The sequence below is a fragment of the Micromonospora sp. NPDC049102 genome (genome assembly GCF_043197485.1).
In the GTDB taxonomy this organism is placed as follows: Bacteria; Actinomycetota; Actinomycetes; order Mycobacteriales; family Micromonosporaceae; genus Micromonospora.
On sequence record NZ_JBICTE010000001.1, the window covers coordinates 1 to 53,188 of the forward strand.

Below are 53,188 nucleotides of genomic sequence, written 5' to 3' on the forward strand. Positions count from 1 at the left end.
GCCGCCTAACCACCGCTACACCACGACCCATCCCACGCCGCTTCGCGACGCGGGATGCTGCCGCGTGTCTACGTACGGTTCGATTTTCGAGTTAGGCGGTGTCGGTTTCGGGACCGGCAGGCTCCGAGAAGCCGGCACTGCCAGCCGAGACCGCGTGGGCCGGGGCGAGCGTGTCGAGCGGTATCGCGCCCGCGACCTCGGTGCCGTTCTGCCCCGCCGGCCGCTCGCCGGCAGACACGGTCCTGCCGTCCGGCCTGCTCGGTCGGGCGTCGGCGGCGAGCACGGGGGCGTCGCCGGGCTCGGGGTCGAGCGCGGGCTCGGGGTCGTCGACGGGCTCGGGGTCGAGCGCGGACCGGCTGCTGCCGCGGCGCGGGGCGGGCGTGGGCCGGGGCGACAGCAGCCGTGGTGGCATCGCCTCCGGGGCGCTGACGGGGGCCAGACCGGCGACCACGGTGTTGACGATCTCGGCGGCGTACGAGCCGTCCGGGTCGTAGTCGGGGTCGAAGACTGTCAGCTCGACACCGAGGCAGTGTGGGGTGTCGACTAGGCCGGCGAGCAGGATCTCCAGCTCGGCGAAGGCGATGCCACCCGGGTCGGGAGCGTCCACGGCCGGCATCACCGCGGGGTCGAGCACGTCCACGTCGATGTGCACCCAGTAGCCCGCGCAGTCGGCGAGCTGTTCGTGCGCCCACTGGGCCGTACGGGCGGCGCCCTCGGCGCGCAGCGCCGGCACCGGCCGGGTGGTGATCCCCGCAGCCTGGAGGTCGAGGCGGTACTCGTCCTGTGCGCGGATGCCGAGCACCACCACGTCGATGTCGCGGAAGTAGGGCCGGCGGCCCTCCAACGCGGCCAGGTCGGCCTGCCCGCGCCCGGTGACCAGGGCCAGGTCCTCCCCGGCGGCCGCCCCGACGTAGGAGGCGTTGCCGGGGTGCCGGAAGTCGGAGTGTCCGTCGACGAAGACCAGCCCGATCCGCCCGCCGACCGCCTCGCCGAGGCGGTGCATGGCGAGCGCGGAGCCGAGCAGCACGGAACAGTCGCCGCCCAGCACCACCGGGAACTCGCCACGGTCGATGATCGAGCCGATCCGCTCGGCGAGCGCGAGCGAGTAGTCGGCGATCTCCCGGGCGTGGCACACACCGTCGCCGGGCCGCCAGTCACCGGGGTCGTACCGGGGTGCGGTGACGCAACCGGCGTCGCGGGCCCGCAGCCGGGCCAGCAGGTCGTGGTCGCGCAGCGCGCCGGGCGCCTTGGCGCAGCCCGGCACGGAGGTGGACGTCGGTGGCCGTAGGCCAAGATTTGTCGGCGCGTCGAGGACGGCTATCCGGCGCATCATGAGCTCCCGTCCCCGGTGGTCGAGCGGGCCGGCGATAACGCCGGCCCGCGCTGGCGTACTACGAACTCACAATCGTGCTGCTGCCCTCAGAAGAGGGCGCTGGCCAGGGCCCGACGGGCCGAGGCGACCGCCGGGTCGTCCGGACCGGCGATGGAGAAGAGCGATACCAGGTGCTGGCGAACCGTCTCGCGGTCCTCGCCGGCGGTGCGCCGGACCAGCCCGACGAGCCGGGCGTACGCCTGCTCGGCCAGGCCACTGAGCACCTCGATGTCGGCGGCCAGCAACTGGGCCGCGACGTCGTCGGGGGCGCTCTCGGCGGCGGCCAGCGCGGTGGCCGGGTCGGCGCCCGCCACCCGCCGTGCCACGCCGACCTGGGCGAGGCCCGCGGTGGCCGCGGCGTCCGCGGGGGCGTCGGCGAGGATCTTGCGGTACGCCTGCTCGGCGGCGTCCAGGTCACCGCTCATGAGCAGGTCGTCCGCCTCGTCGAGGCGCGGGTCCTCCGGTTCGGCGACGGCCACGCCGCCGGCCTTGAGTACGGCCTGGATCCACTGGCGGAGCTGCGCCTCGGGCACCACACCGGAGAAGGCGTCGATCGGCTGGCCGCCGACGACCGCGTAGACCATCGGGATGCCCTGGACGCGGAACATCTGGGCGATCCGCGGGTTCTCCTGCACGTCGACCCGGGCCAGCACCCAGGTGCCGCCGCTCTCGGCGGCCAGCCGCTCGAGCACCGGGGCGAACTCGTCGCTCTCGGGGAAGCCGGCCGCGCCGAAGAAGACGATGACGGGCAGGGCCATCGACTGCTCGAGCACCGCGGACTGGATGGTCGCCTCGGTGACATCGACGATGGAGGCGTTGCCGGCGGTCGGCGCGCCCGGCGCACCGGCGGCCGGGCCGCCCTGCGGGGGTGTGCCGGGGCGGGTACTGGCTGGTGCGGGGCCACGCAGCGTGCTGAGGTCGACCGCGCCGCGGGTGAAGATCGACGAGGTGATCCGTGGGTCGCTCATGGTTACCTAGTCTCGCACGCGACCCCGGATTCCCGGCTCACCCACAACTCCGACGTTGCAACTCTCACGCCCATCGGACAACGCGAAACGGCCCCCCATCCCCCACCCCGCCGATCTTGCACTTTCGGTTGCCGCTACGTCACTTTTGCGGCTTATGCCGCGACAGAAACCGCAAGATCGACGGGGCGGGGTGGGGCGGGGTGGGGTGGGGGGTGGGGCGGGGTGGGGGGTGGGGCGGGTTAGAAACGGGCGGGTTCGCGGTAGGTGCCCCACTCGGCCCGCAGCGCGTCGCAGATCTCACCGAGGGTCGCCTCGGCGCGTACGGCGTCGAGCATTGCCGGGATCATGTTCTCGTCGGTACGGCTGGCCCCGACCATCCGGGTGAGCGCCGCGCGGACGGCGGCCTCGTCCCGCGCGCTCCTGCGCTCGGCGAGCACCCGGCGCTGCTCCAACTCCACCTCGTGGGAGATGCGCAGGATCTCCAGCTCCTTGGCGACCGTGCCGGTGTGGCAGTTGACGCCGACGATCTTCTTGTCGCCCTTCTCCAGGGCCTGCTGGTAGACGAAGGCCGACTCGGCGATGTGGCCGGTGAACCAGCCGTCCTCGATGCCGCGCAGGATGCCCGAGGTCATCGGGCCGATCTGGTGCGGACCCTCCCCGCCGAGCTGCCGGATGCGGGCGAAGATGTCCTCCGCCTCGGCCTCGATCTTGTCGGTCAGCGCCTCGACGTACCAGGAGCCGCCGAGCGGGTCGGCCACGTTGACGACGCCGGTCTCCTCCATCAGCACCTGCTGCGTACGCAGGGCGATCTCGGCGGACTCGTCGGTGGGCAGTGCGAGGGTCTCGTCCAGGGCGTTGGTGTGCAGCGAGTTCGTGCCGCCGAGCACTGCGGCGAGCGCCTCGACGGCGGTGCGTACGACGTTGTTGACCGGCTGCTGCGCGGTGAGCGACACGCCAGCGGTCTGCGTGTGGAACCGCAGCCACAGCGCCTTCTCGCTGGTGGCGCCGTAGACGTCGCGCAGCCAGCGGGCCCAGATCCGGCGGGCGGCACGGAACTTGGCGATCTCCTCGAAGAAGTCGAGGTGCGAGTCGAAGAAGAAGCTCAGCCCGGGCGCGAACACGTTCACGTCCAGCCCGCGCGACAGGCCCAGCTCCACGTAGCCGAAGCCGTCGGCGAGGGTGTACGCCAACTCCTGCGCGGCGGTCGAGCCGGCCTCGCGGATGTGGTAGCCGGAGACCGACAGCGGCTTGTAGCGCGGGATCTCGGCCGCGCAGTACTCCATCAGGTCGCCGATCAGGCGCAGGTGCGGCTCGGGGTCGAACAGCCACTCCTTCTGCGCGATGTACTCCTTGAAGATGTCCGTCTGGAGGGTGCCGTCCAGCGTGGACAGGTCGGCGCCCTGGCGCTCGGCGGCGACCAGGTACATGCAGAAGACCGGCACGGCCGGGCCGGAGATCGTCATGGAGGTGGTGACGCCGGCCAGGTCGATGCCGTCGAAGAGCGTCTGCATGTCGGTGGCCGTGTCGATGGCGACGCCGCAGTGCCCGACCTCGCCGAGCGACTGCGGGTCGTCCGAGTCGCGCCCCATCAGCGTCGGCATGTCGAACGCGACCGACAGGCCGCCACCGCCCGCGCCGAGGATCATCTTGTAGCGCTCGTTGGTCTGCTGGGCGTTGCCGAAGCCGGCGAACTGCCGGATCGTCCAGGTCCGACCGCGGTAGCCGGTGGGATACAGACCCCTGGTGTACGGGTACTCGCCCGGCCAGCCGATGCGCTCGAAGCCCGGGTAGGAGCCGCCCTCGGGCGGCCCGTAGACCGGGTCGACCGTCGTCCCGGAGAGCGTGGTGAAGTCGGCGTCCCGCTTGCGCGCGGAGTCGTACCGGGCCTGCCAGCGTGCCCGTCCGGCGTCGATCTCGTCGGCGTCCATGCGCAGGGCTCCTCCTCGGTTCCTGGACTGGAATTCGAGTGTAGAGCCCTTGCCTGAACGATCGCTAAGTCGCGTCGTACCGGCGGGTAACCGGGCAACCCACGATCAGACGGCCGCGCCCGGCTGCTTCAGCTCGATGTCGTCCACCGTGACGTTGACCTGCGTGACCGTCAGGCCGTACCGCTCCACCGCCTCGATCACCGCGGCCCGCACGGCCTCGGTCACGTCGGCCACGACGTGCCCGGCGTCGATCACCAGGACCACGTTGACGACTGCCGAGGTGCCCTTCACGTCGGCCGAGACGCCCCGGCGGGCGTCGCCCACCTCGTCCAGGCCGACCTTGTCGAGCACGCTGTTGAAGAACCGGGCCACGTCACCACCGAGGTCGGCGACGCCGGGCACGGCGCGGGCGGCAGCGCCGGCGATCTTCTCCACCACCTCGTCGGAGACCGAGGTCACGCCGCGGGTCGCCCCCGTCGTGGGCTGTGCCGCACCGGCGTTCTCCACCGCGTCCGTCATGATCACATCTCCCCTGGTCCCGGTGCACTGTGGACCGACCGGCTCGTCGGACCGCTGCGCGGCAGCTCGCTGCCGGCCATGCGCCGCGAGCTTACTAAAACCGGAGGGTGCTTCGCGTCCAGGCGCGCGGCGCGGCCGACCGGCACGGGTCAGCGGGCCAGTTGGGCGAGCAACTCGTCCGCCGCCGCGTACGGGTCCATCGCGCCCTCGGCGACCTTGGCGGCGAGCGTGCTCAACTCCGTACCGTCGCGCAGGGAACCCATCCTGGCGCGCAGCGCGCCCAGCGCGATGGCCTCGATCTCGGCGGCGGCCCGCGCCTCCTGCCGGCGACGCAGCTCGCCGTGCTCGACCAGCCAACCACGATGCTTGTCGACGGCGGCGGCGATGTCGTCGATGCCCTCACCCCGGGCGGCGATGGCGCGAACCACCTGCGGTCGCCACTGGCCCGGTCCGCGCTCGCCCAGCGCGATCATGCCCTGGATGTCACGGACGGTGGCGTCGACGCCGTCCCGGTCGGCCTTGTTGACGACGAAGACGTCGGCGATCTCCAGGATGCCGGCCTTGACGGCCTGGATCGCGTCGCCCATACCCGGGGCGAGCAGCACGAGCGTGGTGTCGGCCAGCGAGGCGACCTCCACCTCGGCCTGTCCGACGCCGACCGTCTCCACCAGCACCACGTCACAGCCGGCGCCCTCCAGCACCCGGACCGCCTGCGGCGTCGCCGCCGCCAGCCCGCCGAGGTGGCCCCTGCTGGACATCGACCGGATGTAGACGCCCGGGTCGGTGGCGTGGTCCTGCATCCGCACCCGGTCGCCGAGGATCGCCCCGCCGGTGAACGGGCTGGACGGGTCGACGGCCAGGACGCCGACCCGGTGCCCGCGCGCCCGCAGCGCGCGGACCAGTTCGTTGGTGGTGGTCGACTTGCCCACGCCGGGCGAGCCGGTCAGACCGACGACCTGGGCCTGCCCGGCGTACGGCGCCAGCACGGCGGCGATCTCCGGCAACAACGGGTCGCCGTTCTCGACCAGGGTGATCAGGCGGGCGACCGCACGGGGGTCACCGGTGCGGGCCCGCTCGACCAGCAGCGGTACGTCCCGACTGCGGCGCACCGACGTGGTGCCCGCCGCCGGCACGCGCTCGGCCCCTTCGCTCACTGGCCCGGCACGTGGATGATCAGCGCGTCGCCCTGGCCGCCGCCGCCGCAGAGCGCCGCCGCGCCGGTGCCGCCGCCGCGCCGCTTCAGCTCCAGGGCGAGGGTGAGTACGAGTCGCGCGCCGGACATGCCGATCGGATGGCCCAGGGCGATCGCGCCGCCGTTGACGTTGACCTTGTCGGGGCTGACACCGAGGTCGCGGGTGGACTGGATGCCGACCTGCGCGAACGCCTCGTTGATCTCGATGAGATCCAGGTCGTCGATGCTCAGGCCACCCTTCTTGAGGGCGTGGTTGATCGCGTTGGACGGCTGCGAGTGCAGGGAGTTGTCCGGGCCGGCCACGTTGCCGTGCGCGCCGACCTCGGCAAGCCAGGTCAGCCCCAGCTCGTTGGCCTTGGCCTTGCTCATCACGACGACTGCCGCGGCGCCGTCTGAGATCGGCGACGAGCTGCCGGCGGTGATGGTGCCGTCCTTGGCGAAGGCCGGGCGCAGCTTGGCCAGCGACTCGACGGTGGTGTCCGGGCGGATGCCCTCGTCGTCGCTGATCACCAGCGGGTCACCCTTGCGCTGCGGGATCAGCACCGGGGTGATCTCCTCGGCGAAGTGGCCGTTCTTCTGCGCGGCGGCGGCCCGCTGGTGGCTGGCCGCGGCGAAGGCGTCCTGCTCCTCGCGCGTGATGCCGTGCTTCGTGCCGAGCCGCTCGGTCGACTCGCCCATCGAGCAGCAGTCCCAGGCGTCACTGAGCCCGTCGTGCGCCATGTGGTCCTTGACCACCACGTCGCCGTACTTGTAGCCGGTGCGCTGGCCCATCAGCAGGTGCGGGGCGTTGGTCATCGACTCCATGCCGCCGGCCACCACGATGTCGAACTCGCCCGCCCGGATGAGCTGGTCGGCAAGAGCGATCGCGTCCAGGCCGGAGAGGCAGACCTTGTTGATGGTCAGGGCCGGGACGGACATCGGTACGCCCGCCTCGACGGCCGCCTGCCGGGCCGGGATCTGACCGGCGCCGGCCTGGAGCACCTGCCCCATGATCACGTACTGGACCTGGTCGGGGCTGACACCGGCCCGCTCCAGAGCGGCCTTGATGGCGATCCCGCCGAGCTTGGTGGCCGGGAGGTCCTTGAGGTTGCCCAGCAGCCGCCCCATCGGGGTCCGCGCGCCGCTGACGATCACCGAAGCCATGCCTGCCTCCGAGGGGGGTGCCGAGCTGTACGCCTTAACGATTGTTCGGCCAGACTAGCGCCATGGCAGAGAACTCCCCCGTCGAGCCCGGTGCGGACTACGTCACAGACATCGGACTTCGCAAGATTGACCACGTCGGCATCGCCGTCGCCGACCTGGATGCCGCCATCGACTTCTACCAGCGGACCTTCGGGATGCGCTGTGTACACGTCGAGACCAACGCCGAGCAGGGCGTCCGGGAAGCGATGCTGGCCGTCGGACCGACCACCGAGGGTGGCTGCGTGCAGCTGCTCGCCCCGCTCACCCCGGAGTCCACGATCGCGAAGTTCCTGGATCGCAACGGACCCGGCGTGCAGCAGGTCGCGTACACCGTGGCGGACATCGACGCGGCCTGCGCGGCACTGCGCGAGCGGGGGATGCGCCTGCTCTACGACGAGCCGCGGCGCGGCACCGCGGACAGCCGGATCAACTTCGTGCACCCGAAGGACGCGGGCGGCGTCCTCGTCGAACTGGTGGAGCCCGCCGCGACGCACTGACGGACCCCGTCGCCCGCCCCTGCCGAGGGCGGGCGACGCGCGTCGGTGCGCGGTTGACGCGCTGGTCGGGCACCTTCACGCATCGGCCGATGCAGTTTTTCACAGGGGACTTCCGGCTTTAGCTACCGATCAGTAACGTCCCGGCCCACAGGAGCGCGGCCGGTGCCGGATGTGTCGAATGCCGACATGGCGGTCGCGTCCCACCGGCGCCGACGATGGCAGCACCCGGGCCCGCGCGGGTGCGGGGACGAACCGGAGGTCACCGTGCAGGACATCCTCGAAGCGATCATGGCGGCGGAGGAATCGAACGACCCGGACCGCGAACTGGGCGGCGTCGCCAAACTGCCCGTACCGGAGAGTTACCGAGGCGTGGTCGTCCGCGCCGAGGAGTCCCGGATGTTCGACGGCATGGCGACCCGGGACAAGGATCCCCGCAAGGCGCTGCACGTGCAGGAGGTGCCGACGCCGGAACTCGGGCCGGGCGAGGCGCTCATCGCCGTACTGGCCAGCGCGATCAACTACAACACGGTGTGGACCAGCATCTTCGAGCCGGTGTCCACCTTCCGGTTCCTGGAGCGCTACGGCCGGGTGTCCGAGCTGACCCGCCGCCACGACCTGCCGTACCACGTGGTCGGTTCGGACGCGGCCGGCGTCGTCCTGCGGACCGGTCCCGGCGTGACCCGGTGGGCGGCCGGCGACGAGGTCGTCGCGCACTGCCTCTCGGTCGAGCTGGAGGACGCCGCCGGGCACGACGACACCATGCTCGACCCGCAGCAGCGGATCTGGGGCTTCGAGACCAACTTCGGTGGGCTGGCCGAGCTGGCCGTGGTCAAGGCCAACCAGCTGATGCCCAAGCCGCATCACCTGAGCTGGGAGGAGGCGGCCAGCCCAGGGCTGGTCAACTCGACCGCGTACCGGCAGTTGGTGTCCCACCACGGCGCCCAGATGAAGCAGGGCGACGTGGTGCTGATCTGGGGCGCGTCCGGCGGCCTCGGCGGGTACGCCACCCAGATGGCTCTCAACGGCGGCGCGATCCCGGTCTGCGTCGTCTCCTCGCCGGAGAAGGCCGAGCTGTGCCGCAGCATGGGCGCCGAGCTGGTCATCGACCGGGCCGCCGAGGGGTTCCGGTTCTGGAAGGACGAGGAGACCCAGGACCCGGACGAGTGGCGGCGGTTCGGTGAGCGCATCCGCGAGCTGACCGGCGGCGAGGACCCGGACATCGTCTTCGAGCACCCGGGTCGGGAGACGTTCGGCGCGAGCGTCTACGTGGCCCGGCGCGGCGGCACCATCGTCACCTGCGCGTCCACGAGTGGCTTTCAGCACCAGTACGACAACCGCTACCTGTGGATGCACCTCAAGCGCATCGTGGGCAGCCACTTCGCCAACTACCACGAGGCGTGGCAGGCCAACCGGCTCGTCGCGCTCGGCAAGGTGCACCCGACGGTGTCCCGCACCTACTCGCTGGAGCAGACCGGTCAGGCCGCGTACGAGGTGCACCGCAACGCGCACCAGGGCAAGGTCGGCGTGCGCTGCCTCGCGCCCAGGGACGGGCTGGGCATCCGCGACGGGGAGTTGCGGGCGCGGCACGAGGAAGCGATCAACCGGTTCCGGGGGCACTGAGCGAGGCACCGGCCGGACGGATGAGCGCCCGATGGCCAATGCGGTGATCGGCCATTGTTCTTCCACCCGCATTAGCTCGAACCCATCCGGGTCGAACAAAGGGTCACGGAACACACCCGTGGCCCTTTTTCGCGTCACGCTGCGTGGCGTCCGTCCCGCCCGGGACCTGCCAAGATCGCCGATTGGTCCGGCCTCGCCGGCCAGGGCAGTTGACCATGTAAAGAGGACACGAAAGCTCCGTACCGCTCTTGCGAAGCACCCTGGGGCGTCTGCCAGTATGTCCCAATGCCCCAGCAGCAGTCCTCCCCTCTCGCGTTCTTCGATAACGCGAACTCGCAGCCAGATTTCACCGTTGGCCTGCGCGGATACAACACTCACCAGGTCGATGACTTCATCGGCCGGATGACCGCCGCGCTGACCCAGTCCGAGCAGGCCCGTGCCGAGGCCGAGCAGCGGATGAACGACGCCCAGCGTCGTCTCCGCCAGGCCGAGCAGCGCATGAGCGCCCTGGAGCAGAAGCTCACCGACACCAACAAGCAGCTCGAAGAGAACAGCCGGCCCACCCTGTCCGGGCTCGGCACCCGCGTCGAGCAGATCCTCCGGCTCGCCGAGGAGCAGGCCAACGACCACCGCAACGAGGCCAAGCGCGAGTCGGAGGGCATTCTCTCCGCCGCCCGCCTCGAGGCCCGGGAGATCACGGACAAGGCCCGCGCCGAGGCCGCCGCGATGAAGGCCAGCGCCGAACGCGAGGCAGGCAACCTGCGCACCGCCGCCGAGCGCGAGGCCGCCGAGGTCCGGGTGCAGGCCCGCCGTGAGGCCGACACGCTGCGCGCCGACGCGGACCGTGAGACCAAGCAGCTCCGGACCGTCACGGCCCACGAGGTCGCCGAGCTGAAGTCGACGGTCGAGCGGGAGGTGGCCACCCTGCGGGCCACCGCCGAGCGCGAGATCACCCAGCACCGCTCGAAGGCCGCCCGCGAGGCCGAGGAGAAGCGCGCCGAGGCCACCAAGCTGCTCACCGACGCGCGCGACAAGCGCGACAAGGACCTCCAGGCTCTGGAGCTGCAACTCGCCGAGCGGCGCGAGAAGGCCGAGCGCGAGGAGTCCGAGCGACACGCCGCCCAGGTCTCCCAGACCCAGAAGATGGTCAGCGAGGCCGAGCAGCGCGCCCGTGCCGCCCAGGAGCGCGCCAAGGAGATCGAGCAGCGCGCCGAGGCCCGCCGGGTCGAGTCGGAGCGCCACGCCAACGAGACGATCGACAAGGCCAAGGCGCTCTCCGACAAGACGCTCAACGAGGCCAAGGCCGAGTCGCAGCGCCTGCTCAGCGAGGCTCGCACCGAGGCCGAGCTGACCACGCAGGCCGCCCGCCGCGAGGTCGAGGACCTGACCCGGCAGAAGGACGCGGTCACCTCGCAGCTCGGGCAGATGCTCTCCGGGCTCGCCGGCATCGTGCCCGGCATGCCGGCAGCGGCTGCCCCGGCGGCCAAGCCGGAGGCGAAGAAGACCGACGGTGCTCAGGAGCGGGTGACCGCGGAGACCGCCGGCTGACGCGAGGCGTCAGGTTGGGGCATCGGCGGCGCGAGGTGACACCGGGTAACCGGTGTGACCTCGCGCCGTGTGCGTTTCCCAACCCTTGGCGTGGTGCCCTCGCCACGGAGTGAAGTAGGTCCCACAAGGGGCGTCCGTATCGCCCCAGCAGGGGGCGATGCGTGTGAGGATGGGGGCATGTCGCACGGCGAGGAACTGTTCGCTCTCGGCGGGGATGTGACCACGGAGCCCAGCTTCGAGTCCGCTCTGCGGGGGTACGAGAAGAAACAGGTTGACCGGTATGTCGCGCGTGCCGAGCACGAGATCGCGACCCTCGCCGCCGAACGGGAACAGGCCTATACACAGATCCACAAGCTCGCCGGCCAGGTCGAGGTTCTGCAACGGGATCTGACCCAGGTCCGCAAGCAGATGAACGTGGTCGACAGGGCCTCCTTCCGGCACCTGGGCCCCCGCGTCGAGTCGATCCTCACCCTCGCCGAGGAGCAGGCCGAACAGATCCTGTCCGCGGCCAACGAGGAGATCGACGCCCGCCGGGCAGCCGCCGAGCACATCATCGAGGAAGCCCGCGAGCAGGCCGCCCGGGCACTGAAGGACTTCGAGATCGCTCTCGCCGCTCGGCGTCAGGAGGAGGAGCGGCACAGCGCCTCCCGCCGCGCGGAGGCGGACGCGACCCTGCGCTCGGCCAGGGACGAGTCGGCGCAGCTGCGCAAGACGGCGCAGGACGAGCTGGCCAAGGCCCAGCAGGAGGCCACCCAGCTACGGGACACCGCCAAGGAGATCCACACCCGCGCCCAGCAGGAGGCCACCAAGCTGCGCGAGGCGGCCCGCGAGGCGCTGGCCACCGCTCGCCAGGAGGCCGCCGAGCTGCGCGAGGCCGCCAAGGAGGTGCACGCCAAGGCCCAGCAGGAGGCCAAGCGCCTTACCGACACGGCGACCGAGGCGGGCCGGGCGACCCACGCCAAGGCGCAGCAGGAGGCCAAGCAGATCATCGACGACGCGTCGATGGCCGGCCGGGCCACCCGGGCCAAGGCCCAGCAGGAGGCCGAGCGGGTCGCCACGCAGGCGTCCGAGGCGGCCAAGCGCAGCCGGGCGGAGACCGAGGCGTACGTCCAGCGCATGCGCAGTGAGACCGAGGCGTACGTCCAGCAGTCCCGGGCGCAGACTCAGCAGGAGCTGGGCGCCTGGCGGGCCGGCGTGGAGCAGGAGGTCAACTCCCGGCGCGAGGCGGCCGATCGGGAACTGGCCGAGCGACGGTCCATCGCCGAGCAGGAGTTCGCCAAGCGCCACGACGAGCTGGACAAGCAGCACGAGTCCCGCCAGCAGGAGCTGGAGTCGGGCTGGACCGCGCGCCGCGACGAGCTGGAGTCCACGTACACCGCGCGCCGCGACGAGCTGGAGACCGAATACACCACCCGCAAGAACGAGATCGAGCAGGGCGCGGACGCGATCCGCCAGGCGGCCGAGGCGGACGCGACGAGCCTGCGCCAGCGCGCCGAGACCGAGGCCGCCGAGTTGCTGAGCCGTGCCGAGACCGAGGCGGGCGACAAGCGCCGCAAGGCCGACGAGCACGTCGCGGCCTCGCGTCGCCAGTTCGAGGAGTACGCGGCCACCACCCAGCAGCACCTCGCGACCACGCAGCAGCACCTGGCGGCGACGCAGCAGGAGTCGGCGGCGGGCCGGCAGCAGCTCGCGCACGTGATGTTGGAGATCGCGCAGGCTCAGCAGCAGCTCGCCGACCTGCGGCAGGAGACCTGGCAGGCCCGGCAGGAGTCCGACGAGATCGAGCGGCAGATGGCCGAAGTGCGGCTGCACAGCACCACCGGCCCGATCGACGGTCCGACCGCGCCGGCGGCGGGCGATCGCCCCGACGACGCGCCGGCGACCGGCGAGGCTTCCGCCGTACCCGCGACCGTGGCGACCAGCGGCGGGAACGGCCCGGCCGACGGTGACGGTGCGGCCGGTGGTCTCAAGGCCGCGCCCGACGGCGCTGCGCAGCCGGTGAACGCCAGCGCCGACGAGGTTGGGCAGTCCACCACGCGACCGGTGGCCGAACCGGTGACCACTGTCGACGGTGGCACGGCCAGCGCCGGGGTCGACGGCGAGCCGACGGTGGCGGCCGTTCCGGGCGAGGGTGGCCGGGGTGCCAAGCCGACCAGGATCACCAGCACCGGCGAGAACGGCAAGCGCCCCAGCAAGCCGACCACCGACGAGCGCAGCGCCAAGCCCAGCAAGGTCACGATCGAGAAGGACTGACGGGCGCCCACACCGAGCGTCGACATCGTGGACAGTTTCCGTTGGCACCTGACGGAAACTGTCCACGATCTGCACGGAGCCTGCAGGGTCTAGCTGACGTGCGGGGGTGGATCGATGATCGGGCGGCGGAACGGCCCCCACGCCGGGACGGTCAGCCGAGCTGGTTCCGTCCGTGGCTGGACGCCGAGCGAAGCGCCCGCCAACTGCGGTGTTTCCAACCCACGCTGATCCCGGGGCTGCTCCAGACCGAGAGCTACGCCCGCGTTGTGATCCGTTGCGACGACCTGCTCAGCGACGACGAGGTGGAACGCCGCGTCCACGCCCGCCTGGACCGCCAGTCGCTGCTGATGCAGCCGGATCCGCCGCAGTTCGTGGCGGTGGTGGACAAGTTGGTGCTGCGGCGGGCCGGCGAGGAGGTCCGCGGCTTGATGGTCGAGCAGCTCACCCACCTCGTCGCCAGCCTGGAGCGACCACACGTCAGCCTGCACGTCATCCCGGCCGACGTCGGGCTGCACGTCGGCCTCTCCGGGCCGTTCAACCTGGCCCGTGGTGCCGACGGTGGTTGGGTTGGGCACATGGAGCACCAGATCGACGGTCTCGTGGTGGATGGCGACCATGAGGTGGCTACGCTGCTGGCGCGTTGGGAGATGATCAGAAGCAGTGCGTTGTCCCGCCGCCAGTCGATCGAACTGATGAAGGAAGTTGTGACCTCATGGACCTGACCGGCGCGCTTTGGCGCACGTCCAGCCGTAGCGGTAACGGTGAGTGTGTCGAGGTGGCGGACAACCTGCCCGGGGTGGTGGGGGTGCGGGACAGCAAGGACCCGTCCGGCACGGTGCTGGTCTTCGCGCCGGCCGCGTGGCGGGCGTTCGTTGCCGCGACCCGTCGTCCCACCGCCTGAGCCGGGAGGTCCGTGGTGCCGCAGCGTGACCCGTCCGGCGACGACCCGGACGTGACGCCCGAGGCCTCCTCGGCCCAGCCCGGAACGACTCCGGCCGAGCCGGGAACGCCTGCGCCGGTGCCGGTGCCGGCCCCGGGATTCGACCCGGACGAGCCTCCGGCGGTCCCGTCGGGGAAGTTCGGCACGCCGGGGCGTCCGCTGCGGCGCAGCAGCTTCCTGGTCGGCTTCACCGGCGCGTTGGGCGTGCTGCTGGCGTACACCCTCTATCTGGGGATTCGGAATGCCGGCGGCATTCTCGTGCTGGTGGTGATCGCGCTCTTCCTCGCGGTGGGCCTCAACCCGGCGGTCGTGCGCCTGCGGACCTGGGGGGTTCCCCACGGCCTGGCGGTGACGTTGGTGGCGTTGACAGTGGTACTGCTGCTGTGCGGGGGCGTGGTGGCGCTGGTCCCGCCGATCGTGACGCAGTCCGGGCAGTTCATCGACCAGATCCCGAGTCTGCTCGACGAGTTGCGCCGCAATCCCACGGTCAACGACCTGGTGGAGCGGTACGACGTGGTGGAGCGGGTGCAGGGCGCGGCCAACGCCGACACCATCGGCCGGGCGCTCGGCGGAGTGCTCGGCGGGGCCCAACTGATCTTCGGCACGGTGTTCCGGACGCTGACCGTGCTGGTGCTGACCATCTACTTCCTGGCCTACTTCGACAAGCTGCGCTCCCTGGGCTACGCGCTGGTCCCCCGGTCGCGCCGCGAGCGGGCGGCGTTGATCGGCGACGCGATCCTCACCAAGGTGGGCGCGTACATGGTCGGCGCGCTGAGCATCGCGGTGCTGGCCGGCGCGACGACCTTCGTCTTCGCCCTGATCGTCGGTCTGCCGTACCCGTTCGCGCTGGCGGTGGTCGTCGCGGTCACCGACCTCATCCCGCAGATCGGCGCGACCCTGGGCGCGGTGATCGTGAGCCTGGTCGGCTTCGCCGCCGACCTGCCCACGGGCATCGCCTGTGCGATCTTCTTCCTCATCTACCAGCAGGTCGAGAACTACCTGATCTACCCGAAGGTGATGCGGCGCTCGGTGGAGGTCAACGAGGTGGCCGCCCTGCTGGCCGCGCTGCTCGGCGTGGCCCTGCTGGGCGTGGTGGGCGCGCTGATCGCCATCCCCACGGTGGCGGCACTGCAACTGATCCTGCGTGAGGTGGTACTCCCCCGTCAGGAGCGGAACTGACGATCAGTCGGCCGGGCCGGGGACGGGGGTGTCGGCGAAGGCGGCCACCGTCCGGTCGGCGTACGCGCTGACGTCGCCCGCCTCCATCGGCCCGTCCCAGGTCGTCGGCAGGGGTACGTCGACGGCCGGGTTGACCCGCTTGACGATCTCGTCGAGCACCGTCTCCGCGTCACCCACCCAGAGGTGCTTCGCGCCGGGCACCCCGACCACCTCGGCCTGCGGCACCGCCGCGAACCGCTCCCGGGCCTCGACCGGGCGCAGGTAGTCGTCGAACTCGGGTACCAGCGCCACCAGCGGGCGACCGGACGCGGCCCAGGTCGCCAGGTCGTCCGGCGCGGAGAAGCGCAGCGGCGGGGAGAGCAGGATCGCGCCGGCCACGGCCGGGTCGCAGCCGTACTTGAGGGCCAGGTCGGTGCCGAACGACCACCCGACCAGCCAGATGTTGGGCAGTTCGGCGAACTCCGCGTACTCGATGGCGGCGGCCACGTCGTAGCGCTCGCCCACCGCGCCGTCGAAGGCACCCTCGCTGGTGCCGCGCACACTGCTCGTGCCCCGCGTGTTGAACCGCAGCACGGCCAGGTCGGCCAGCGCGGGCAGCCGCCACGCCGCCTTGCGGAAGACGTGGCTGTCCATCATCCCGCCGTGCGTGGGCAGCGGGTGCAGGCAGACCAGGGTGGCCGCCGGTGGCCGGTCGGCCGGCAGGGCCAACTCGCCGACCAGCCGAAGCCCGTCGGCGGTGTGCAGCTCGATGTCCTCCCGGCGGCCGGGCAGGATCGACGACGCGCGGATCGCTGTGCTCACCGCCCAAGTCTGTCGCGAAGTCGCCGCCACCGCCCATCGAGGCACGAACAGGGTGATCCAGATCGCTCAGTAACGCGGCGCGCCCCGGCCGCGCCGCACCGCCGGCCCGCGCCGCTCCCGGGCACGCCAGCAGCCGCTGTGCCAGTGCCGGCGGTCGGTCAGGTCACCCAGACCGTCGGCCGGCCAGGCCACCAGGTGCGCCACGCCGGGTCGGATCTCCTGGTCACAACCGGGACAGCGGTACGTCTTGACCGACGCGCCCGCCCCGATCCCGCGTACCTGCCAGGCGCCGTCGGTCCACTGCTGCACCGAGGCGACGCCCTGGCGGGTCCGGTCGGCGTCCAGGTTGGCGTTCTCGTCCCGGCGAGGGCGGTTGCGACGGGGGCTCACAGTCACCAAGCGTACGGTCCGCCGGGCGGGACGGCCCGGGCGGTCACCAGGTCACCGGTGGTCAGCGGTGCGAGTGGTCGCGGAAGCCGCGGCGGGTCTTGCGGCCCAGGTAGCCGGCGGTGACCAGGTGTTCCAGCAGCGGCGCGGGTGCGAAGCCCGGCTCGCGCAGCTCCAGGTACAGCTCGCGCTGGATCGCCAACGAGACGTCCAGCCCCACCACGTCGAGCAGCTCGAACGGACCCATCGGGTAGCCGCAGCCCAACTTCATGGCGTGGTCGATGTCGTCGGCCGTGGAGTAGCTGGCCTCCAGCATCTTGACCGCGTCGTTCAGGTACGGGAAGAGCAGCGCGTTGACGATGAACCCGGACCGGTCGCCGCAGACCACCGCGGTCTTACCCAGCGCGGCGCAGACCGCCCGCGCGGTGGCGGTGGCCTCCGGTGAGGTGCGGATGGTCCGGACCACCTCGACCAACGGCATGACCGGCGCGGGGTTGAAGAAGTGCAGGCCCACCACGTCGGCCGGCCGCTGGGTGGCCATCGCCACGTCGATCACCGGCAGCGACGAGGTCGTGGTGGCCAGCACCACGCCCGGCTTGCAGATCTCGTCGAGGCTGGCGAAGAGCGCCTTCTTGACGCTCAACTCCTCGACGACCGCCTCGACCACCAGGTCGACGTCGGCGAGGTGGTCGAGGGTGGCCGTCCAGGTGATCCGGCCGAGCGCCGCGTCCCGGTCGACCTCGGCGAGCTTGCCCCGAACCACGCCCTTGTTCAGCGAGGTCTTCACCGCCTCGCAGACCGACGCCGACTTCTCCGCGCCACGGGTCACCGAGACGACCTCGTACCCGGCCTTCGCGAACACCTCGATGATCCCGGTGGCCATCGTCCCGGAACCGACAATGCCGACCTTGGTCACGACTGCGGGGCTCGCAAGCTCACTCCTCGCGCTCCCGACGCCAACCCTGGCGTAGATGGCCCGCGCGCCGTCGGCGAGCGCCGCGTCCGTCGTCTGCGGCGTCGTCTCGTCGGGTACGACCTTCGGCGAACCGGGCCGCTCGTAGGTGTAGAAACCGCGGCCCGACTTACGGCCGAGCAGTCCCGCCGTGACCATCTGCTTGAGCAGCGGCACGGGCGCGTGCCGACGGTCCCGCCCGCCGCGCCGGTACATCGTGTCCAGGATCTCGTACGCGGTGTCCAGGCCGATCAGGTCCATCAGCGCCAGCGGGCCCATCGGCAGGCCGCAACCGAGCTTCATGGCGGCGTCGATGTCCTCCCGGGTCGCGTAGTGCGACTCGAACATCCCGACCGCGTGGTTGAGGTAGCCGAAGAGCAGCGCGTTGGCGATGAAGCCGGCCCGGTCGTTGATGGTCACGTCGACCTTGCCGAGCCGGGCGCACAGCGCCTCGACGTCGGCGACCACCTCGGGCGCGGTGACGACCGTGCGGACCACCTCGACCAGCTTCATCACCGGGGCCGGATTGAAGAAGTGGATGCCGATCACCTGGTTGGGCCGGCTGGTGGCCACCGAGATCTCGGTGACGCTCAGCGACGAGGTGTTGGTGGCCAGGATCGCGTCCGGGCGGCACACCCGATCCAGCTCCGCGAAGATCCGCTGCTTGAGGTCCAGGTGCTCGGGGACCGCCTCGATGACCAGGTCCACCGAACGCAACGCGTCCAGCCCGACCTCGAAGTGCACCCGCTCGTGCAGCGCGTCCCGGTCCGCCACGGCGAGCTTGCCCTTGGCCACGGCACGATCGGTGGAGCTGGTGAGGGTGGCCCGCCCGCGCTCCAGCGCCGGCTCGGAGATCTCGACCGCGATGACGTCGACACCGTTGCGGGCGAAGACCTCGACGATGCCGGCACCCATGGTGCCCAGCCCCACGACACCCACGGTGCTGAACTCACGCGCCACGACCGGCCTCCCCAGACACTCCGCACGGCCACTGAACGGCCGCTAAGGCTTTGCGCGCGAGTCTGCCACGTGACCCAGGGTTGTCGAGACGCCGTGGCATATTCCACCCACGGTGCCCCCTACGCGGCCTGCGCGTCGGTGAGCGCCAGCAGCTCCGTCACGAACTCCGCCGGGCGTTCCAGGTGCGGGCTGTGTCCACAGCCGGGCAACACCACCTCGCGGTACGACCCGCCGGCCGCCGCGTACCGCTCCAGCACCGCCCGGGTCTGGCCGACCATCGGCTGCGGCGGGCGGGTGTCCGTGCCGGGCCAACCGGGCACGAGACCCAGCGAACCCAGGTACGCCAGGCAGTCGCATGGCCACTCCCCCACCGAGGGAGTGCCCGACCACGACCGGCCGGACCCCAGCGCTGCCGGTGTCGGCGCGGCGGGACTCGGCGCTGCCATCCCCGGGGCTGCCGTGCCGGGTGCTGGGGAGGAGCGTCGGGTCGTCCAGCAGGGCGGCCACGTCGTCGGCGAAGTCCCGCAGGCCCCGGGTGGCGTTCACCGGCGCGGTCGCCGAGTCGCCGAATCCGCGTAGGTCGGGAGCGACGACCCGCAGCGTCGGTGGCAGCCGCCGGATCAGGGGCTCCCAGAACAGTGCGGAGGAGCAGTTGCCGTGGACCAGCAGCACCGGAGCGCCGTCCGGCGGACCGGCCACCCGTACCGCCTGGGTGGTGCCGTTCGCCGTCACGACCCTCTGCTCGGTTTCCATCCGCGGCATGCTGCCACGCCGGTCCCCGCCGGTCCAGGTGTCGACCGGCCACGTGGCGGTGCTTGCCGGTGTGGCCGACCGGCATTGGCGCGGCCATCGCCGCGCCGCTACCGGTGGACTACGGCCAGCGCCGCTACCGGTGGACTGCGACCAGCGCCACGGCTGGCGGGCGCGCGATCAGCGGCGGGCACCGGGTGGCGTGGCCAGTGGCAGCGGCAGCGTCGGTCGGACGTCGCGCCGGGACACCCCGGAGCTGAGCCCGACCGGATCCGTGTGGGCGATCCCCGGATCGAACAGGCGCAGTTCGGTGCGGCCGAGCCGGATCACGTCACCGTCGGAGAGGCGTTCCACCTCGGTGATCCGGCGGTCGTTGAGCCAGGTGCCGTTGGTCGAGCCCAGATCGCGCAGCGACGCGCCCTCGGGCGCCAGCCACAACTCGGCGTGCCGGCGGCTCAGATGCGGGTCGTTGATGACCACGTGACCGGTCGGCGCACGACCGATCACCAGTGGCTCGGCCCGCAGACGAAAGCTCGCTCCGCGCATCGGCCCACCGGCGACCGTCAACAACGGCATCAGTTCCGGACGTTCCTCCATGGACAGCCAGCCCTTCCACCCCACACCGTTACTCCGCGCGTCAGCCTGCCATCAGACGGTAGTCGTCAATACCGACCGGCCGGTCAGCTCCTCGTCACCTCCCGGTCACCCACTGTTCGACGATTCGGACGGCGGCCCCCTGCCACCTGGCACCTGACCTGCACTGATCAACGAGCGGGCCAGTAGGCGCGACTCCCGTCCCGGCTACCCGAAATCGCGGCCTACCGATGAGTAATGTTCGGGTCTAGACTTCCGCCATGACGGCTGTGCATGTCCCCGGCACCCCCCTCATCGAGGCGGACCAACTGGTTTCCACCAGTCCGGCCACCGGCGTCGAGGCCGGTCGTCTCCCGGCCGCCACCGACGCGGACGTACGGCAGGCCGTCGAGCGTGCCCGCGCCGCCGGAGAGTGGTGGGCCGGTCTGGGCTTCGCCGGCCGTCGCCAGCGGCTGCTGCGCTGGCGCGCGCTGCTCGCCCAGCGCGTGGAGCAGCTCGCCGAGTTGATGCACGTCGAGGGCGGCAAGCCGATCCCGGACGGCATCGTCGAGATCGCCAGCGCGATCGAGCACGTCGACTGGGCCGCCCGCAACGCGAGCCGCGTGCTCGGCCCCCGCCGGGTGCGGTCCCGGCTCGTCCTCGCCGAGTTCTCCGCGCATCTGGAATACCAGCCGCACGGCGTGGTGGGTGTGATCGGGCCGTGGAACTACCCGGTCCTCACCCCGATCGGCTCTGTCGCGTACGCCCTGGCCGCCGCCAACGCCGTCGTGCTCAAGCCCAGCGAATACACACCCGTGGTCGGCCAGTGGCTGGTGGACACGTTCGCGGAGGTGGTGCCCGAGCAGCCGGTGTTCACCGCCGTGCACGGGCTCGGCGACGTGGGGGCGGCCCTGTGCCGCTCCGGGGTCGACAAGGTGGCCTTCACCGGCTCCACCGCGACCGCTCGCAAGGTGATGGCCGCCTGCGCCGAGACGCTGACGCCGGTGCTGATCGAGGGCGGCGGCAAGGACGCCATGATCGTCGACAGCGACGCCGACCTGGACGCCGCCGCCGAGGCCTGCGTCTGGGGCTCCATGACCAACGCCGGCCAGACCTGCATCGGCATCGAACGCGTCTACGCCGTCGACGCGGTCTTCGACGCCTTCGTCGACAAGGTGGTCGCCCGCGCCGGCCGGCTGACCGTCGGACCGGACGGCGCCGACATCGGCCCGATCACCATGCCCAGCCAGATCGACGTGATCCGCCGCCACATCGAGGCCGCGGTCGGCTCCGGCGGTCGCGCCGTGCTCGGCGGCCCGGACGCGGTGCAGCCACCGTACGTGCACCCGACCGTGCTGGTGGACGTACCGGAGGAGTCGGCCGCCGTCCGCGAGGAGACCTTCGGCCCGACGGTGACCATCAGCCGGGTCCGCGACGCCGACGAGGCCGTGACACGCGCCAACGCCCTGTCGTACGGCCTGGGCGGTTCGGTCTTCGGCCGGCAGCGTGCGGTGGCCATCGCGCGGCGCATGCGCTCGGGCATGGCCTCGGTCAACTCGACCCTGACCTTCGCCGGGATGTCCACGTTGCCGTTCGGCGGCGTCGGCGACTCCGGCTTCGGCCGAATCCACGGCGAGGACGGTCTCCGCGAATTCGGCCGAGCCAAGGCCATCACGCGACGTCGGGCGCGGTCACTGCTGCCATCGATGACCTTCGAGCGCACCCCTGGCGACGTGGCACGCCTCGTCAAGGCCATCAAGGTGATGTACGGCAGATGAGTGTCGGATAGCCGATCTGCGGCCCGATCGGTGTATCCACATGTTTTTACGCCGTACGCACGGCGGTACATTGCGTTAAATGGGCCACAATGGTTTGCGCCACCGCCTTGTCGACAGTGACCAGTCGTGGAGTGCTCGGCAGCGGCGTCGTCGTTCGGAATGGCTGGCGCGCACCTTCCCCGACATCGGCGACATGCACGTCGTCGACCTCGGTGGCCGGCTGGGCACCTGGTACCGCGCCACCGTACGGCCGGCCCGGGTCACCGTGGTCAACCTGGAACCGCCGCCCGCCGCCGTACCCGAGTGGGCCCACGTCGAACAGGCCGACGCCTGCGACCTGCCAGCCCACGTCACCAAGGGCACCTACGACCTGGTCTTCTCCAACTCCGTGCTGGAGCACGTCGGTGGCCACGAACGCCGGCTGCGGTTCGCCGCCGCAGCCCGCGCGCTGGCTGATCGGCACTGGGTGCAGACGCCCTACCGGTACTTCCCCATCGAGCCGCACTGGATCGCACCGGGGATGCAGTTCCTGCCGATCCGGATGCGCACCGCGCTCGCCCGCCGTTGGCCCCTCGGGCACAAACCCACCCGCAGCCACGAGGCAGCCATCCACCAGGTGCTCTGGACCGAACTGCTGGACCGTTCGCAGATGCGCCACTACTTTCCCGACTCGACGATGCTCGTCGAGCGGGTGGTCGGCCTGCCGAAGTCGTTGATCGCCGTCCGGACCGGGGCGTGAGCTGGCTCAGAAGAGGGTCAGCTCGTCCTTCTCGATCCCGCGCAGCCGGTCGTAGTTGACGACCACGCACCGGATGCCCCGATCGGCAGCGAGCACCCGGGCCTGCGGCTTGATCTCCTGCGCGGCGAACACCCCGGTGACCGGGCTGAGTAGCGGGTCACGGTTCATCAGTTCCAGGTAGCGCGTCAACTGCTCCACCCCGTCGATCTCGCCGCGCCGCTTGATCTCGACGGCGACGGCACCGGAGTTCGCGTCCCTGCACAGCAGGTCGACCGGACCGATCGCCGTCATGTACTCGCGGCGCACCAACGTGTACCCCTCGCCCAGCACGCCCGGGTTGGCCGCCAGCAACTCCTGGAGATGCGCCTCCACCCCGTCCTTGCGCAGGCCGGGATCAACGCCCAGCTCGTACGAGGTGTCCTGGAAGACCTCCTCCAGGGTGATCCGCAGCTCCTCGCCAGCCTTGTTGACCACCCGCCACACGCCGGGGGCCTCCTCCAGCCGACAGGGCGGGCTCATCCAGTTCAGCGGCTTGTACGCACGGTCGTCGGCGTGAATCGACACCGACCCGTCCGCCTTCACCATCAACAGCCGGGTGGCCGGCGGCAGGTGAGCCGAGAGCCGTCCGACGTAGTCCACCGAGCACTTCGCAATGACCAACCGCACCCGACGAGGGTAGCCGAGGGGCCCGCGAGCGCCACCGAGCGGCACTGGCGCGTCGGTGCGATGCTGAGACCGTGTTCGAAGTCCTCACCGGTACCGGTCTCGCCGCCTCGGCGGGTCTGAACGCCTACATACCCCTGCTCGTCCTCGGCCTACTCGGCCGCTACACCAACCTGATCGACCTGCCCAGTGGCTGGACCTGGCTCGGCAACGGCTGGGTCATCGTCATCCTGGCCGTACTTCTCACCGTCGAGATGGTGGCGGACAAGGTGCCCGTCGTCGACCACGTCAACGACGTGGTGCAGACCGTCGTCCGGCCCACCGCCGGCGGCCTCGCCTTCGGTGCGGGCTCGTCGTCGGAGACCGTGACCGTCAGCGACCCGGGGAGCTTCTTCACCTCGCACCAGTGGGTGCCCGTGGCCACGGGGGTCCTACTCGCCTTCGGCGTACATCTGCTGAAGTCCGCCGCGCGGCCAGTCATCAACGCGACCACCGCCGGGTTCGGCGCACCGGTGGCCAGCACCGCCGAGGACGCGACGAGCGTGGTCATGTCCCTGGTCGCGGTCATCCTGCCGGTGCTGGTACTCGCCTTCCTGGTGGGGCTGGTCGGCTTCGCCTACTGGTTCCTGCGTCGACGCTCCGAACGCCGGCGGGAACGCCAGGCGGCTCGCGCCGCTGGCTTCCGCGTCTGACCTCCGGCTGCGGCGGTAGCGCTCACACCTTGAAGATCTGCCGGTACGTCGATGGCCGGCACCCCGGGTGGGGTGCCGGCCATCGGTTTGTCTTAGCTGTTCCAGTGCTGGCCAACCAGGTCGGTGGCCTGCTGCTCCCACTGGGCGTAGGCGTCGGGGTAGGCCGAGACCTGTACGGTCTGCGCGGCGTCGGTCAGCGGCATGTCCTGCCAGCCGTCGACCTGCTTGAGGCCCTTGAGGAACGCCGTCGTGGAGTACTCCGGGTTGGTGATCTGCTCCGGCGTGCCCCAACCCGAGGTCGGGCGCTGCTGGAACAGGCCGAGGGAGTCGTGGTCGTTGGCGTCACCCAGGTGACCCAGGTTCTCCAGCTTGGACTCCTGCAGGCTCGTCGCGATCGAGATGACCGCGGCCCGCTCGGGCAGGCCGGCCTTCTTCGTGGCCGCGATGATCGCCTTGACGTTGGTCCTCTGCTCGTCGTTCAGGGTGATGTGCGACTGGTCGCCCTGCGGCTTCGGTGCCGCAGTCTGCACCGCCACGGCGGCGGGCTTGGCCTCGACCGGAGTGGCGGCGTGGGCGGCGATCGGGCCGGCGAACACACCACCGGCGAACGCCAGACCAGCAACGGACAGCATGCTCTTACGGAAGATCGTGTTCATGGGGGTAGCTCCTTCGGGGGTCGGAAACACCCACACACCTGCTCGGGGGGATCGGGTGACGTGGGGATCAGCACCTCGTCCGGGCGCTTGAGAAGTCTCGGGTCGGCGGCCTGCGAGCGGGGGGCTCGTGGCGCCGGAACCGGGTGTAACGACCGGCTGACCGGGGTCATTTCCCGGGCTGCGCACCGGGCGGAACCGGATCAAGCCGGGCGGGCGGCGAGGCCCGCGGTCGTTCGAGGGACTGCACAACGACCCGGCCCGGTCCGCCATTCCCACCCGCGCGAACGGGCTGGCCGGCCGTGGTCCTGCGATCGTCAGGGTATGTAACGACCCCGGGCCCGCCACGATTCCGCCCGACGGATGCGGCCGGTCACACCCCCACAGCCACCCGGAACGGACATCGCACCCATCCGGCGCGATGGAGGCCGTGGACAGGTGGTGATCCGCCGACATCGGGGTCTCCGGGGCGGGTTGATGCCGCGATGTCGGCGATCTCGTGTCGGTCACGCCGATACGGGTATCCGCCCCGAACACCGGGGCCGACGCCGATCGCCAGACGGACATATCGGGCCCCAGCTGGACCGACAAATGCCTACGATCGTGACAAGCAAGCCTAAAGGAGGTCAGCATGACCACTGCGATGGAGATGCCCCGGGTCCAGGAGTGTGTGGTCGCTGCGTGCGCGTACAACCAGGGCGGTGACTGTCACGCGTTCGCGATCACCATCGGCAGCATGGACCACGCGCACTGCCACACCTTCGTCGAGTCACCCGTCCGGGGCGGGGTGGACGGCCTCACCGCACAGGTGGGTGCCTGCCAGCGTTCCGACTGCCGACACAACGAGCAGTTGGAGTGCCACGCGTCGTCCATCAAGGTCGGCCCGGACAACGACATGGCCGACTGCATGACCTACGCCGGCCGCTGACCCTTCGACGGACCCGGTCAGGGCAGGTCGTTGGCCTGCCGGATGACCGTCACCAGGTCGTCGATGATCCCGGTGAGGGCGAAGTCCTTCGGCGTGAAAACCCGGGCCACCCCGGCGGCGAGCAGGGTGTCCGCGTCGCCGGCGGGGATGATGCCGCCCACCACCACCGGCAGGTCCGCCCGGCCGGCGGTGCGCAACCCGTCGAGCACCGCGGGTACGGCCGCCAGGTGCGAGCCGGACAGCACGGACAGCCCGACCAGGTCCACGTCCTCCTCCACGGCGGCGGCCACGATCTGTCCGGCGGTCAGCCGAATGCCCTGGTAGACGACCTCGAAGCCGGCGTCGCGGGCGCGTACCGCGATCTGCTCGGCACCGTTGGAGTGCCCGTCCAGGCCGGGTTTGCCGACGAGCAGCCGCAGCCGGCCGGTGCCCAGTTCCCGCGCGGTGGCCGCGACCCGCTCGCGGACAGCCACGAGGCCCGGCTCACCGCCGCTGCCGGTGGCACCGGCCAGGCCGGTCGGCGCCCGGTACTCCCCGAAGACCTCGCGCAGCGCGCCGGCCCACTCGCCGGTGGTCACCCCGGCCCGCACACACTCGACGGTCGCCGGCATCAGGTTGGTGGTGGTCGCGGCGTCCGCGCGGAGCCGGGCCAGCGCCGCGTCGACCACTGCCGCGTCCCGGTCGGCCCGCCACCGGCGTACGCCCTCCATGGCGGCCGCCTCGACCGCGGGATCTACCTGCTCGACGGCCTGCGCACCGGCGGCGGTCAGCGGAGAGGCCTCGGTCTCGGTGTACCGGTTGACGCCGATCACCACGTCGACACCGGTCTCCATCCGGCGACGGCGGTCGGCCAGCGAGGCGACCAGCGCGCTCTTGAGGTAGCCGGTCTCCACGGCGGCCACCACGCCGCCCAGCTCCAACACGGCGTCCAGCTCGGCCCGTGCCCCGGTGACGATCTCGTCGACGAGCGCGGTCATCACGTGCGAGCCGGCGAACAGGTCGGGGTATTCGAGCAGGTCCGACTCGTACGCCAGGACCTGCTGCATCCGTAGCGACCACTGCTGGTCCCGGGGGCGGGGCAGGCCGAGCGCCTCGTTCCAGGCGGGTAGCTGCACCGCACGGGCCCGGGCGTCCCGGGACATCGTCACGCCGAGCATCTCCAGCACGATGCGCTGGATGTTGTTCTCCGGCTGCGCCTCGGTGAGGCCGAGCGAGTTGACCTGTACGCCGTAGCGGAACCGCCGCTGCCGGGAATCGGTCACGCCGTACCGGTCGCGGGTGATCTCCTCCCAGAGCACGCCGAAAGCGCGCATCTTGGCGATCTCCTCGACGAAGCGCACGCCCGCGTTGACGAAGAACGAGACGCGCTGCACGACGTCGCCCATCCGTTCGGCGGGCACCTGGCCGGAGTCGCGGACCGCGTCGAGGACGGCGACGGCGGTGGCCAGCGCGAAGCCGACCTCCTGCACGGGCGTCGCGCCGGCCTCCTGGAGGTGGTACGAGCAGATGTTGACGGGGTTCCACTTCGGCATCGCCGTCAGCGTGTGGGCGATGACGTCCGCGGTCAGCCGCAGCGAAGCCGCCGGCGGGAAGATGTACGTCCCCCGGGACAGGTACTCCTTGATGATGTCGTTCTGGGTGGTGCCGGAGAGCCTGTCGACGGTCCATCCCTGCTCCATCGCCACGGTCCCGTAGAGGGAGAGCAGCCACATCGCCGGGGCGTTGATGGTCATCGAGGTGTTCATCTCGGCGAGCGGGATGCCGTCGAAGAGCGCCCGCATGTCCCCCAGGTGGGCCACCGGCACGCCGACCCGGCCGACCTCACCGGCGGCCAGCTCGTGGTCGGGGTCGTACCCGGTCTGGGTGGGCAGGTCGAAGGCGACCGACAGACCGGTCTGGCCCTTGGCGAGGTTGCGGCGGAAGAGCGCGTTCGTGGCGGCGGCCGACGAGTGGCCGGCGTACGTGCGCATCACCCACGGGCGATCCCGCTCGGGCAACCGGCTCGGCGTCTCATCCATGGCCGGAGTCTAAGTTACCGTTCAGTAGAAGAGGTTGTGGAAAACCACACAGGTCCATGTCGAGGACGCCCGGGTGCGAAGCGCGCGCGGTGGCCCGGACCGCCATACCCCGGGCACCCGCCGATCGCCACCAGGACGCACACTGGACGTCATGGATGACGAGCTGGCCATCTCCGTCCGGGGGCTGCGCAAGGCGTACGGCGACAACGTGGCGGTGGCGGGCGTGGACCTCGACGTCCACCGGGGCGAGGTGTTCGCGTTGCTCGGCCCGAACGGCGCGGGCAAGACCACCACCGTGGAGATCCTGGAGGGCTACCGGCACCGGGACGCCGGCGAGGTGGCCGTGCTCGGCGCGGACCCGGCCCGACCCGACGCCGACTGGCGCTCCCGTGTCGGCATCGTGTTGCAGGGCACTGGCGAGTTCGACGAGCTGACCGTGGCCGAGGTGGTCCGGCACTTCTCCGGCTTCTATCCCGACGCCGACGACCCCGCCAAGGTGATCGAGCGGGTCGGGCTCGCCGCGAAGGCGAAGGCCCGTACGCACACCCTCTCCGGCGGCCAGAAGCGCCGCCTCGACGTGGCGCTGGGCATCATCGGCCGCCCCGAACTGCTCTTCCTCGACGAGCCGACCACCGGCTTCGACCCGGAGGCACGCCGCGAGTTCTGGGAGCTGATCCGCGACCTCGCCGCCGCCGGCACCACGATCCTGCTCACCACCCACTATCTGGACGAGGCGGAGACGCTCGCCGACCGGGTGGGCGTGATCGCCGGCGGCCGGCTGGTCGAGGTGGCCGCACCGAACCGGCTCGGCAACCGCCAGGAGTCCCTGGCGACGGTCTCCTGGCGTACCCCGGAAGGGGTTTGGGAGAGCGCGCAGAGCGCGACGCCGACGGCCCTCGTGGCCGACCTGGCCGCGCGCTACGGCGGCGAGGTCCCCGGGCTCACCGTGACCCGGCCGACCCTGGAGGACGTCTACCTCACCATGATCGGACAAGCGCGATGACGACCACGACGAAGCCGGCCACCCCGGTCACCGCCGGCCGCGGCCGCCCACCTCGCGCCGGCTCCCTCGCCCTACGCCAGGGCCGGCTGGAGATCACGCAGTTCCTGCGCAGCCGGGAGTCCGTGGTCTTCACGATGGGCTTCCCCATCATCATGATCCTGATCTTCGCGTCGATCTTCGACGGGACGATCGGCGGCGGGGTGCGGTTCACCCAGTACTTCATCACCGGCATGATCGCGACCGGTCTGATGACGGTGAGCTTCCAGAACCTGGGCATCTGGATCCCGATCGAGCGGGATCGGGGTGTGCTCAAGCGCTACCGGGGGACGCCGATGCCGAAGTGGGTCTGGTTCGCCGGCAAGGTGATCATGGTGGTGGCCATCGGGATCGCCGAGACCGTGCTGCTGCTGGCCGTCGCGGTGGCGCTGTTCGACCTCGACCTGCCCGGCAGCGCCGGGAAGTGGTTCACCTTCGGCTGGGTCTCCGTGCTCGGGGTGACCGCGTGCACCCTGTGCGGCATCGCCATCTCGTCGTTGGCCCGCACCGCCCGCAGCGGCTCGGCAGTGGTCACCCCGGTGGCCCTGGTGCTCCAGTTCATCTCCGGGGTGTTCTTCGTCTTCACCGACCTGCCCACCTGGATGCAGCAGGTGGCAGCGTTGTTCCCGCTCAAGTGGATGTGTCAGGGGCTGCGGGCGGTCTTCCTGCCGGAGAGCTTCGGGGCGCAGGAACCGGGCGGCTCGTTCGAGCTGGGGCGGGTGGCGCTGGTGCTGGCTCTGTGGTGCGTGATCGGTCTGGTGCTCTGCCTGACCACCTTCCGCTGGACCACCAAGCGCGACGGGTGAGCGGACCGACCGGGGCGGGCAGCGCCGCCCCGGTCGTCACCCACTCAGTACGTGTAGAAGCCCTTGCCGGTCTTGCGGCCCAGGTCGCCCGCGGTGACCATGCGCTGGAGCAGCTCCGGCGGAAAGAACTTCTCGTCGGCCGTGTCGGTGTAGATGTTCTTCGAGGCGTGCAGCAGCACGTCCACCCCGGTCAGGTCGGTGGTGGCCAGCGGACCCATGGCATGCCCGAAGCCCAGCCGGCAGGCCGTGTCCAGGTCCTCGGCGGACACCACGCCGGACTCGACGAGCTTGACCGCCTCCATCACCAGCGCGGAGATCAGTCGGGTGGTCACGAAACCGGCGATGTCCCGGTTGACCACGACGACCGTCTTGCCGATCTCCTCGGCGAAGGCCCGCGCGGTGTCGAGGGTGGCGTCGCTCGTCTTGTAGCCGCGCACCAGCTCACAGAGCTGCATCATCGGCACCGGTGAGAAGAAGTGCGTGCCGACGACGGCCTCGGGCCGCTCGGTGACCGCGGCGATCTGGGTGACCGGAATGGCCGACGTGTTGGTGGCGAGCACCGCGTCGGCCTTGCAGATCTTGTCCAGAGCCCGGAACACCTCGTGCTTGATCTCCAGCCGCTCGAAGACCGCCTCGACCACGATGTCCGCGTCAGCCGCGGCCTCCAGATCGGTGGTGGGGGTGATCCGGGCAAGCGTCGCCTCGACGTCGGACGCCTCGATCCTGCCCTTCTCGGCGAACTTCTCCAGCGACTTCCGGATACCGCCGAGCCCTCGGGTGGTGGCCGCGTCGTCCAGGTCGCGCAGCGTCACCTGCCAGCCCGCCTGCGCCGCCACCTGGGCGATGCCGGAGCCCATCAGCCCGGCCCCGACGACCGCGAGTCGACCCGCCATCTGCTACTCCCTCGCTGCGATTGAGTGCCTGCCTGCACCCTAGGGGTCTGTGTGAAACAGACCCTAGTCCGCGAGCCTGAACGATGGCTAAGTCGGTGGTCAGATCTCCAGCGACGGCTCCTCGGGCGCGGTTCCCCGCTCCACCGCCACCCCGAGCGCACGCAGGTCGGCCACGAAATCCGGGTACCCCCGGTCGACGTGGTGCACGTGCGAGACCTCGGTGGGCCCGTCCGCGCAGAGCGCGGCGATGATCAGCCCGGCACCGGCGCGGATGTCGGTGGCCCGTACCGGCGCTCCGGACAGCCGCTCCCGCCCCCGGACCACCGCGTGGTGCCCATCGGTCTTGATGTCCGCGCCCAGCCGCATCATCTCGTTGGCGAACATGAACCGGCCGTCGAAGATGTTCTCCGTGATCAGGGACGCGCCGTCGCTGACCGCGGCCAGCCCGATCGCCATCGGCAGCAGGTCGGTGGCGAACCCGGGGTACGGCAGCGTCACCACGTCCACCGCACGGGGGCGGTCGTCCATGCGTACCCGGAAGCCGTCACCGCGCGTCTCGACCAGACCGCCGGCCGCGACGACCTTGTCCAGCGCGACCTCCAGGTAGGCCGGGTCCAGCCCCGTCACCGTCACGTCGCCACGGGTCATCGCGGCGCCGAACGCCCAGGTGCCGGCGACGATCCGGTCCCCGACGGTGGCGTGTCGCACCGGGCGCAGGCCGGGCACGCCGGTGATCCGGAGGGTGGACGTGCCGGCGCCGGAGATCCGCGCGCCCATCTGGTTGAGCATCGTGCAGATGTCGACGATCTCGGGCTCCCGGGCCGCGTTGTCGATCATCGTGGTGCCCTGCGCCAGGACCGCCGCCATCACCAGGTTCTCGGTCGCGCCCACGCTGGGGAAGTCCAGCACGATGTCCGCGCCGTGCAGCCCGTGCGGGGCCTCGGCGATGACGAAGCCGTGCTCGCCGGAGATCTCCGCGCCCATCCGGGTCAACCCGGAGATGTGCATGTCCAGGCCGCGCGAGCCGATCGCGTCGCCGCCCGGGTGGGCGACCCGCACGTAACCCCGGCGAGCCAGCAGCGGGCCCAGCACGCAGATCGACGCGCGCAGCCGCCGGACGAGGTCGTAGTCGGCCTCCGCGCCCGGCTCCTCGGGTACGTCGATGGTCACCGAACGGGAGCGCGCGACCCCGCCCCGGGCCACCATCGGGTCGACGGGGTCGTCCGCGTCGAACCGGACGTCACAGCCCAGCCGCCGCAGCACCTCCCCCATGATCGCGATGTCGGTGATCCGGGGAACGTTGGTGATCACGCTGCGGCCGGGAGCGAGAAGCGCGGCGGCCATCAGCTTCAGCGCCGAGTTCTTCGCGCCGACCACGTGCACGGTGCCGGCCAGGCGGGCCGCACCGCAGACGCGGATGACGTCGACGTCGTTGACCGCCGTGTCACCGGCGTCGCCCGGGCCCACCACCGCCGGCCAGCCGGCTGTCGCGTCCGGTCGCGCGGGGATCGTCAGGTCGGGTATCCGTAGGCTGTGCGTCATGGCCGTCCACCTCACGCGCATCTACACCAAGGCCGGCGACGCCGGCATGACCAGGCTGAGCAACAACGAACAGGTCCCGAAGACCGATCCACGGATCGCCGCGTACGCGGATGTCGACGAGTGCAACGCGGCGATCGGTGTCGCGCTCGCCCTGGGCCAGCTCGACGAGGAGCTGCAAGTCGTCCTGGCGTCGGTGCAGAACGACCTGTTCGACGTCGGCGCCGACCTGTCCACGCCGGTCGAGCCGGAGCCGAAGTACCCGCCGCTGCGGGTCACCGAGGAGTACGTCGAGCGCCTGGAGGGCTGGTGCGACGAGTACAACGCGCGCCTGAGCAAGCTCGACTCCTTCATCCTCCCGGGCGGCACCGCGGGCGCGGCGCTGCTGCACGTGGCGCGGACCATCGCCCGACGAGCCGAGCGGGCAGCATGGGCGTTGGTCAGCCACGATCCGGACCGGACCAGCCCGCTCCCGGCAAAGTATCTCAACCGGCTCTCCGATCTGCTCTTCATCCTGTCAAGAACGGCAAATCCGGCGGGCGATGTGCTATGGGTGCCGGGCGGCAAGCGCTGATGATGGGCGCCGTGCTGGGATAGTTCCCGCTCCAGCCGCACTCACGCGTCGGCGGAGCTGCCACCTGGACCTGACCAGCGCGTTGATCGACTCCGGTTCGACGACGTCGGGGCATCCCCGCCACGGAAACACCCCGACGTCAAGAAAGCCGAGTCGATCAAACCCCCGGGCGACGCATGAAGGCGAGACTCACCGAACCGGTAACGGCAGGGTGATCGAAACCCGGACCGGACCGACGCACAGCGCCGCGGACGGGTTTCCGGGGCAGTCCGCCCGGGGCAGGGATCAAGCCTGACCGCCCGGAGCCGGGCGGGCTGCCCCGGAAACCCCAAACAGCGACCACGGAAACCCGCAGGAGCAGCCAGGAGAGCCAGGAGCAACCCACAGGGCAGATCAGGCAGCCGGCCAGTCCTGGGAGGCCAGACGCTGCGAGACCGCCCCCGGAGGGGCGGCCTCGAGCCAGGAGAGGAAGCCGGTGACGGTCGATCGCGCCATGGCGATCTCTACCGGTGCGTGGTGACTCGTACAGCGGAGGATCACCCAGTCGGCCGGCATGGAGAGCCGTTCCTGCCCTTCGGGCAACCGCCGACGCTCGACCGCGAGACCCTTGCGGGACAGGACCCGCTTGGGACGGAGTGCGAAACTGAACATCCGGTACCAGCGCAGTTCTTCACCGGCGAACCGGCCGAACCCCGGTGACCAACCACGCCCGTCGAGCACGGTGGTCACCCGAACGCTGAGCCGGATGATGCCACCGCTGCGGGTGACGACGGCCCGCCGGACGAAGAGCACGAGAAGCGCGACGAGGATGACGGCGACGCCGATCCCGATCCCTTCGACGATCTGCATCCGCGGTGTGGCTCAGCGGCTCTGCGCGGAAACCGGGGTAGCGCTCTCGGCCAGCACGGTGACGCCCTCGGCGCTCACCGAGAGGAAGCCGCCGGCCACGTCGTACGCGACCTGCTCGCCGCCGGCCAGCTTGATGCGAACCTGACCGGGCTCGGCGAGCTGGCCGAGCAGCGGCGCGTGACCCGGCAGGACACCCAGCTCGCCCTCGGTGGTCCGGGCGACGACCATCTCGGCCTCACCTGACCAGACCTTCTCCTCGACGGCGACGAGCTCGACGTGAAGCTGCTGTGCCACGCTGTCTCCTTGCTGCGGCGACGGATTGCCGAAAGTCTAGTCGTGCCGCCGAACCGCCCCCAACGCGGGTGGCGAGAGCTGCGCCACGCCTACTTGCTCTTGTTCTGGAATTCCGGGTGCTCGAGCAGGAACGGGTCCAGTTGTTCATTGTGCAGGGCGGTGAAGAACTCCGGGACGCCTGCCTGGAACTGCTCACCCTTGTAGGTCTTGCCCTCGAAGACCGGGCCGCCCGGCAGCTTGATCATCTGGATGGTGTTCGGGCGGATGTTCTTCAGGGCGAGCCCGAAGTCGACCACACTGTTGCCCCGACCGTTGAAGATCAGCGACTGGCCGGCGGCGCGGAGCACCTTGTCCAGCTTGATCGGATTGGCCACGACGTCGGCGCTGAACGCCTGGCCGACCATCGCCTTCACGAACTGCTGCTGGTGGCGCTGCCGGCCGTAGTCCGCGTCCGGAACACCGTTCTTCGGGTAGCGCTGCCGGACGTAGTCCAGGGCCTGCCACCCGCTGAGGTGATGGGTGCCCTTCTTGTAGATCGCCTGCGGGCCGACGTAGCCCTCGCCACGCGTGTTGCCGGGCCGGGGCTTGCCGTCCGGCTGCTTGTGCTCGGACTTCACGTCCCGCTCGACGTACATGTCGACGCCGCCCATCGCGTCGACGATCTTCTGAAAGCCGGTGAAGTTGATGATCGCGCCCGCGTCGAAGCGCTTGATGCCGGTGGCGTTCTGCACGGTGGTGGCCAGCAGTTCGAAGCCGCGCGCCGCGTCCGGGTTGCCGCCCGGCACCCGGCTCCCGAACGACATCGCGGCGTTGATCTTCGTCGTCTCGCCGCCGAAGTTGGCCTTCTTGAACGCGGGGATGTCGACGTAGAGGTCGCGCGGCAACGAGAAGAGGTAGGCCCGGTCCATCGACGCCGGAACGTGCAGCACCATGATCGAGTCGGCCAGCGGCGCAGCCGTCGGCGTACGCGGGTCGATGCCGACCAGCAGGAGGTTGAGCGGGCCCTTGATGTCGCTCTTCTTCTCCTTGGCGCCCGCCGCCTGGTCACCGAAGAGGTCGGCCTTGCCGACGGCACCCTCGTAGCGGGCCATCAGCACCTCGCTGCCGACGAGCGCCCCACCGCTGAGCACGGTCAGCACGAGGCCGAAGACGGTGCAGAGCTTGGCCCAGCGCGGCACACCCCGCCAGATGGACGACTTGTGGCCACGCTTGCCGGCCTTACCCACGCTCATCTCCGTTCGCTACGCCCACGTAGTGGAGACGGGCGCACGTCGTCGAAAGGTTGCAGAAGTCAGCGCCGTTCACGTGAACGCGCGGACCGACCGTATCTCGCGTACCGGTCGAGCGACGACCACGAGTAACGGACCGCGACGATGCTAAGACGTGAAGATGAACAAAAGACTGCCCCGACATTGCCGGGGCAGTCTTTTGCGGTACGGGTACGACGAGGGCTGTCAGGCCTTCATCAGCTCCTCAGCCTTGGCTTCCAGGTCCTCGAGACCGCCGCACATGAAGAACGCCTGCTCGGGGAAGTGATCGTACTCACCCTCGCTGATCTTGCGGAACGCCTCGATGGTCTCCTTGATCGGGACCGTCGAGCCCGGCACGCCGGTGAACTGCTCCGCCGCGTAGGTGTTCTGCGAGAGGAAGCGCTCGATCCGCCGGGCCCGGGCCACGGTGATCTTGTCTTCCTCGGACAACTCCTCGATACCGAGGATGGCGATGATGTCCTGCAGGTCCTTGTAGCGCTGCAGGATCCGCTTCACCTCGGTGGCGACCTGGAAGTGCTCCTGGCCGACGAACTCCGGGGCGAGAATCCGGGACGAGGACGCCAGCGGGTCCACGGCCGGGTAGATGCCCTTGTCGGAGATCGACCGCTCCAGGTTGGTGGTCGCGTCGAGGTGGGCGAACGTGGTGGCCGGGGCGGGGTCGGTGTAGTCGTCCGCCGGCACGTAGATCGCCTGCATCGAGGTGATGGCCTGGCCCCGGACGGAGGTGATCCGCTCCTGGAGCTCGCCCATCTCGTCGGCCAGGGTCGGCTGGTAACCCACGGCACTCGGCATACGGCCGAGCAGGGTGGAGACCTCCGAACCCGCCTGCGTGAAGCGGAAGATGTTGTCGATGAAGAGCAGCACCTCCTGCTTCTTCACGTCGCGGAAGTACTCCGCCATGGTGAGCGCGGAGAGCGCGACCCGCAGACGCGTGCCCGGCGGCTCGTCCATCTGGCCGTAGACCAGCGCGGTCTTGTCGATGACGCCGGACTCGGTCATCTCGGCGATCAGGTCGTTGCCCTCACGGGTGCGCTCACCCACGCCGGCGAAGACCGAGGTACCACCGAAGTTACGGGCAACCCGGGTGATCATCTCCTGGATGAGCACCGTCTTGCCCACGCCCGCGCCGCCGAACAGACCGATCTTGCCGCCCTTGACGTACGGAGCGAGCAGGTCGATGACCTTGATGCCGGTCTCCAGCATCTCGGTCTTCGGCTCCAGGTCCGCGAAGGCCGGGGCCTTGCGGTGGATGCCCCACCGGTCGTCGGCCTCGAACGTCTCGCCCTCTTTGAGGTTGAGCACCTCGCCGATCGCGTTGAACACGTGGCCCTTGACCGCGTCGCCCACCGGCACGCTGATCGGCTCGCCGCGGTCCCGCACCTCCGCGCCGCGAACCAGACCGTCCGTCGGCTGCATCGAGATCGCGCGGACCAGGTTGTCACCCAGGTGCTGGGCGACCTCCAGGGTCAGCGTCTTCTCACCGCCGGACAGGCTCACGGTGACGTTCAGGGCGTTGAACAGGGCCGGCATGCCGTCGCGCGGGAACTCGGCGTCGACGACCGGGCCGATGACCCGGACCACGCGACCCGTGGCCGTCTTGGTCTCTACTGGTGCAGTCATCACACTTCACTTCCCGACGCGGCAAGCGCGTTGGCGCCGCCGACGATCTCGCTGATCTCCTGGGTGATCCCGGCCTGACGGGCCGAGTTCATCTCACGCGTGTACTTCTCGATCATCTCTTCGGCGTTGTCGGTGGCGCTCTTCATCGCCCGCCGCCGTGCCGCCGACTCACTCGCCGCCGACTCCAGCAACGCCGCGTAGATCCGCGTGTTGATGTACCTCGGCAGGAGCGCGTCGAGCAGCGCCTCCGCCTCCGGCTCGAACTCGTACGCCGGCAGCAGCCCCTCGGAGCGCGGCCGGTCCTCGACCTGCATCGGACCGATGACCTTGGTGACCGGGTTCTGCGTCATCAGTGAGTGGAACTCGGTGTAGACGATGTGCAACTCGTCCACGCCCAGCACCCCGTCCGCGCCAGCGCCACCGTCGACGTCGTCCGCGCCGGCCGTGAACGCCTTGATCAGCGTCTCACCCACGGCGCGGGCGTCCTCGAACGACGGCTGCTCGCTGAACCCGGTCCAGTTCGCCTCGATCGGCCGGTCACGGAACCGGTAGAACCCGACGCCCTTACGCCCGATGACGTAGAGCACCGGCTCCTTGCCGTCCGCCTTGAGGCGTGCGATCAGCGACTCGGCCATCCTGATCGCGTTGGAGCTGTAACCGCCGGCCAGGCCACGGTCGCTGGTGACCAACAGGACGCCCGCCCGCCGCACCCGCTCGCGCGGGGTGAGCAGCGGGTGGTCGATCCGCGCGTTGGACGCCAGCGCCGTGAGCACACCGGTGATGGCCTCGGCGTACGGCAGGGACGCCTGCACCCGCGCCTGGGCCTTGGCGATCCGGCTCGTCGCCACGAGCTCCATCGCCTTGGTGATCTTCTTCATCGACTTCGCCGAGCGGATTCGTTGACGAAGAACGCGTACCTGGGCCGCCATCGGATCAGCTCTCGGCCGGGCGGTCGGTCGCGCCGTCGCGGAAGCGGGTCACCGTCTCGCGGTTCTCGTCGCCCTCGAGCGGGGCGGCCGGCGCGTCGTTGACCTTGCGCTCGTCCTCCTTGTTGAGGAAGACCTGCTTGAACTCCGCGATCGCGGTGTCCAGGGAGCCGGTGATGTCGTCGTTCCACTGGTTGTCGGCGATCGACGCGAGGACACCCTCGTGCTTGTGCCGCAGGTACTGGAGGAACTCCGACTCGAAGCGCCGCACCTCGCCGACCGGGATGTCGTCGAGCTTGCCCTCGACGCCGGACCAGACCGAGACGACCTCTTCCTGCACCGGGAACGGCGAGTAGTTCGACTGCTTGAGCAGCTCCACCAGACGCGAACCACGGTTCAGCTGGTTCTGCGAGGCCTTGTCCAGGTCGGAGGCGAAGGCGGCGAACGCCTCCAGCTCGCGGTACTGGGCCAGGTTGAGCCGCAGCGAACCAGAGACCTTCTTCATCGGCTTCACCTGCGCGGCGCCACCGACTCGGGAGACCGAGGTGCCGACGTTGATCGCCGGACGAACGCCCTGGTTGAACAGGTCGGTCTCCAGGAAGATCTGGCCGTCGGTGATCGAGATGACGTTGGTCGGGATGAAGGCCGAGATGTCGTTGGCCTTGGTCTCGATGATCGGCAGACCGGTCATCGAGCCGCCACCCAGCTCGTCGGAGAGCTTCGCGCAGCGCTCCAGCAGGCGGGAGTGCAGGTAGAAGACGTCACCCGGGTACGCCTCACGGCCCGGCGGGCGACGCAGCAGCAGCGACACGGCCCGGTACGCCTCGGCCTGCTTGCTCAGGTCGTCGAAGACGATCAGGACGTGCTTGCCGCCGTACATCCAGTGCTGGCCGATGGACGAGCCGGTGTACGGGGCGAGGTACTTGAAGCCGGCCGGGTCGGACGCCGGCGAGGCCACGATGGTCGTGTACTCCAGCGCGCCCGCCTCCTCCAGCTGCCCCTTGATCGAGGCGATGGTGGAGGCCTTCTGGCCGATGGCGACGTAGATGCAGCGAACCTGCTTCTTCGGGTCGCCGGTGCGCCAGTTGTCCCGCTGGTTGAGGATGGCGTCCAGCGCGACGGTGGTCTTGCCGGTCTTGCGGTCACCGATGATCAGCTGCCGCTGGCCCCGACCGATCGGGGTCATCGCGTCGATCGCCTTGATGCCGGTCTGCAGCGGCTCGAACACCGACTGCCGGGACATCACGTTCGGAGCCTGCAGCTCCAGCTCGCGGTAGCCCTCGTCGGCGATGTCGCCGAGCCCGTCGATCGGCTGGCCGAGCGCGTTGACCACGCGGCCGAGGAAGGCGTCACCAACCGGAACCGAGAGCACGCGGTCGGTGCGCTTGACCCGCTGCCCCTCCTCCAGCTTGGCGGAGTCACCGAGGACGACCACGCCGATCTCCCGCACGTCGAGGTTCAGCGCCACGCCGAGCGTGCCGTCCTCGAACTCCAGGAGCTCGTTGGTCTTGGTCGAGGGCAGGCCCTCGACGTGGGCGATGCCGTCGCCGGTGTCGGCGACGGTGCCGACCTCCTCGCGGGAGACGTCGGACGAGTAGGAGGAGACGTAGCGCTCCAGGGCGCCGCGGATCTCCTCCGTCGAGATGGTCAGCTCGGCCATCCTCTGCTTCCTTAAAATTCAGGGGCCCGGGATACCTAGTACCAACCGGTCCGAATGGCGTCTGTCAATCCAGGCGCTGGGCGGCGGAACCGCCCGGTTGCTGGGCGGTGAGCCGTTCAGCGCTTCGCGAGCGCGTTGCGGGTCTCGTTGAGGCGGCGCAGGATGGTGCCGTCGTACAGGTCGGAACCGACCCGGACACTCACTCCACCGAGAACGGCGGGGTCGACCGTCTGCTTGACGGACACCTCTCGACCGTATATCGCGGTGAGGCTCGCACCCAGTCGACGCTCGTCCTCGTCACTCAACGGGGCCGCGACGGTCACGTACGCCACCTGCCGGTCACGCCGGTCGGCGGCCAGCTCGACCAGCCGGGTGAGCGCCCCGCTGAAGGAGCGTCCCCCGAAACCGCCGAGCGCCGCCTCGACGAGGCGGACGGTGACCGGACGGGCCTTGTCGGCGAGCAGCTCGCGGGCCAGGGTGGCCCGCTGCTCGACCGGGGCGACCGGGTCGGCCAGCGCGTTGCTCAGCGCCGGCTGACCACCCACGACCTGGCCGAAGCGGAACAGCTCGTCCTCGACCTCGCCCAGGTCGCCGGCGGAGTCGGCGCTGGCCAGCAGCGCCTCCACGCCGAGGCGCTCGGTGCCGTCGAGCAGTTCCGACGGTGCCGACCACCGGCCGGAGACCAGCGTCACGAGCAGGTCGAGCGCGTCCGCGCCGATCCGCCCGCCCAGCATGTCGCCGAGCAGCGCCCCGCGGTCCTCGCCGGAACGGGCCGGCTCGGAGAGCGCCCGGCGCAGCCGCGGCTCACGCCGCAGCAGGGTCGCCACGGAGAGGATGGCGTCGGCGGTGGAGGCCACCGCCGACGGCTCCGCGCCGCGGACGTACGCGTCGAGGCGCTCGGCCGCGATCTTGTACGACTCCCGGCTGGCGGCCTGCATCAGCGGGCCCCCGTGCTCTCGAGACCGCTCAGGAACCGGTCGACAGTGCCCTTGCGCCGCGCCTCGTCGGTCAGCGACTCGCCGACGATCTTGCTGGCCAGGTCCACCGCGATGGTGCCGACCTCCGCGCGCAGCTCGCGCACGATGGTGGCCCGCTCGGCGGCGAGCGCGTCCTTGCCCGCCTGGATGACCCGGTCGGACTCCTCCCGCGCCTTGGCGAGGATGTCCTGCCGGATGCCCTCGGCGTCGGCCCGCGCGTCGTCACGGATCTTGGCGGCGTCGGTCCGAGCCTCGGCGAGCTGGGCACGGTACTGCTCGAGCAGCTGGTTCGCCTCGGCCTGCGCGGCCTCGGCGCGCTTGATGCCGCCCTCGATCGCGTCGACCCGAGCCTGGAACGTCTGCTCCATGCGCGGGAAGACGAACTTCATCAGCACGAAGCACAGCACGGCGAAGGCGATCGTGCCGACCACGATCTCTTGCCAGATCGGAATGATCGGGTTGTGGCCCGACTCACCACCCTCGGCGGCGAGGAGGAACAACATGGGTGACCTCCCGGTCGGAAGGGGCGGAATCAGCCGGCCCAGATGAAGCCGAAGGCGATGCCGAACAGCGCGAGCGCCTCGATGACGGCGAAGCCGATCCAGACGTACGGCAGGGTCATGCGCGACGACTCGGGCTGCCGGGCGGTCGACTGGATGTAGGCGGCGAAGACCAGGCCAACGCCGATGCCCGGGCCGATGGCGGCGAGACCGTAGCCGATGGCAGCGGTGCTACCGGTGACCTCGGCGAGAACGCTAGCGTCCATTGGTGTGGTTCCTCCTGGTTATCACGCGTGACTCTCACGCGGGACGACAACGGTTGGTGCGTGGATCAGTGCTCTTCGGCGAGAGCGCCCTGGATGTAGCTGGCGCTCAGCACCGTGAAGACGTAGGCCTGCAGGACGATGACCAGCGCTTCGAGAAGGGTCAGCGCCACGGTCATCACCCAGGAGACCACCGACACCGGCGCCAACCAGGCGTTGGCGTTGAGCATCGCGAAGCCGCCGAGCGTGAAGACCAGCAGGAGCATGTGGCCGGCGAACATGTTCGCGAAGAGACGAACGGCCAAGGAGAACGGCCGGATGATGAAGGTCGAGAACGCCTCGATCGGGATCAGCAGCGGCAGGATGTACCAGGGCGCCGGCGGGATCAGGGCGTGCTTGAAGTACTTGGCGAAGCCGTGGTGCCGGATGCCGATGTAGTTGAACAGCACGTAGCTGATCACCGCGAGGATCGCCGGGAAGGCGATGTGCGAGTTCGGCGAGATCTGGAAGACCGGGATGATCGCGAACGCGTTCGTCAGCAGCACGAAGCAGAAGAGCGTGGTGAAGTACGGCGCGAACCGCACGCCCGCGTGCCCGATCATGTCGACCGCGATGTTGTTCCGCACGAAGCCGTAGATCGACTCGGCGAACCACTGCTTCTTGGTCGGCACCAGCTTCGGGTTGCGGTAGGTCGCCAGGAAGAAAATGATCAGGACACCGACCGCGATCCAGATCATCAGCGTGAACTTGGTGAACCAGTAAGAGTTCTCCGCACCCCAGGGCAGGATGCTGGGCAGGTAGAAGTCCTCCTTGCTAGGTGGGAATTCTGCCTGGCCCGCTGCCAGGACGTTCGCCTGTCCGAACACCGCGTCCCTTCCTAAGTAGGCGTGCCGAGTCGGCGGATGACCAGGATGACTCCCCCAGCCATGCCGAGCACGAAGCCGATCCCGGTGGCGACGCCACCGGTATCGAGCCACTGGTCGACCAGCCAGCCGATGAAACCCCACACGAGCATGCCTCCGATGAGGTAGCTCAGCGCGGTCCAACCCTGACCGGCGCCGGACGGATAGTCGTCCGGTTGACCGGCGGGACGGGGGGTTTGGTCATCAGCCATGACGGGGCGAACGATATCAGCCGGGAAGACGAGGCTGTGCCTCACCCCCCGCACAACCGTCGTTGTGTGGGCTTCTCGTGGGCGCCGTCGTCTGTGGGCACGCTACTCCCCTTCCGCCCGTCGGAAAATGACCGGAGGCCGACACATTGCCGCGCGTCCGATAGGTGGGACACCCCGAGTCGATGACCAGGTCAGCCGGAGCGGCGGGCGTGCACCGTGGTCAGCCACCAGAGGTGCGCCGCCGTCCACACTGCCACCCCGGCGACGATGCCGAGGCAGAGCGGGATCAACCCCGCCCAACCGGTCGACGCCACCGCCACCAGGACGACACCCAACAGGGTGAACTTCAGCACGTAGAGCCCCACACCGAGCGGCAGCAGCAACTGCGGGTTGACCTGGTCGGCCCGCGCCAGCACCACTGTCGTGAGCGTGTAGCTGAACACCGTCACGCCCACCCCGGCCGCCGCGCCGAGCGCGGCCGACGCGCCACCGGTCACCCCGCCGACCACGGCCGCGACCACCGCCAGCGCCGCCGACGCGGCCAACAGCACCGGCAGGTGCCGCAACCGCCACCGCCGGTCGGCGGCGGGCTCGACCACCCCGGGCTCAGCCACGGGGGTACGCCGGGAAGGCCGCGACCAGTTCGGCCACCTCGGCGCCGATCGTGGTCAGCGCGTCGACGCCACCCGGCTCACCCGGGTTCGTGCGCACCGCCCGCGCGATCAGGGCGGCCACCTGCCGCAGCTCACCCTCGCGCATGCCCTGCGTGGTGACGCTCGGCGTACCGACCCGGATACCCGAGGCCACCAGCGGCGGCTGCGGGTCGTACGGGATGGCGTTCTTGTTGAGCGTGATCGAGGCGGCGTCGCAGCGTGCCTCCGCCTCCGCGCCCGTCACCCCCAGCTCCCGCAGGTCGATCAGCGCGAGGTGGGTGTCGGTGCCACCGGACACCGGGCGCATCCCCTCGTCGGCCAGCCCGGCGGCGAGCGCCTGCGCGTTGCTGACCACCTGCCGGGCGTACGTCTGGAACTCCGGCTGGGCCGCCTCGCGCAGCGCGACCGCCTTGGCCGCGACCGCGTGCATCAGCGGGCCGCCCTGGGTGAACGGGAAGACGGCCTTGTCGATCCGCTGGGCCAACGACTCGCGGCACAGGATCATGCCGCCGCGCGGGCCGCGCAGCACCTTGTGGGTGGTGGCGCAGACGACGTCGGCGTACGGCACCGGGGACGGGATGGCCCGGCCGGCGACCAGGCCGATGAAGTGGGCCGCGTCCACCATCAGGTACGCGCCGACCTCGTCGGCGATCTCCCGGAACCGCGCAAAGTCGATCAACCGGGGGTACGCGGTGGCCCCGCAGATGATCAGCTTGGGCCGGTGCGCACGGGCCAGGTCGCGGACCTCGTCGTAGTCGATCACCTCGGTGTCCGGGCGGACCGGGTAACCGACCGGGTGGAACCACCTGCCGGAGAAGTTCACCCTGCTGCCGTGGGTCAGGTGCCCACCGTGCGGCAGGTCCATCGCCAGCACCGTGTCCCCCGGCCGCACCAGCGCCGCGTACGCGGCCAGGTTGGCGCTCGCCCCGGAGTGCGGCTGGAGGTTGGCGTGCTCGGCCCCGAACAGCTCCTTCGCCCGGGCGATCGCGATCTCCTCGGCCCGGTCCACCTCGGCACAGCCGCCGTAGTAGCGCCGGCCCGGGTAGCCCTCGGCGTACTTGTTGGTGAGCGTCGAGCCGAGCGCGGCCAGCACCGCCGGCGAGGTCAGGTTCTCGCTCGCGATCAGTTGCAGGCCACCCCGCAACCGGTCCAACTCGCCGAGGACCACCCCGGCGATCTCCGGATCGGTGGCCCTGAGCTGGGCGAAATCCGGCCCCCAGAAGGTGCTCGTCTCGGTCTCCACAGCGAACGAGTCTAGGGCCTGTGGCACATGGGCGGCCGAGCCGAGGGGGAGTCCGGGCGGCAATCCGGCAAGGCGTCGTCCGGGCCCGCCGCAGGCCGGCCAGTTCTTGTGCAACAGGCCTTCGGGAGCCGCACACTGGAAGCCGTGAGATGCCTCGTCACCGGAGCCACCGGATACATCGGCGGGCGGCTGACGCCGCTGCTGCTCGCCGACGGGCACACCGTACGTTGCCTGGCCCGCAAGGCCGTACGCCTGCGCGACGTGCCCTGGGCGGCGGCGGCCGAGATCGTCGAGGGTGACCTGAGCCGGCCCGAGACACTGGCCGCAGCCTTCGCCGACGTGGACGTCGCGTACTTCCTGGTGCACTCGCTCGGCCGGAAGGACTTCGAGGCGGCCGACCGCACGGCGGCGACGAACTTCGCGGCGGCGGCCCGCGCGGCAGGCGTACGCCGGATCGTCTACCTCGGTGGTCCGGAGCCGGCAGCCGACGCCGAGGTCCCCTCGCCGCACCTGCGGTCCCGGGCCGAGGTGGGCCGGATCCTGCTGTCCAGCGGGGTGCCCACGGCGGTGCTCCGCGCGGCGGTGATCATCGGCTCCGGCTCGGCGTCGTTCGAGATGCTGCGCTACCTGACCGAGCGGCTGCCCGCCATGGTCACGCCACGGTGGGTCCGCAACCGGATCCAGCCGATCGCGGTCCGCGACGTGCTGCGCTACCTGGTCGGCTGCACCACGCTGCCCCCCGAGGTCAACCGCGGTTTCGACATCGGCGGCCCGGACGTGCTGACCTTCCGCGAGATGATGCAGCGCTACGCGCGGGTGGCCGGCCTGCGGCGGCGGATCATCCTGCCGGTCCGGCCCCTCACACCGTCGCTCTCGTCGCACTGGGTCGGCCTCATCACCCCGGTGCCGAACAAGATCGCCCGCCCGCTGGTGGAGAGCCTGATCCACGAGGCCGTCGCCCACGAACACGACATCGCCCGGTACGTGCCCGACCCGCCGGACGGCCTCACCGGCTTCGACGAGGCGGTGGCGTTGGCGCTGGCCAAGGTACGCGACGCGCAGGTGGAGACACGCTGGTCGACCGCCAGCGGCCCGGACGCGCCCGCCGAGCCACTGCCCAGCGACCCGGACTGGTCCGGCGGCACCGTCTACACCGACGTGCGGGAACGGGCGGTGGACGCGTCGCCGACCGCGCTCTGGCGCGTCATCGAGGGAGTCGGCGGCGAGCACGGCTGGTACTCGTTCCCCCTCGCCTGGTCGGTACGCGGCTGGTTGGACCGGCTGGTCGGCGGTGTGGGGCTACGACGGGGCCGGCGCGACCCGCACCGCCTCCAGGTCGGCGAGGCGCTGGACTTCTGGCGGGTGGAGGAGATCATCCCCGGCGAGTTGTTGCGGCTGCGCGCGGAGATGCGGCTACCCGGCCGTGCCTGGCTGGAGATGCGGGCGCTCCCGACCGAGGACGGCCACAGCCGCTACCAGCAACGCGCCGTCTTCCTCCCCCGCGGTCTGGCCGGGCACGCCTACTGGGGTTCGGTGACTCCGTTCCACGCGGTGATCTTCGGCGGGATGGCCCGCAACATAGCCCGCAACGCCGAACAAACCCCCTAGCCACCCCCACGCCACCCCACCCCCCACACCCACGCCCACCCGCTCGCCCAGACGCGCCCCTTGCTAGCGCCCACGCCCACCCCCACGCCCCTGCCCACGCCCACGCCCCTGCCGACGCCGATCTTGCACATTCTGTTGCCGTCTTGCCCGTTTGGAGTCTTAAGTCGCCACAGAAGGTGCAAGATCGCCGAGCCCGGGGCAGGACGGGGCGGGGGGTTAGTTTGTGGTGCGGGCGGCGGTCAGCTGGAAGGCGGCGCGTTCGCTCGGGGGGACGAAGTCCTGTACGGGCTGGTTTCGCAGGGCACTGGCGAGCACCTCACCCACCCCGGTCACCATGCGGGCCTGCACCGCCTGACCGACCGCGTCGCGCGGGTCGTCGGGGTTGGCGGCCATCGAGGCGACCGCCAACTGCGGGGTGAAGGCCACCACCGTCTCCGTCTCGTACCGCTCGGAGCTGCCGGTCTTGCCGGCCACCGGGCGGCCCAGTCGGGATCGCAGGTCGGGCGCCGTGGCGCCGTCGCACCGCCCGTACATCGACTGGTCGCCCACCGGGCAGCGGGCCGCGTCCGCCGCCGCCCGTGCCACGTCGGTGTCGAGCACCTGGCGGCAGTCCGGCTTGGCGGCGTCCACCGGACGACCGGCCGAGTCGCTGATCGAGACCACCGGCAGCGGCGCGCACCACGTCCCCTCGGCCGCCACCGTCGCGTACGCCGTCGCCAGGTCCAGCGGGGTCGTCGCGGCCACGCCCAGGGTGAACGGGCCCCAGTCCTTCGCGCCGTAGCGGGCCAGCCGCTCGTCGGAGTCGGCACGCAGCACGATGCCGAGCCGCTCGGCCATCTCCACCACCCGGTCCGCGCCGACCCGCTCGGTGAGCCAGGCGAAGTAGGTGTTCACCGACCTGCCGAACGCGGTCCACATGGTGCGGGGGCCGTCCATCGACGAGGGGCTGGCGTTGGACGGGCACCAGCGCCCGTCGCAGCTGCCCGGCCCGGTCACCGGGAAGCGGGTGAGTAGTTGCGTCGGCGCCGTGAAGTCGGTCGACAGCGGCAGGCCGGATTCCAACGCGGCCAGCAGGGCGAACAGCTTGAACGTCGAACCGCCCTGATACCCGCCGATGGCCCCACCGCCGGCGACGAGCTGGTTGACCGTGTTGGGGTGGTTCTTCTGTCCGACCGGGTTGTCCTTGACGCTGTAGGTGCGGTTCACCGACATTGCCAGCACCCGGCCGGTGCCCGGCTGCACCACGGCGGTCGGTACGGCCCGGGCCTCGGTCTGTCGGTAGATGCGCAGGACCTGCTCGGTGGTGGTCCGCTGCACTGCCGGGTCGAGCGACGACACGATGGAGAACCCGCCGCGGCGCAGCGTGCGCTGCCGCTCGTCGGCGCTCGACCCGAACGCCGACTGGCTGCTCCACCAGCGGGTGAACCAGTCGCAGAAGAAACCCCAGTCGTTGTGCCCGTCGGGCACACCCGTGCAGTCGTTCGGTGTCTCGCTGGGTTGCAGCTGCAAGGGCTCGGCGAGTGCCGCAGCTGCGGCATCGGCGGGGACCTGACCCGTCTCGACCAGGCGTTCCAGCACGTACGTCCGCCGCCGCAGCGCGCTGTCGGCGTCCCCGTTGATCGGGTCGTCACTGTCCGGCGACCGGACCAACCCGGCCAGCAGCGCGGCCTGGGGCAGGGTCAGCTCCGCGGGCGACACCGAGAAGTAGCGCTTGCTGGCCGCTGCGATCCCGTACGCCCCGGCGCCGAAGTAGGCGATGTTGAGGTAGCGGGTGAGGATGTCCTCCTTGCTCAACTCCCGCTCCAGCGCCAACGCGTACCGCATCTCCTGCAGCTTGCGGGCGGTGGTGATCTCGGTCGCCGCCTGGCGCTGCCGCTCGGTGAGCCGCGGGTCGCTGCCGAGCACGTTGCGGACGTACTGCATCGTCAGGGTGGAGGCGCCCTGCCGGGTTTTGCCGTCCCGCTTGTTGACCGTGAAGGCGCGTACCACCCCGCGTAGGTCCACCCCGCTGTGCTGGTAGAACCGGACGTCCTCGGCAGCCACGATGGCCTGGCGCATCACCGGGGCGACCTCGCGCAGCGGGACGTCCACCCGATCCTCCTGGTAGAAGGAGGTGATCAGGGTGGTGCCGTCGTTGGCGTAGAGGTTGGAGCGCTGCGCCGTGGGCGGCGTACGGAGCGTGTTGGGCAGCTCCGAGTACGGCGTGCTGAGAGCGCTGAAGCCGATACCGAAGACCAGGGCCGCGGGTAGGGCGGCACCGGCCAGCACCAGTCCGGCCAGCACGCCGGCGATCACCACGGTCAGCAGTTTGTCGAGTCGGGCCCGGATCATCAGCTCTCCCCGCAGGAGCCGGTCACGCTAGGACCCGTTCAGAATGACCCGCAACGCCCCTTTCGCCCCTGGTTTTCCTCAAACCCGGAGGAAACTCGCACGGCGCTCAGGGCAGCAGCGTGGCCGCCAGCGGGTGGACCGTCTCCTCGATCTCGTCCGCGACCCTGGTGAAGCACTGGTCGCCGCGCCCCCACGGATCATCGAGATCGTCGGTGGGCAGCGCGGAGGCGCCCAGCCTGTTGTCGTGTGCCGCCGCCACCAGGGCCACGCCCCGCGCGTACACCGCCTCCGGGGTCGCCTCGCCCGCCGGCAACGCGGCGGCGTCCACCGCGGCCAGCAGCCGGCCGAACTCACCCAGCACAAAGGTACGGGCCGCCGCGTCCGGACGGAGCGCCACCACGTACTCCTGCTGGTCGGCCGTGGCCGTCAGAACCAGGTCGGCGGCGTCGATGTGGTCCGAGCGCAGCTTGCGCGCCGCGAACCCGTCGACGTCACCGCCACGGTCGACGACCTGCCGCGCCGCCGGCGGGTTCATCTCCTCGCCCGCGTGCCAGCCACCGGTGCCGGCGCTGTGGCTGTGCAGCAACTCCTCGGCCGTGGCCAGGTCCTGTGAACGCCGCGCCAACCGTTCCCGCACCGCGAGGGCCAGCAGCCGCTCCGCCATCGGCGAACGGCAGATGTTGCCCATACACACGTGCAGGACGGTGAACGGGGGCACTCAGGCCCCCTGGACGTCGAGGAGGTCCGGTACGACGTCGCGCAGCTTCTCCAGCGGAATCGCGCCGGCCCGCAGCAACTGCGGCACCTCGCCGGTCAGGTCCACGATCGTGCTCGGCACCGGATCGGGGCAGGGCCCGGCCTCCAGGTACGCGCGCACCGAGTAGCTGAGCTGGTCGCGCGCCTCCTCGGCGGTCACCGCGGCCGGCTGGCCCGTCTTGTTGGCCGAGGAGACCGCCATCGGGCCGGTCTCCCGCAGCACCTCCAGGGCCACCGGGTGCAGCGGCATCCGCACCGCCACCGTGCCGGTCTTGTCACCCAGGTCCCACTGCAGGCTCGGCGAGTGCTCGACCACGATCGTCAGCGCACCCGGCCAGAACGCCTCCACCAGGTCCCGCGCCGCCGAGGGCAGCGAGAAGACCAGGCCGTCCAGGGTGTGCCGCGAACCGATCAGCACCGGCGGCGGCATCTGCCGGCCCCGGCCCTTCGCGTCCAGCAGCGCCTTGACCGCGTACGGCGTGAACGCGTCCGCGCCGATCCCGTAGACGGTGTCCGTCGGAAGGACGACCAGCTCGCCGTTCTTGACCGCCTCGATGGCCGCAGCGATGCCGCGGTCCCGATCTGCGGGCGATCGGCAGTCGTAGAGCATCACGGGGAGTCAGTCTGCCACGCCGGCCCGGACGCGGTGTGCTGGCCGTCCGCCCGTCGGAACGCCGTGGCGTACCGGGGGCGGCCGGCGAGGTCCGGATGCTCCGTAACAGCGTCGAAACGGCCGTCCCGGGCGAACAGCTCCGGCACCGCCACGTCGTGCGTGTCGTCGTGCTCGACCCCGATCACGCCGCCGGGTCGCAGCAGCGCCGCCGCCCGGTCGATCACCGGCCGGATCACCGCCAGCCCGTCGGCGCCTCCGAAGACCGCCTCCGCCGGATCATGCGCGGCCACCTCCGGCGGCACCACCACGGCCACGGGCACGTACGGCGGATTGCAGAGCAGCACGTCCACCCGACCCACCAGGCCCTCCAGCAGGTCCGCAGCGGTCACGTCGGCCTCGACCACCTCGATCGGCCGGTCCCCCGCAGCGGCCCGCTCAGCCGCGTTGCGGCGGAGCCACACCAGCGCCGCCGAGGACCGCTCGACGGCGATCACCCGCGCCCCGGGCAGCTCCTGCGCCACCGCCAACGCGATGGCGCCGGTACCGCTGCACAGATCCACCACCAGCGGTTCCGTTCGGCCCCGGCCCTGCTCGACACCCCAGCCGGCCAGCAGCTCCGTCTCCGGGCGGGGCACGAAGACGCCCGGACCGACCGCCAGCTCCAGGTGCCGGAAGCCCGCCCGACCGGTCAGGTGCTGCAACGGCTCCCGGCCGGCACGACGCCCGACCAGCTCGTCGAGCCGGGCCACCTGGGCGTCGTCCAGGTCGTCGGCGAGGGCCAGCCGTCCCCGGGGCACGTCCAACACGTACGCGGCCAACAGCTCGGCCTCCACGAGCGCCGGGCCCACCCCGGCCGCCGCGAGCACGCGGGCCGCCCGGGCCACCGCGGCGGACGGACGGGTACGACCTGTCCCTTCGGGGGGGTGTTGCGGCAGAGTGGTCACACGATAATCATGAAGCGTCGCGGACGACGCCATGAACGGGTGCGTCGAGGCGCACACGACGGGAGGTTGTGGGTGGGCTGGCTCGACCGGGTCCATGACCAGGTTGACACTCTCTCGCACGCCCGCGCTTTGCAGGAAGCAAGTCGCTCCGCGGAGTCGTACACCCTCCTGGAACGGGTGATCCGTACCACCTCGGACCCGGCGGCTCGCGCGGACGCCATGGTGCAGCGCCTCTCGGCGCTGATCAATCTCGGCCGGACGGCGGAGTTCACCCGGGCCATCGAGGAGGCGTCCGCAGCCGTCCGCGACCTCGCCGAGCCCTACCTGCACGGGCACCTCAACGCGCTGGCCGCCCTCGCCGCGCATCACCAGGGCGCGCTGGACCGCTGCGTCACCCACCTCGTCAAGGCCGCCCGGGCGCTGAGCGCCGTCGACGACCCGGACCGGGACACCGCCTGGGGCTGGCACGACCTCGCGATGGCCTACAGCTACCTCAGCTTCCACGGGTACGCCCTGGGCGCGATCGAACGTGCACGGCAGCTCGGTCTGACCGCCGGAATCCCGGAGGAGACGTTCGCCGCGCCGGGCATCCGGCTGCGTAACGCCGTGGCGCTGGACCACAACGGCGACAGTGACGGCTGCCTACGCGTGCTGCGGGACGTGGCGGCCGACCTGGCGCAGTTCGTCCACAGCGGGCGGGCTGGTCGTCTGCGTCCGAGCAGTCTCGCCGCGTACGGGTACTCGGCGGCACGGCAGGCAGCGCTCGGCGACACGCTGGAACCGCCCGGCGACGCCGTACCCTCCCGGCTCCTCACCCACGGCGGTGACAGCGCCCGCGCGCGGGACCTGCGGCAGCTCGGCATGGTCTGCCTGGCCGTCGCCGACGGTCGGCCCATCGAGGCGGTCACCCGGCTGGACACCATCCGGGTGTCCACCGAGACGCTCGGGGCGGCCGAGCCGGCCCGGCTGCGCAGCATCGCGCTGGCCCACGCCGGTGACCATCCCGCGGCCCACCGGGCCGACCGGCTGGCGTTCCGGCTCGCCGCGCAGCGCAACGACCGGCTCCGCGACGTCTACATCGACGGCATCGCCGCCCGTATCGACCACGAGGAGATGCGTCGGGAGGCGGCACGGTACGAGGGTGAGGCGTTGACCGACCCGCTCACCGGGCTGCCCAACCGACGTCGCCTCGAGCGGTACATCACCGCTGTCGTCACCCGGGGCGAGCGGGTCGTCATCGGCGTGTGCGACCTGGACGGCTTCAAGGCGGTCAACACCCGGCACGGCCACCACTCCGGTGACCTGGTGCTGCAACGCATCGCCGGAGTGATCAACCGGGTGATGCGCCGGGGTGACTTCGTGGCCCGCTACGGCGGCGACGAGTTCGTCGTGGTGCTCCCGGACACCGGCATGACCGAGGCCGCCGAGGTGGCCCGCCGGATCGAGGCGGCGGTCCGCAACGAGGACTGGGAGTCGCTGGTGCCGGGCACCCCGGTCGGGGTGAGCATCGGCTTCGCCGAGGTCTCCGGCGGAGGCGGGCTGCGCGACGCGCTCAGCGTCGCCTTCGAGCAGGCCGACCGGGAGATGCTGCGCGCCAAGTCACGGCCCCGCGCGAGTTGACCCCTCGGCGGGGTCGCTCAACGGCTGGCAGCGGTCAGCGCCGGGTCAGTTCGGTGTCGCCGGCGAGGCGGGCGGCGCGGTCGGCCTCGACCAGGGCGTCCAGCACCCCGTCCAGGTCGCCGGCGAGCGCCAGGTCCAGGTTGTACGCCGTGTAGCCGATCCGGTGGTCGGTGATCCGGTTCTGCGGGAAGTTGTAGGTGCGGATGCGCTCCGAACGGTCCACGGTGCGCACCTGCGCCTTGCGGGCGTCCGACGCGGCGGCGTCGGCCTGCTCCTGAGCGGCGGCGAGCAGCCGGGCCCGCAGGATCCGCATCGCCTGCTCCCGGTTCTGCAACTGGGACTTCTCGTTCTGACAGGAGACGACGATGCCGGTCGGGACGTGCGTGATCCGTACCGCCGAGTCCGTCGTGTTCACCGACTGGCCACCCGGACCGGACGAGCGGAACACGTCGATACGCAGGTCGTTCTGATCGATGGTGACGTCGACGTCCTCGGCCTCCGGCAGCACCAGCACCCCGGCGGCGCTGGTGTGGATGCGGCCCTGCGACTCGGTGACCGGTACGCGCTGCACCCGGTGCACGCCGCCCTCCCACTTGAGCCGCGACCAGACGCCGTTCCCGCCCTCCGGCACGCCCTTCGTCTTGATCGACAGGGAGACGTCCTTGACCCCGCCGAGGTCGGAGTCCTGCGCGTCGATCACCTCGGTGATCCAGCCGTGCCGCTCGGCGTACCGGGTGTACATCCGCAGCAGGTCGCCGGCGAACAGCGCCGACTCCTCACCGCCCTCGCCGGCCTTGATCTCGACGATCACGTCCTTGGCGTCGTGCGGATCGCGAGGGATGAGCAGCTCGGCCAGGCGCTCCTCCAGGGCCGGCACCGACGCCGCGATGGAGTCCGCCTCGGCGGCGAACGAGGGATCCTCGTCGGCCAGTTCACGGGCCGCCGCCAGGTCGGCGCGGGCCTGCTCCAGTTCGCCGGCGGCCTTGTGCAGCGGCACCAGCTCGGCGTACCGGCGACCCACCCGACGCGCGGTCGCCTGGTCGGCGTGGATGGCCGGGTCGGCCAACCGCTTCTCCAGCTCCGCGTACTCGTCGAGGAGGCCGGCCAGACGCTCGCTGCTCATGCTGCGGATGCTCCTTCGACGGTGCGACACCGGACTCGGCCCGATGGCCGACGGCGCGTGGAAACAGGCGAAACGCGGACGGCGCCCGTGTCCGGCGGTAAACCGGACACGGGCGCCGAACGGGGAGTTACTTGGCCTTCTTGGCCTGAACCTTGGCGTACTTCTGCTGGAACTTCGCGACCCGACCGGCGGTGTCGAGAACGCGCTGCTTACCGGTGTAGAACGGGTGGCAGGCGCTGCAGGTCTCGACGTGGATCGCCCCGCCCTTGGCGGTGCTGCGGGTCGTGAACGTGTTACCGCAGGAGCAGCTGACCTCGGTGGTCACGTACTCCGGGTGGATGTTTGCCTTCATCTCGCCTCGGTCCTCTCGTTGGTGGTCGCCGGGTCGCCGTCATCACTCGTCGCGCCGTACGCGACGGGCTCGGGCGTGAACCGGAACCGGTGGCCGACTGACCAGTGTGCCATGGGCCTGAGCCGACCCGGCAATCGGGCCGCACACCTCGTCCGGCATCGTCAACACGTACCTCCCCGTCCGCATTCCCGCCACCCGGGCGGGCTATTCGCTCCGCCGTGCGTACCCCGCGGGGGGTACGGCTCTGCCCCTCGCCCCGGCCCTCCGGCCGCCCCCTGCGCCCCCTTTGCTCTGCTTCAGCGGACGCAACGGTTCGCGCCGCTCTCTGTTGCGTCCGCTGAAGCAGAGCAAAGGACGTGTGGAGCACAGGTGGGGTGGGCCGGGGTGGCTTGGGTCCGGAAACGAAGAGAGGCGGGGGGGGGGGGGGCCCCCCGCCCCCCCCGGGGGGGCCCCCCCCCCCGGGGCGCCCCCCCCGCCGCGACAATACGCAAAGCAACAAGAAAAACAATTTTGTGGGGGGCAGCGGGT

Annotated in this window: 51 protein-coding genes; 16 read left to right on the forward strand and 35 right to left on the reverse strand. The window is 70.8% G+C overall.

The window, feature by feature from the left end; translation table 11 throughout:
* Positions 1-91: 91 nt before the first annotated feature.
* The 6 genes from ACGFH9_RS00005 to ACGFH9_RS00030 all read right to left on the reverse strand — a co-directional run bounded on the left by ACGFH9_RS00005 (position 92) and on the right by ACGFH9_RS00030 (position 7,122).
* Entirely contained in the window at positions 92-1,333 is a 1,242-nt protein-coding gene (locus ACGFH9_RS00005) for an arginase family protein (RefSeq protein WP_393212975.1), read from the reverse strand.
* A gap of 86 nt (positions 1,334-1,419) precedes the next feature.
* Entirely contained in the window at positions 1,420-2,340 is a 921-nt protein-coding gene (locus tag ACGFH9_RS00010; RefSeq protein WP_393212977.1) for a tetratricopeptide repeat protein, read from the reverse strand.
* Between the two features lie 239 nt (positions 2,341-2,579).
* Positions 2,580-4,268, reverse strand: a complete 1,689-nt coding sequence (locus tag ACGFH9_RS00015) for a methylmalonyl-CoA mutase (RefSeq protein WP_393212980.1) — start codon at positions 4,266-4,268, stop codon at positions 2,580-2,582.
* 105 nt (positions 4,269-4,373) lie between these two features.
* On the reverse strand, positions 4,374-4,787 hold the full coding sequence (locus ACGFH9_RS00020; RefSeq protein ID WP_393212983.1) for an Asp23/Gls24 family envelope stress response protein: 414 nt from the start codon (positions 4,785-4,787) through the stop codon (positions 4,374-4,376).
* Between the two features lie 149 nt (positions 4,788-4,936).
* Positions 4,937-5,941 (reverse strand): methylmalonyl Co-A mutase-associated GTPase MeaB, encoded by a 1,005-nt coding sequence (gene meaB, locus ACGFH9_RS00025; protein ID WP_393212986.1) that lies wholly within the window; start codon positions 5,939-5,941, stop codon positions 4,937-4,939.
* Entirely contained in the window at positions 5,938-7,122 is a 1,185-nt protein-coding gene (locus tag ACGFH9_RS00030; RefSeq protein WP_393212989.1) for an acetyl-CoA C-acetyltransferase, read from the reverse strand. Before ACGFH9_RS00030 ends, meaB begins: the two co-directional genes overlap by 4 nt.
* Before the next feature lie 62 nt (positions 7,123-7,184).
* On the opposite strand from ACGFH9_RS00030, the gene mce reads away from it, so the two are divergent.
* The 7 genes from mce to ACGFH9_RS00065 all read left to right on the forward strand — a co-directional run bounded on the left by mce (position 7,185) and on the right by ACGFH9_RS00065 (position 15,198).
* A complete protein-coding gene (gene mce, locus ACGFH9_RS00035) occupies positions 7,185-7,658 on the forward strand; it encodes a methylmalonyl-CoA epimerase (protein ID WP_355237578.1) in 474 nt (157 codons plus the stop codon).
* Positions 7,659-7,922: 264 nt separating this feature from the next.
* Positions 7,923-9,278 carry a crotonyl-CoA carboxylase/reductase gene (gene ccrA / locus ACGFH9_RS00040; RefSeq protein WP_393214156.1) on the forward strand — a complete coding sequence of 452 codons (1,356 nt, stop codon included), beginning with the start codon at positions 7,923-7,925 and terminating at the stop codon, positions 9,276-9,278.
* A 285-nt stretch (positions 9,279-9,563) separates the two neighbouring features.
* Positions 9,564-10,826 carry a cell division protein DivIVA gene (locus ACGFH9_RS00045; protein ID WP_355237572.1) on the forward strand — a complete coding sequence of 421 codons (1,263 nt, stop codon included), beginning with the start codon at positions 9,564-9,566 and terminating at the stop codon, positions 10,824-10,826.
* Positions 10,827-11,003: 177 nt separating this feature from the next.
* Positions 11,004-13,079 (forward strand): hypothetical protein, encoded by a 2,076-nt coding sequence (locus ACGFH9_RS00050; RefSeq protein WP_393212994.1) that lies wholly within the window; start codon positions 11,004-11,006, stop codon positions 13,077-13,079.
* A gap of 98 nt (positions 13,080-13,177) precedes the next feature.
* Positions 13,178-13,801 carry a DUF5753 domain-containing protein gene (locus ACGFH9_RS00055; protein WP_393212997.1) on the forward strand — a complete coding sequence of 208 codons (624 nt, stop codon included), beginning with the start codon at positions 13,178-13,180 and terminating at the stop codon, positions 13,799-13,801.
* The gene (locus tag ACGFH9_RS00060) at positions 13,792-13,980 is read left to right on the forward strand and encodes a DUF397 domain-containing protein (protein WP_151490934.1); all 189 of its coding nucleotides are present in this window, start codon (positions 13,792-13,794) and stop codon (positions 13,978-13,980) included. The genes ACGFH9_RS00055 and ACGFH9_RS00060 overlap by 10 nt, the downstream gene beginning before the upstream one ends.
* A gap of 15 nt (positions 13,981-13,995) precedes the next feature.
* Positions 13,996-15,198 carry an AI-2E family transporter gene (locus ACGFH9_RS00065; RefSeq protein WP_393213001.1) on the forward strand — a complete coding sequence of 401 codons (1,203 nt, stop codon included), beginning with the start codon at positions 13,996-13,998 and terminating at the stop codon, positions 15,196-15,198.
* Between the two features lie 3 nt (positions 15,199-15,201).
* Here the strand turns inward: ACGFH9_RS00065 and ACGFH9_RS00070 are convergent, their stop codons facing one another.
* From ACGFH9_RS00070 to ACGFH9_RS00090, 5 genes are all read right to left on the reverse strand, one after another.
* A complete protein-coding gene (locus ACGFH9_RS00070; protein ID WP_355624797.1) occupies positions 15,202-15,999 on the reverse strand; it encodes an alpha/beta hydrolase in 798 nt (265 codons plus the stop codon).
* A 66-nt stretch (positions 16,000-16,065) separates the two neighbouring features.
* Positions 16,066-16,395, reverse strand: a complete 330-nt coding sequence (locus tag ACGFH9_RS00075; RefSeq protein WP_393213005.1) for a hypothetical protein — start codon at positions 16,393-16,395, stop codon at positions 16,066-16,068.
* Between the two features lie 55 nt (positions 16,396-16,450).
* Positions 16,451-18,298 carry a 3-hydroxyacyl-CoA dehydrogenase family protein gene (locus ACGFH9_RS00080; protein WP_393213008.1) on the reverse strand — a complete coding sequence of 616 codons (1,848 nt, stop codon included), beginning with the start codon at positions 18,296-18,298 and terminating at the stop codon, positions 16,451-16,453.
* 42 nt (positions 18,299-18,340) lie between these two features.
* Positions 18,341-19,060, reverse strand: coding sequence for an alpha/beta fold hydrolase (locus ACGFH9_RS00085; protein WP_393213011.1), 720 nt, complete (start codon positions 19,058-19,060; stop codon positions 18,341-18,343).
* 168 nt (positions 19,061-19,228) lie between these two features.
* On the reverse strand, positions 19,229-19,645 hold the full coding sequence (locus tag ACGFH9_RS00090; protein WP_393213014.1) for an FHA domain-containing protein: 417 nt from the start codon (positions 19,643-19,645) through the stop codon (positions 19,229-19,231).
* Positions 19,646-19,902: 257 nt separating this feature from the next.
* Here ACGFH9_RS00090 and ACGFH9_RS00095 point away from each other — a divergent pair, with 257 nt between their 5' ends.
* Positions 19,903-21,399 carry an aldehyde dehydrogenase family protein gene (locus ACGFH9_RS00095; RefSeq protein WP_393213017.1) on the forward strand — a complete coding sequence of 499 codons (1,497 nt, stop codon included), beginning with the start codon at positions 19,903-19,905 and terminating at the stop codon, positions 21,397-21,399.
* Between the two features lie 79 nt (positions 21,400-21,478).
* The gene (locus ACGFH9_RS00100; protein WP_393213020.1) at positions 21,479-22,138 is read left to right on the forward strand and encodes a methyltransferase domain-containing protein; all 660 of its coding nucleotides are present in this window, start codon (positions 21,479-21,481) and stop codon (positions 22,136-22,138) included.
* A gap of 6 nt (positions 22,139-22,144) precedes the next feature.
* On the opposite strand, the gene nucS is transcribed toward ACGFH9_RS00100, so the two are convergent.
* Positions 22,145-22,804 carry an endonuclease NucS gene (nucS, locus tag ACGFH9_RS00105; protein ID WP_039908963.1) on the reverse strand — a complete coding sequence of 220 codons (660 nt, stop codon included), beginning with the start codon at positions 22,802-22,804 and terminating at the stop codon, positions 22,145-22,147.
* A 71-nt stretch (positions 22,805-22,875) separates the two neighbouring features.
* Between nucS and ACGFH9_RS00110 the strand changes: the two genes are divergently transcribed.
* Complete coding sequence (locus ACGFH9_RS00110) at positions 22,876-23,493, forward strand: DUF4126 domain-containing protein (protein ID WP_393213023.1); 618 nt, start codon at positions 22,876-22,878, stop codon at positions 23,491-23,493.
* Positions 23,494-23,585: 92 nt separating this feature from the next.
* Here the strand turns inward: ACGFH9_RS00110 and ACGFH9_RS00115 are convergent, their stop codons facing one another.
* A complete protein-coding gene (locus ACGFH9_RS00115) occupies positions 23,586-24,149 on the reverse strand; it encodes a hypothetical protein (RefSeq protein WP_393213026.1) in 564 nt (187 codons plus the stop codon).
* 628 nt (positions 24,150-24,777) lie between these two features.
* Between ACGFH9_RS00115 and ACGFH9_RS00120 the strand changes: the two genes are divergently transcribed.
* Positions 24,778-25,074 carry a DUF1540 domain-containing protein gene (locus ACGFH9_RS00120; protein ID WP_355063537.1) on the forward strand — a complete coding sequence of 99 codons (297 nt, stop codon included), beginning with the start codon at positions 24,778-24,780 and terminating at the stop codon, positions 25,072-25,074.
* Between the two features lie 17 nt (positions 25,075-25,091).
* On the opposite strand, the gene ACGFH9_RS00125 is transcribed toward ACGFH9_RS00120, so the two are convergent.
* Positions 25,092-27,092 (reverse strand): protein meaA, encoded by a 2,001-nt coding sequence (locus ACGFH9_RS00125; protein ID WP_393213030.1) that lies wholly within the window; start codon positions 27,090-27,092, stop codon positions 25,092-25,094.
* A 151-nt stretch (positions 27,093-27,243) separates the two neighbouring features.
* Here ACGFH9_RS00125 and ACGFH9_RS00130 point away from each other — a divergent pair, with 151 nt between their 5' ends.
* Both ACGFH9_RS00130 and ACGFH9_RS00135 read left to right on the forward strand, forming a co-directional pair.
* Positions 27,244-28,095 (forward strand): ABC transporter ATP-binding protein, encoded by an 852-nt coding sequence (locus ACGFH9_RS00130; protein ID WP_393213033.1) that lies wholly within the window; start codon positions 27,244-27,246, stop codon positions 28,093-28,095.
* Positions 28,092-28,937, forward strand: a complete 846-nt coding sequence (locus tag ACGFH9_RS00135) for an ABC transporter permease (RefSeq protein WP_393213036.1) — start codon at positions 28,092-28,094, stop codon at positions 28,935-28,937. Before ACGFH9_RS00130 ends, ACGFH9_RS00135 begins: the two co-directional genes overlap by 4 nt.
* Before the next feature lie 44 nt (positions 28,938-28,981).
* Here the strand turns inward: ACGFH9_RS00135 and ACGFH9_RS00140 are convergent, their stop codons facing one another.
* Positions 28,982-29,830 carry a 3-hydroxyacyl-CoA dehydrogenase family protein gene (locus ACGFH9_RS00140; RefSeq protein ID WP_355237519.1) on the reverse strand — a complete coding sequence of 283 codons (849 nt, stop codon included), beginning with the start codon at positions 29,828-29,830 and terminating at the stop codon, positions 28,982-28,984.
* Positions 29,831-29,929: 99 nt separating this feature from the next.
* Positions 29,930-31,372: a UDP-N-acetylglucosamine 1-carboxyvinyltransferase gene (gene murA / locus ACGFH9_RS00145; protein ID WP_393213040.1), complete on the reverse strand. Its 1,443-nt coding sequence runs from the start codon at positions 31,370-31,372 to the stop codon at positions 29,930-29,932.
* Between murA and ACGFH9_RS00150 the strand changes: the two genes are divergently transcribed.
* Positions 31,371-31,943 (forward strand): cob(I)yrinic acid a,c-diamide adenosyltransferase, encoded by a 573-nt coding sequence (locus ACGFH9_RS00150; RefSeq protein WP_393213043.1) that lies wholly within the window; start codon positions 31,371-31,373, stop codon positions 31,941-31,943. The two genes, murA and ACGFH9_RS00150, sit on opposite strands and share 2 nt — an antisense overlap.
* Positions 31,944-32,336: 393 nt before the next feature.
* Here the strand turns inward: ACGFH9_RS00150 and ACGFH9_RS00155 are convergent, their stop codons facing one another.
* The 13 genes from ACGFH9_RS00155 to glyA all read right to left on the reverse strand — a co-directional run bounded on the left by ACGFH9_RS00155 (position 32,337) and on the right by glyA (position 43,313).
* Positions 32,337-32,792 carry a DUF2550 domain-containing protein gene (locus ACGFH9_RS00155; RefSeq protein ID WP_393213046.1) on the reverse strand — a complete coding sequence of 152 codons (456 nt, stop codon included), beginning with the start codon at positions 32,790-32,792 and terminating at the stop codon, positions 32,337-32,339.
* 12 nt (positions 32,793-32,804) lie between these two features.
* On the reverse strand, positions 32,805-33,086 hold the full coding sequence (locus ACGFH9_RS00160) for a F0F1 ATP synthase subunit epsilon (protein ID WP_393213049.1): 282 nt from the start codon (positions 33,084-33,086) through the stop codon (positions 32,805-32,807).
* Positions 33,087-33,175: 89 nt separating this feature from the next.
* Complete coding sequence (locus tag ACGFH9_RS00165; RefSeq protein ID WP_393213052.1) at positions 33,176-34,318, reverse strand: LCP family protein; 1,143 nt, start codon at positions 34,316-34,318, stop codon at positions 33,176-33,178.
* A gap of 222 nt (positions 34,319-34,540) precedes the next feature.
* Positions 34,541-35,977 (reverse strand): F0F1 ATP synthase subunit beta, encoded by a 1,437-nt coding sequence (gene atpD, locus ACGFH9_RS00170; RefSeq protein WP_393213055.1) that lies wholly within the window; start codon positions 35,975-35,977, stop codon positions 34,541-34,543.
* Complete coding sequence (locus ACGFH9_RS00175; protein ID WP_393213058.1) at positions 35,977-36,906, reverse strand: F0F1 ATP synthase subunit gamma; 930 nt, start codon at positions 36,904-36,906, stop codon at positions 35,977-35,979. The genes atpD and ACGFH9_RS00175 overlap by 1 nt, the downstream gene beginning before the upstream one ends.
* A gap of 4 nt (positions 36,907-36,910) precedes the next feature.
* Entirely contained in the window at positions 36,911-38,563 is a 1,653-nt protein-coding gene (atpA, locus tag ACGFH9_RS00180; RefSeq protein ID WP_393213061.1) for a F0F1 ATP synthase subunit alpha, read from the reverse strand.
* Between the two features lie 116 nt (positions 38,564-38,679).
* Positions 38,680-39,501, reverse strand: coding sequence for a F0F1 ATP synthase subunit delta (locus ACGFH9_RS00185; protein ID WP_393213064.1), 822 nt, complete (start codon positions 39,499-39,501; stop codon positions 38,680-38,682).
* A complete protein-coding gene (locus ACGFH9_RS00190) occupies positions 39,501-40,040 on the reverse strand; it encodes a F0F1 ATP synthase subunit B (protein WP_355237653.1) in 540 nt (179 codons plus the stop codon). Before ACGFH9_RS00190 ends, ACGFH9_RS00185 begins: the two co-directional genes overlap by 1 nt.
* A 32-nt stretch (positions 40,041-40,072) precedes the next feature.
* On the reverse strand, positions 40,073-40,306 hold the full coding sequence (locus tag ACGFH9_RS00195) for an ATP synthase F0 subunit C (protein WP_091405890.1): 234 nt from the start codon (positions 40,304-40,306) through the stop codon (positions 40,073-40,075).
* A 65-nt stretch (positions 40,307-40,371) separates the two neighbouring features.
* Entirely contained in the window at positions 40,372-41,169 is a 798-nt protein-coding gene (atpB, locus tag ACGFH9_RS00200; protein WP_393213067.1) for a F0F1 ATP synthase subunit A, read from the reverse strand.
* An 11-nt stretch (positions 41,170-41,180) separates the two neighbouring features.
* A complete protein-coding gene (locus ACGFH9_RS00205) occupies positions 41,181-41,417 on the reverse strand; it encodes a hypothetical protein (RefSeq protein WP_355052858.1) in 237 nt (78 codons plus the stop codon).
* 191 nt (positions 41,418-41,608) lie between these two features.
* A complete protein-coding gene (locus tag ACGFH9_RS00210) occupies positions 41,609-42,031 on the reverse strand; it encodes a hypothetical protein (RefSeq protein WP_355624777.1) in 423 nt (140 codons plus the stop codon).
* Positions 42,024-43,313 carry a serine hydroxymethyltransferase gene (gene glyA / locus ACGFH9_RS00215; protein ID WP_393213072.1) on the reverse strand — a complete coding sequence of 430 codons (1,290 nt, stop codon included), beginning with the start codon at positions 43,311-43,313 and terminating at the stop codon, positions 42,024-42,026. The genes ACGFH9_RS00210 and glyA overlap by 8 nt, the downstream gene beginning before the upstream one ends.
* A 144-nt stretch (positions 43,314-43,457) precedes the next feature.
* On the opposite strand from glyA, the gene ACGFH9_RS00220 reads away from it, so the two are divergent.
* Positions 43,458-44,921 carry an SDR family oxidoreductase gene (locus tag ACGFH9_RS00220; RefSeq protein WP_355237483.1) on the forward strand — a complete coding sequence of 488 codons (1,464 nt, stop codon included), beginning with the start codon at positions 43,458-43,460 and terminating at the stop codon, positions 44,919-44,921.
* 216 nt (positions 44,922-45,137) lie between these two features.
* On the opposite strand, the gene ACGFH9_RS00225 is transcribed toward ACGFH9_RS00220, so the two are convergent.
* From ACGFH9_RS00225 to prmC, 4 genes are all read right to left on the reverse strand, one after another.
* Positions 45,138-47,252 (reverse strand): transglycosylase domain-containing protein, encoded by a 2,115-nt coding sequence (locus ACGFH9_RS00225; protein ID WP_393213076.1) that lies wholly within the window; start codon positions 47,250-47,252, stop codon positions 45,138-45,140.
* 106 nt (positions 47,253-47,358) lie between these two features.
* The gene (locus ACGFH9_RS00230; RefSeq protein WP_393213079.1) at positions 47,359-47,970 is read right to left on the reverse strand and encodes a phosphotyrosine protein phosphatase; all 612 of its coding nucleotides are present in this window, start codon (positions 47,968-47,970) and stop codon (positions 47,359-47,361) included.
* The gene (locus ACGFH9_RS00235) at positions 47,971-48,618 is read right to left on the reverse strand and encodes an L-threonylcarbamoyladenylate synthase (RefSeq protein ID WP_393214160.1); all 648 of its coding nucleotides are present in this window, start codon (positions 48,616-48,618) and stop codon (positions 47,971-47,973) included.
* A complete protein-coding gene (prmC, locus tag ACGFH9_RS00240; RefSeq protein WP_393213082.1) occupies positions 48,618-49,565 on the reverse strand; it encodes a peptide chain release factor N(5)-glutamine methyltransferase in 948 nt (315 codons plus the stop codon). The genes ACGFH9_RS00235 and prmC overlap by 1 nt, the downstream gene beginning before the upstream one ends.
* Positions 49,566-49,637: 72 nt before the next feature.
* On the opposite strand from prmC, the gene ACGFH9_RS00245 reads away from it, so the two are divergent.
* Positions 49,638-51,185 (forward strand): diguanylate cyclase domain-containing protein, encoded by a 1,548-nt coding sequence (locus ACGFH9_RS00245; RefSeq protein ID WP_393213085.1) that lies wholly within the window; start codon positions 49,638-49,640, stop codon positions 51,183-51,185.
* Between the two features lie 34 nt (positions 51,186-51,219).
* Here ACGFH9_RS00245 and prfA read toward each other — a convergent pair whose 3' ends face one another.
* Both prfA and rpmE read right to left on the reverse strand, forming a co-directional pair.
* Positions 51,220-52,308: a peptide chain release factor 1 gene (gene prfA, locus ACGFH9_RS00250; protein ID WP_393213088.1), complete on the reverse strand. Its 1,089-nt coding sequence runs from the start codon at positions 52,306-52,308 to the stop codon at positions 51,220-51,222.
* Between the two features lie 127 nt (positions 52,309-52,435).
* Positions 52,436-52,660 carry a 50S ribosomal protein L31 gene (rpmE, locus tag ACGFH9_RS00255; RefSeq protein ID WP_007464546.1) on the reverse strand — a complete coding sequence of 75 codons (225 nt, stop codon included), beginning with the start codon at positions 52,658-52,660 and terminating at the stop codon, positions 52,436-52,438.
* Positions 52,661-53,188 lie beyond the last annotated feature (528 nt).

Coding starts and splice junctions, on each gene's coding strand:
- ACGFH9_RS00005 (WP_393212975.1), bottom strand. CDS start 1,333: ATGATGCGCCGGATAGCCGTCCTCGACGCGCCGACAAATCTTGGCCTA.
- ACGFH9_RS00010 (WP_393212977.1), bottom strand. CDS start 2,340: ATGAGCGACCCACGGATCACCTCGTCGATCTTCACCCGCGGCGCGGTC.
- ACGFH9_RS00015 (WP_393212980.1), bottom strand. CDS start 4,268: ATGGACGCCGACGAGATCGACGCCGGACGGGCACGCTGGCAGGCCCGG.
- ACGFH9_RS00020 (WP_393212983.1), bottom strand. CDS start 4,787: ATGACGGACGCGGTGGAGAACGCCGGTGCGGCACAGCCCACGACGGGG.
- ACGFH9_RS00030 (WP_393212989.1), bottom strand. CDS start 7,122: ATGGCTTCGGTGATCGTCAGCGGCGCGCGGACCCCGATGGGGCGGCTG.
- mce (WP_355237578.1), top strand. CDS start 7,185: ATGGCAGAGAACTCCCCCGTCGAGCCCGGTGCGGACTACGTCACAGAC.
- ACGFH9_RS00045 (WP_355237572.1), top strand. CDS start 9,564: ATGCCCCAGCAGCAGTCCTCCCCTCTCGCGTTCTTCGATAACGCGAAC.
- ACGFH9_RS00050 (WP_393212994.1), top strand. CDS start 11,004: ATGTCGCACGGCGAGGAACTGTTCGCTCTCGGCGGGGATGTGACCACG.
- ACGFH9_RS00060 (WP_151490934.1), top strand. CDS start 13,792: ATGGACCTGACCGGCGCGCTTTGGCGCACGTCCAGCCGTAGCGGTAAC.
- ACGFH9_RS00085 (WP_393213011.1), bottom strand. CDS start 19,060: ATGCCGCGGATGGAAACCGAGCAGAGGGTCGTGACGGCGAACGGCACC.
- ACGFH9_RS00090 (WP_393213014.1), bottom strand. CDS start 19,645: ATGGAGGAACGTCCGGAACTGATGCCGTTGTTGACGGTCGCCGGTGGG.
- ACGFH9_RS00095 (WP_393213017.1), top strand. CDS start 19,903: ATGACGGCTGTGCATGTCCCCGGCACCCCCCTCATCGAGGCGGACCAA.
- ACGFH9_RS00100 (WP_393213020.1), top strand. CDS start 21,479: ATGGGCCACAATGGTTTGCGCCACCGCCTTGTCGACAGTGACCAGTCG.
- ACGFH9_RS00115 (WP_393213026.1), bottom strand. CDS start 24,149: ATGAACACGATCTTCCGTAAGAGCATGCTGTCCGTTGCTGGTCTGGCG.
- ACGFH9_RS00120 (WP_355063537.1), top strand. CDS start 24,778: ATGACCACTGCGATGGAGATGCCCCGGGTCCAGGAGTGTGTGGTCGCT.
- ACGFH9_RS00125 (WP_393213030.1), bottom strand. CDS start 27,092: ATGGATGAGACGCCGAGCCGGTTGCCCGAGCGGGATCGCCCGTGGGTG.
- ACGFH9_RS00130 (WP_393213033.1), top strand. CDS start 27,244: ATGGATGACGAGCTGGCCATCTCCGTCCGGGGGCTGCGCAAGGCGTAC.
- ACGFH9_RS00135 (WP_393213036.1), top strand. CDS start 28,092: ATGACGACCACGACGAAGCCGGCCACCCCGGTCACCGCCGGCCGCGGC.
- ACGFH9_RS00140 (WP_355237519.1), bottom strand. CDS start 29,830: ATGGCGGGTCGACTCGCGGTCGTCGGGGCCGGGCTGATGGGCTCCGGC.
- ACGFH9_RS00150 (WP_393213043.1), top strand. CDS start 31,371: ATGGCCGTCCACCTCACGCGCATCTACACCAAGGCCGGCGACGCCGGC.
- murA (WP_393213040.1), bottom strand. CDS start 31,372: ATGACGCACAGCCTACGGATACCCGACCTGACGATCCCCGCGCGACCG.
- ACGFH9_RS00155 (WP_393213046.1), bottom strand. CDS start 32,792: ATGCAGATCGTCGAAGGGATCGGGATCGGCGTCGCCGTCATCCTCGTC.
- ACGFH9_RS00165 (WP_393213052.1), bottom strand. CDS start 34,318: ATGAGCGTGGGTAAGGCCGGCAAGCGTGGCCACAAGTCGTCCATCTGG.
- atpD (WP_393213055.1), bottom strand. CDS start 35,977: ATGACTGCACCAGTAGAGACCAAGACGGCCACGGGTCGCGTGGTCCGG.
- ACGFH9_RS00175 (WP_393213058.1), bottom strand. CDS start 36,906: ATGGCGGCCCAGGTACGCGTTCTTCGTCAACGAATCCGCTCGGCGAAG.
- atpA (WP_393213061.1), bottom strand. CDS start 38,563: ATGGCCGAGCTGACCATCTCGACGGAGGAGATCCGCGGCGCCCTGGAG.
- ACGFH9_RS00185 (WP_393213064.1), bottom strand. CDS start 39,501: ATGCAGGCCGCCAGCCGGGAGTCGTACAAGATCGCGGCCGAGCGCCTC.
- ACGFH9_RS00195 (WP_091405890.1), bottom strand. CDS start 40,306: ATGGACGCTAGCGTTCTCGCCGAGGTCACCGGTAGCACCGCTGCCATC.
- ACGFH9_RS00205 (WP_355052858.1), bottom strand. CDS start 41,417: ATGGCTGATGACCAAACCCCCCGTCCCGCCGGTCAACCGGACGACTAT.
- ACGFH9_RS00225 (WP_393213076.1), bottom strand. CDS start 47,252: ATGATCCGGGCCCGACTCGACAAACTGCTGACCGTGGTGATCGCCGGC.
- ACGFH9_RS00235 (WP_393214160.1), bottom strand. CDS start 48,618: ATGCTCTACGACTGCCGATCGCCCGCAGATCGGGACCGCGGCATCGCT.
- prfA (WP_393213088.1), bottom strand. CDS start 52,308: ATGAGCAGCGAGCGTCTGGCCGGCCTCCTCGACGAGTACGCGGAGCTG.
- rpmE (WP_007464546.1), bottom strand. CDS start 52,660: ATGAAGGCAAACATCCACCCGGAGTACGTGACCACCGAGGTCAGCTGC.